Annotated in this window: 55 protein-coding genes and 3 tRNA genes (2 of these 58 running past the window's edge); 33 read left to right on the forward strand and 25 right to left on the reverse strand. The window is 50.2% G+C overall.

What is annotated here, in order from left to right; genetic code table 11:
* The 5 genes from C7A19_RS03165 to thrS all read right to left on the reverse strand — a co-directional run.
* On the reverse strand, positions 1-216 hold the 5' portion of the coding sequence (locus C7A19_RS03165) for a hypothetical protein (protein ID WP_069362378.1). The gene continues 75 nt to the left of window position 1, outside the view; the window shows 216 of its 291 coding nt (coding positions 1-216); it begins with the start codon at positions 214-216; its stop codon lies beyond the left edge, outside the window.
* A gap of 168 nt (positions 217-384) precedes the next feature.
* On the reverse strand, positions 385-738 hold the full coding sequence (rplT, locus tag C7A19_RS03170; RefSeq protein WP_025673305.1) for a 50S ribosomal protein L20: 354 nt from the start codon (positions 736-738) through the stop codon (positions 385-387).
* Between the two features lie 36 nt (positions 739-774).
* Positions 775-969 carry a 50S ribosomal protein L35 gene (gene rpmI / locus C7A19_RS03175; protein ID WP_025673304.1) on the reverse strand — a complete coding sequence of 65 codons (195 nt, stop codon included), beginning with the start codon at positions 967-969 and terminating at the stop codon, positions 775-777.
* Positions 970-1065: 96 nt separating this feature from the next.
* Complete coding sequence (gene infC / locus C7A19_RS03180) at positions 1066-1611, reverse strand: translation initiation factor IF-3 (RefSeq protein ID WP_077459463.1); 546 nt, start codon at positions 1609-1611, stop codon at positions 1066-1068.
* A gap of 3 nt (positions 1612-1614) precedes the next feature.
* On the reverse strand, positions 1615-3543 hold the full coding sequence (thrS, locus tag C7A19_RS03185) for a threonine--tRNA ligase (protein WP_077486237.1): 1929 nt from the start codon (positions 3541-3543) through the stop codon (positions 1615-1617).
* A 253-nt stretch (positions 3544-3796) separates the two neighbouring features.
* On the opposite strand from thrS, the gene hutC reads away from it, so the two are divergent.
* The 13 genes from hutC (at position 3797) to C7A19_RS03250 (ending at position 15451) form a co-directional block, all read left to right on the forward strand.
* Positions 3797-4501, forward strand: a complete 705-nt coding sequence (hutC, locus tag C7A19_RS03190; RefSeq protein ID WP_116644132.1) for a histidine utilization repressor — start codon at positions 3797-3799, stop codon at positions 4499-4501.
* A gap of 281 nt (positions 4502-4782) precedes the next feature.
* Positions 4783-6003, forward strand: coding sequence for an imidazolonepropionase (gene hutI / locus C7A19_RS03195; protein ID WP_116644133.1), 1221 nt, complete (start codon positions 4783-4785; stop codon positions 6001-6003).
* Complete coding sequence (gene hutG / locus C7A19_RS03200; protein ID WP_116644134.1) at positions 6003-7013, forward strand: formimidoylglutamase; 1011 nt, start codon at positions 6003-6005, stop codon at positions 7011-7013. Before hutI ends, hutG begins: the two co-directional genes overlap by 1 nt.
* 2 nt (positions 7014-7015) lie before the next feature.
* A complete protein-coding gene (hutU, locus tag C7A19_RS03205; protein WP_116644135.1) occupies positions 7016-8704 on the forward strand; it encodes a urocanate hydratase in 1689 nt (562 codons plus the stop codon).
* Between the two features lie 10 nt (positions 8705-8714).
* Positions 8715-10259, forward strand: a complete 1545-nt coding sequence (gene hutH, locus C7A19_RS03210) for a histidine ammonia-lyase (protein WP_116644136.1) — start codon at positions 8715-8717, stop codon at positions 10257-10259.
* Positions 10260-10417: 158 nt separating this feature from the next.
* Entirely contained in the window at positions 10418-11287 is an 870-nt protein-coding gene (locus tag C7A19_RS03215; RefSeq protein WP_116644137.1) for a fructosamine kinase family protein, read from the forward strand.
* A 35-nt stretch (positions 11288-11322) separates the two neighbouring features.
* The gene (hxpB, locus tag C7A19_RS03220; RefSeq protein WP_116644138.1) at positions 11323-11991 is read left to right on the forward strand and encodes a hexitol phosphatase HxpB; all 669 of its coding nucleotides are present in this window, start codon (positions 11323-11325) and stop codon (positions 11989-11991) included.
* Between the two features lie 156 nt (positions 11992-12147).
* Positions 12148-12351 (forward strand): CPXCG motif-containing cysteine-rich protein, encoded by a 204-nt coding sequence (locus tag C7A19_RS03225; protein ID WP_069362368.1) that lies wholly within the window; start codon positions 12148-12150, stop codon positions 12349-12351.
* A gap of 161 nt (positions 12352-12512) precedes the next feature.
* Positions 12513-13883, forward strand: coding sequence for an MATE family efflux transporter (locus tag C7A19_RS03230; protein ID WP_077599842.1), 1371 nt, complete (start codon positions 12513-12515; stop codon positions 13881-13883).
* A 119-nt stretch (positions 13884-14002) separates the two neighbouring features.
* The gene (locus C7A19_RS03235; protein ID WP_116644139.1) at positions 14003-15007 is read left to right on the forward strand and encodes a DUF3080 domain-containing protein; all 1005 of its coding nucleotides are present in this window, start codon (positions 14003-14005) and stop codon (positions 15005-15007) included.
* 177 nt (positions 15008-15184) lie between these two features.
* Positions 15185-15261 (forward strand) — tRNA-Val (locus C7A19_RS03240).
* Between the two features lie 23 nt (positions 15262-15284).
* A tRNA-Val gene (locus C7A19_RS03245) sits at positions 15285-15361 on the forward strand.
* Positions 15362-15374: 13 nt separating this feature from the next.
* Positions 15375-15451 (forward strand) — tRNA-Val (locus C7A19_RS03250).
* A 173-nt stretch (positions 15452-15624) separates the two neighbouring features.
* Here the strand turns inward: C7A19_RS03250 and C7A19_RS03255 are convergent.
* The 4 genes from C7A19_RS03255 to C7A19_RS03270 form a co-directional block, all read right to left on the reverse strand.
* A complete protein-coding gene (locus tag C7A19_RS03255; RefSeq protein ID WP_116644140.1) occupies positions 15625-16449 on the reverse strand; it encodes a Cof-type HAD-IIB family hydrolase in 825 nt (274 codons plus the stop codon).
* Positions 16450-16516: 67 nt separating this feature from the next.
* A complete protein-coding gene (locus C7A19_RS03260) occupies positions 16517-16990 on the reverse strand; it encodes an NYN domain-containing protein (RefSeq protein ID WP_046073274.1) in 474 nt (157 codons plus the stop codon).
* A gap of 141 nt (positions 16991-17131) precedes the next feature.
* Complete coding sequence (locus C7A19_RS03265; protein ID WP_116644141.1) at positions 17132-18880, reverse strand: formate--tetrahydrofolate ligase; 1749 nt, start codon at positions 18878-18880, stop codon at positions 17132-17134.
* A gap of 166 nt (positions 18881-19046) precedes the next feature.
* Entirely contained in the window at positions 19047-20720 is a 1674-nt protein-coding gene (locus C7A19_RS03270; RefSeq protein WP_116644142.1) for a methyl-accepting chemotaxis protein, read from the reverse strand.
* A gap of 264 nt (positions 20721-20984) precedes the next feature.
* On the opposite strand from C7A19_RS03270, the gene C7A19_RS03275 reads away from it, so the two are divergent.
* Positions 20985-22325, forward strand: coding sequence for an AarF/ABC1/UbiB kinase family protein (locus C7A19_RS03275; protein WP_201264058.1), 1341 nt, complete (start codon positions 20985-20987; stop codon positions 22323-22325).
* A gap of 26 nt (positions 22326-22351) precedes the next feature.
* Here the strand turns inward: C7A19_RS03275 and C7A19_RS03280 are convergent, their stop codons facing one another.
* Positions 22352-23293: a Gfo/Idh/MocA family oxidoreductase gene (locus C7A19_RS03280; RefSeq protein ID WP_116644144.1), complete on the reverse strand. Its 942-nt coding sequence runs from the start codon at positions 23291-23293 to the stop codon at positions 22352-22354.
* Between the two features lie 100 nt (positions 23294-23393).
* Here C7A19_RS03280 and C7A19_RS03285 point away from each other — a divergent pair, with 100 nt between their 5' ends.
* Both C7A19_RS03285 and C7A19_RS03290 read left to right on the forward strand, forming a co-directional pair.
* Positions 23394-23726 (forward strand): DUF3392 domain-containing protein, encoded by a 333-nt coding sequence (locus C7A19_RS03285; protein ID WP_116644145.1) that lies wholly within the window; start codon positions 23394-23396, stop codon positions 23724-23726.
* Positions 23727-23879: 153 nt separating this feature from the next.
* The gene (locus C7A19_RS03290) at positions 23880-25157 is read left to right on the forward strand and encodes a DASH family cryptochrome (protein WP_077607911.1); all 1278 of its coding nucleotides are present in this window, start codon (positions 23880-23882) and stop codon (positions 25155-25157) included.
* A gap of 18 nt (positions 25158-25175) precedes the next feature.
* Here the strand turns inward: C7A19_RS03290 and C7A19_RS03295 are convergent, their stop codons facing one another.
* From C7A19_RS03295 to C7A19_RS03305, 3 genes are all read right to left on the reverse strand, one after another.
* Positions 25176-25817, reverse strand: a complete 642-nt coding sequence (locus C7A19_RS03295; protein ID WP_077522146.1) for an alpha/beta fold hydrolase — start codon at positions 25815-25817, stop codon at positions 25176-25178.
* 183 nt (positions 25818-26000) lie between these two features.
* A complete protein-coding gene (locus C7A19_RS03300) occupies positions 26001-27317 on the reverse strand; it encodes a YjiH family protein (RefSeq protein WP_116644146.1) in 1317 nt (438 codons plus the stop codon).
* 399 nt (positions 27318-27716) lie between these two features.
* Positions 27717-28559 (reverse strand): hypothetical protein, encoded by an 843-nt coding sequence (locus C7A19_RS03305; protein WP_077607912.1) that lies wholly within the window; start codon positions 28557-28559, stop codon positions 27717-27719.
* Between the two features lie 200 nt (positions 28560-28759).
* Here C7A19_RS03305 and C7A19_RS03310 point away from each other — a divergent pair, with 200 nt between their 5' ends.
* Positions 28760-29095 carry a DUF440 family protein gene (locus tag C7A19_RS03310; RefSeq protein WP_069361267.1) on the forward strand — a complete coding sequence of 112 codons (336 nt, stop codon included), beginning with the start codon at positions 28760-28762 and terminating at the stop codon, positions 29093-29095.
* A gap of 159 nt (positions 29096-29254) precedes the next feature.
* Here C7A19_RS03310 and emrD read toward each other — a convergent pair whose 3' ends face one another.
* The 5 genes from emrD to C7A19_RS03335 form a co-directional block, all read right to left on the reverse strand.
* Positions 29255-30463: a multidrug efflux MFS transporter EmrD gene (gene emrD / locus C7A19_RS03315; RefSeq protein WP_116644147.1), complete on the reverse strand. Its 1209-nt coding sequence runs from the start codon at positions 30461-30463 to the stop codon at positions 29255-29257.
* A 191-nt stretch (positions 30464-30654) separates the two neighbouring features.
* Positions 30655-31116: an isoprenylcysteine carboxylmethyltransferase family protein gene (locus tag C7A19_RS03320; protein WP_077648806.1), complete on the reverse strand. Its 462-nt coding sequence runs from the start codon at positions 31114-31116 to the stop codon at positions 30655-30657.
* A gap of 106 nt (positions 31117-31222) precedes the next feature.
* The gene (ribA, locus tag C7A19_RS03325) at positions 31223-31828 is read right to left on the reverse strand and encodes a GTP cyclohydrolase II (protein ID WP_069361270.1); all 606 of its coding nucleotides are present in this window, start codon (positions 31826-31828) and stop codon (positions 31223-31225) included.
* A 157-nt stretch (positions 31829-31985) separates the two neighbouring features.
* Positions 31986-32543, reverse strand: a complete 558-nt coding sequence (locus C7A19_RS03330; protein WP_069361271.1) for a sugar O-acetyltransferase — start codon at positions 32541-32543, stop codon at positions 31986-31988.
* Between the two features lie 5 nt (positions 32544-32548).
* A complete protein-coding gene (locus C7A19_RS03335) occupies positions 32549-33823 on the reverse strand; it encodes a patatin family protein (RefSeq protein ID WP_235614251.1) in 1275 nt (424 codons plus the stop codon).
* Between the two features lie 751 nt (positions 33824-34574).
* Here C7A19_RS03335 and C7A19_RS03340 point away from each other — a divergent pair.
* The 5 genes from C7A19_RS03340 (at position 34575) to C7A19_RS03360 (ending at position 39859) form a co-directional block, all read left to right on the forward strand.
* Entirely contained in the window at positions 34575-36062 is a 1488-nt protein-coding gene (locus C7A19_RS03340) for a sodium-dependent transporter (RefSeq protein WP_077486212.1), read from the forward strand.
* A complete protein-coding gene (locus C7A19_RS03345; RefSeq protein ID WP_100297978.1) occupies positions 36059-36160 on the forward strand; it encodes a MetS family NSS transporter small subunit in 102 nt (33 codons plus the stop codon). Before C7A19_RS03340 ends, C7A19_RS03345 begins: the two co-directional genes overlap by 4 nt.
* Before the next feature lie 276 nt (positions 36161-36436).
* On the forward strand, positions 36437-37156 hold the full coding sequence (locus C7A19_RS03350; protein ID WP_069361274.1) for a response regulator transcription factor: 720 nt from the start codon (positions 36437-36439) through the stop codon (positions 37154-37156).
* On the forward strand, positions 37146-38594 hold the full coding sequence (locus C7A19_RS03355; RefSeq protein ID WP_116644148.1) for an ATP-binding protein: 1449 nt from the start codon (positions 37146-37148) through the stop codon (positions 38592-38594). Before C7A19_RS03350 ends, C7A19_RS03355 begins: the two co-directional genes overlap by 11 nt.
* Entirely contained in the window at positions 38594-39859 is a 1266-nt protein-coding gene (locus C7A19_RS03360) for an ABC transporter substrate-binding protein (protein WP_235614252.1), read from the forward strand. The genes C7A19_RS03355 and C7A19_RS03360 overlap by 1 nt, the downstream gene beginning before the upstream one ends.
* A gap of 82 nt (positions 39860-39941) precedes the next feature.
* Here C7A19_RS03360 and C7A19_RS03365 read toward each other — a convergent pair whose 3' ends face one another.
* Together C7A19_RS03365 and C7A19_RS03370 are read right to left on the reverse strand one after the other, a co-directional pair.
* Positions 39942-40706, reverse strand: coding sequence for a DeoR/GlpR family DNA-binding transcription regulator (locus tag C7A19_RS03365; RefSeq protein WP_116644149.1), 765 nt, complete (start codon positions 40704-40706; stop codon positions 39942-39944).
* A gap of 61 nt (positions 40707-40767) precedes the next feature.
* Positions 40768-41502: a glycerophosphodiester phosphodiesterase family protein gene (locus tag C7A19_RS03370; protein WP_077457905.1), complete on the reverse strand. Its 735-nt coding sequence runs from the start codon at positions 41500-41502 to the stop codon at positions 40768-40770.
* Positions 41503-41781: 279 nt separating this feature from the next.
* Here C7A19_RS03370 and ugpB point away from each other — a divergent pair, with 279 nt between their 5' ends.
* The 7 genes from ugpB to panP all read left to right on the forward strand — a co-directional run bounded on the left by ugpB (position 41782) and on the right by panP (position 49425).
* The gene (gene ugpB / locus C7A19_RS03375) at positions 41782-43086 is read left to right on the forward strand and encodes a sn-glycerol-3-phosphate ABC transporter substrate-binding protein UgpB (protein WP_077648803.1); all 1305 of its coding nucleotides are present in this window, start codon (positions 41782-41784) and stop codon (positions 43084-43086) included.
* Positions 43087-43164: 78 nt separating this feature from the next.
* Positions 43165-44046 (forward strand): sn-glycerol-3-phosphate ABC transporter permease UgpA, encoded by an 882-nt coding sequence (gene ugpA, locus C7A19_RS03380; protein ID WP_077658606.1) that lies wholly within the window; start codon positions 43165-43167, stop codon positions 44044-44046.
* Positions 44046-44894: a sn-glycerol-3-phosphate ABC transporter permease UgpE gene (ugpE, locus tag C7A19_RS03385; protein WP_077486206.1), complete on the forward strand. Its 849-nt coding sequence runs from the start codon at positions 44046-44048 to the stop codon at positions 44892-44894. The genes ugpA and ugpE overlap by 1 nt, the downstream gene beginning before the upstream one ends.
* A complete protein-coding gene (locus C7A19_RS03390; protein ID WP_116644150.1) occupies positions 44895-45998 on the forward strand; it encodes a sn-glycerol-3-phosphate import ATP-binding protein UgpC in 1104 nt (367 codons plus the stop codon).
* Between the two features lie 21 nt (positions 45999-46019).
* Entirely contained in the window at positions 46020-46844 is an 825-nt protein-coding gene (locus C7A19_RS03395) for an HAD-IIB family hydrolase (protein ID WP_116644151.1), read from the forward strand.
* Positions 46845-47034: 190 nt separating this feature from the next.
* Positions 47035-47556, forward strand: a complete 522-nt coding sequence (locus C7A19_RS03400) for a hypothetical protein (RefSeq protein ID WP_069361282.1) — start codon at positions 47035-47037, stop codon at positions 47554-47556.
* A gap of 222 nt (positions 47557-47778) precedes the next feature.
* Positions 47779-49425 carry a pyridoxal-dependent aspartate 1-decarboxylase PanP gene (gene panP / locus C7A19_RS03405; protein WP_116644152.1) on the forward strand — a complete coding sequence of 549 codons (1647 nt, stop codon included), beginning with the start codon at positions 47779-47781 and terminating at the stop codon, positions 49423-49425.
* A 91-nt stretch (positions 49426-49516) separates the two neighbouring features.
* On the opposite strand, the gene C7A19_RS03410 is transcribed toward panP, so the two are convergent.
* From C7A19_RS03410 to C7A19_RS03430, 5 genes are all read right to left on the reverse strand, one after another.
* On the reverse strand, positions 49517-49960 hold the full coding sequence (locus C7A19_RS03410) for a hypothetical protein (protein ID WP_155522536.1): 444 nt from the start codon (positions 49958-49960) through the stop codon (positions 49517-49519).
* Between the two features lie 141 nt (positions 49961-50101).
* Positions 50102-50572 (reverse strand): DUF2947 domain-containing protein, encoded by a 471-nt coding sequence (locus C7A19_RS03415; protein WP_116644154.1) that lies wholly within the window; start codon positions 50570-50572, stop codon positions 50102-50104.
* Positions 50573-50706: 134 nt separating this feature from the next.
* Positions 50707-51276: a heme utilization protein HutZ gene (gene hutZ, locus C7A19_RS03420; RefSeq protein WP_116644155.1), complete on the reverse strand. Its 570-nt coding sequence runs from the start codon at positions 51274-51276 to the stop codon at positions 50707-50709.
* A 2-nt stretch (positions 51277-51278) separates the two neighbouring features.
* Positions 51279-51815, reverse strand: a complete 537-nt coding sequence (gene hutX / locus C7A19_RS03425) for a heme utilization cystosolic carrier protein HutX (protein ID WP_021023731.1) — start codon at positions 51813-51815, stop codon at positions 51279-51281.
* Positions 51816-51895: 80 nt separating this feature from the next.
* Positions 51896-53950, reverse strand: a complete 2055-nt coding sequence (locus C7A19_RS03430; RefSeq protein ID WP_116644156.1) for a TonB-dependent hemoglobin/transferrin/lactoferrin family receptor — start codon at positions 53948-53950, stop codon at positions 51896-51898.
* 200 nt (positions 53951-54150) lie between these two features.
* Here C7A19_RS03430 and C7A19_RS03435 point away from each other — a divergent pair, with 200 nt between their 5' ends.
* The 4 genes from C7A19_RS03435 to C7A19_RS03450 all read left to right on the forward strand — a co-directional run.
* Positions 54151-54993: an ABC transporter substrate-binding protein gene (locus tag C7A19_RS03435; protein ID WP_116644157.1), complete on the forward strand. Its 843-nt coding sequence runs from the start codon at positions 54151-54153 to the stop codon at positions 54991-54993.
* Positions 54993-56027, forward strand: a complete 1035-nt coding sequence (locus tag C7A19_RS03440) for an iron ABC transporter permease (RefSeq protein ID WP_116644158.1) — start codon at positions 54993-54995, stop codon at positions 56025-56027. Before C7A19_RS03435 ends, C7A19_RS03440 begins: the two co-directional genes overlap by 1 nt.
* Positions 56027-56803 carry a heme ABC transporter ATP-binding protein gene (locus C7A19_RS03445; RefSeq protein WP_083238405.1) on the forward strand — a complete coding sequence of 259 codons (777 nt, stop codon included), beginning with the start codon at positions 56027-56029 and terminating at the stop codon, positions 56801-56803. Before C7A19_RS03440 ends, C7A19_RS03445 begins: the two co-directional genes overlap by 1 nt.
* A 293-nt stretch (positions 56804-57096) precedes the next feature.
* On the forward strand, positions 57097-57671 hold the 5' portion of the coding sequence (locus tag C7A19_RS03450; RefSeq protein ID WP_069361290.1) for a substrate-binding domain-containing protein. Its footprint extends 430 nt past the window's final position; the window shows 575 of its 1005 coding nt (coding positions 1-575); the start codon lies at positions 57097-57099; the stop codon falls past the right edge of the window.

Consider the following 57671-nt stretch of genomic DNA (forward strand, 5'->3'; position numbering starts at 1 on the left):
ATCGTGCTGAATGTAATCCTCGATTGCATTGAGATTAATCTGGCGGAATTTTTCAATCGCAGTCTCCGCACAATCAGCAACAATCACATCCCCTTCGATGATCAACCCCTGCTCTAACAATGCTTCTTTTTCGGCAAGGTAGTTGGGGGATTCCTTGATCAAGTAAGTAAACTGGTCACAGTTGTTAGGCTGACAAAAAAAGACGTATTGGTTCATCGAATGTCCTTTGTTTCACTTTTTGAGCACTATATCATGATGATAGGAATACAGAACAAGTGCCAGAACACACTTTTATATGCACAAAGTTAAATTATCTAGACACCAACAAATAACAAAAAAGGAGAGCCGAAGCTCTCCTTTCTCAGCAATTCTTTACTGTAAAAATTACAGTGAAGCTTTCGCTTTTTCTACCAGCACAGAGAATGCTGCTTTGTCATATACCGCGATATCGGCAAGGATCTTACGATCGATTTCGATCGATGCCTTTTTAAGACCGTTAATCAGACGGCTGTATGACATACCGTTTTGGCGAGCCGCAGCGTTGATACGTGCGATCCACAGTTGACGGAATTGGCGTTTCTTGTTGCGACGGTCACGGTAAGCATATTGACCTGCTTTCGTTACCGCCTGAAAAGCTACGCGGTATACGCGTGAACGCGCACCATAGTAACCTTTCGCTTGCTTCATTACACTCTTGTGACGTGCACGAGCTTGTACACCACGTTTTACGCGAGCCATTGTCTCTCTCCTAAACTAAATAATAAAACTAAAAACTTATGCGTATGGCAGCATGCGAGCAACTTGCGCGTTTTCACACGCAGGAAGAACCGCATTTGGACGAAGCTGACGCTTGTTCTTAGTAGTACGTTTAGTCAAGATATGACGCTTGGTTGCACGCTTGTACTTGAAGCCACCAGCCGTTTTTTTGAAACGCTTAGCAGCACCTTTGTTGGATTTCATCTTAGACATGATGAATAACTCCGCATTGTGTTAATAACATAGCAATTTGGCGAACAAAGCGGCTGCACCCAGCAGGCGCAGCCGCTTGTTACTTGGAAGCCAGAATTACTTCTTCTTTGGGGCCAGAACCATGATCATCTGACGGCCTTCGATGCGTGAAGGAAAGCTTTCTACTGAAGCAATTTCAGCAGTGTCTTCTTTCAAGCGGTTCAGCACGTCAACACCGATGCTTTGGTGCGCCATTTCGCGACCGCGGAATCGGATAGTGACCTTGACCTTATTGCCCTCTTCAATGAAGCGAACCAGGTTGCGTAGTTTTACCTGGTAGTCGCCTACATCTGTGCCAGGACGGAATTTGACTTCCTTAACCTGAATAGTCTTTTGTTTTTTCTTCTGCTCTTTCGCAGCTTTACTCTTCTCGTAAAGGAATTTGCCGTAATCCATGATACGACAAACCGGCGGCTCAGCGTTCGGACTGATCTCTACCAAGTCAAGAGTCGCCTCTTCTGCTTTGGCGAGTGCTTCATCAAATGGGACAATACCCACTTGTTCACCGTCGGCGTCAGTCAGACGTACTTCCTTAACACCACGAATTTCGTTGTTTAGACGATGAGCGTTCTTCTTTGCCGGGGCTTTTCTTGCGCCTTTAATACCTTATTCCTCCACAATATTGAGTGTTCGATCTTGCACTTCTTGCTGCAACTGCGCTAAGAAGTCATCAATCTTAATTTTACCCAAATCTTTACCTTTACGGGTCCGTATTGCGACTTCGCCAGCTTCCATTTCCTGGTCACCACAAACCAACATATACGGAACACGCTTCAAAGTGTGTTCGCGGATTTTAAAGCCAATCTTCTCGTTTCTCAAGTCCGCAGAGGCTCTAAATCCAGCTTTTTGCAGTTTTTTCGCAATCTCTTGCGCGTAACCTGCTTGTTTATCCGTGATATTCATCACAACCGCTTGTTGTGGTGATAACCACGCAGGGAAGTGTCCCGCGTATTCTTCGATAAGAATCCCGATGAAACGTTCCAACGAGCCCAGAATAGCGCGGTGAATCATCACCGGCGTATGGCGTTCGTTGTCTTCCCCTACGTACGTTGCGCTCAAGCGCTCAGGCAACGCGAAATCAAGTTGTACTGTACCACACTGCCACGCACGATCGAGACAATCATGTAGCGTAAACTCAATCTTAGGTCCGTAGAATGCACCTTCACCCTCTTGAATTTCAAATGGAATATCCATTGCCGTTAGGGCTTCATTCAAGGCTTGCTCGGCTTTATCCCACATTTCATCTGAGCCGACACGTGTTTCAGGACGTGTCGACAGCTTGACTTCAATGTTGTTAAAGCCAAAAGTCTGATAGGTCTCATAGACCATCTCGATACACGCGCTGACTTCTTCTTGTACCTGTTCTGGGGTACAGAAAATGTGCGCATCGTCTTGAGTAAAGCCACGAACACGCATCAAGCCATGCAGCGCACCAGAGGGCTCATTACGGTGGCAGCTACCAAATTCCGCCATACGCAACGGTAGGTCACGGTAAGACTTCAGACCTTGGTTAAAGATCTGAACATGACCGGGGCAGTTCATCGGCTTAAGGGCGTATTCACGGTTCTCAGAATTCGTCGTGAACATGTAGTCCGCATACTTATCCCAGTGGCCCGAGCGCTCCCAAAGCACGCGATCCATGATCAGCGGCCCTTTGACCTCCTGGTAATCATACTCAGTCAACTTGTCGCGGATAAACTGCTCAAGTTCACGGAAAATAGTCCAGCCGTTATGGTGCCAAAATACCATCCCAGGTGCTTCTTGCTGCATATGGTACAGGTCAAGTTGCTTACCCAGCTTACGGTGATCGCGCTTCGCGGCTTCTTCGAGACGCACTAAGTGTGCTTTAAGTTGCTTTTTATCCGCAAATGCTGTGCCATAGATTCGCTGCAGCATTTTGTTGTCACTATTACCACGCCAGTAAGCGCCAGCCACATTTAGGACTTTGAAGTTCTGACAAAAGCTCATGTTTGGCACGTGTGGGCCACGACACATATCAATGTATTCTTCGTGGTGGTACAAGCCCGGACGGTCGTCACGTGATACATTCTCATCCAAGATTTCTATCTTGTATGATTCACCACGCGCTTCAAACGTATCGCGCGCCTCTTGCCAGCTGACGTTTTTCTTCACGACCTGATATTTGGTTTTCGCCAACTCTTTCATACGCTTTTCAATGGCGTCCAGGTCATCCTGGGTGAGCGAGCGATCCATGTCTATGTCGTAGTAGAAACCGTTGTCGATGGTTGGACCAATCGCCATCTTAGTGTCAGGGAAAAGCTGCTTAATCGCATGACCTAAAAGGTGCGCACAAGAGTGGCGAATGATTTCTAACCCGTCTTCATCTTTCGCGGTAATGATTTCCAGTTGCGCGTCGTGCTCGATAAGATCACACGCGTCAACACGCTCACCATTTACACGACCGGCAATACACGCTTTGGCAAGGCCTGGGCCAATATCGTTGGCAACATCATAAGTCGAAACAGGGTGGTCAAAAGAACGCTGACTGCCGTCAGGGAGAGTAATTAGAGGCATTGATAACAATCCTTCTCAGTGGTGCCACACACCAAGTGGCACATGAAGTGTATTTTGGCGATTAGTAAGTAACCGCACAGTGCGAGTAGAATGACGATTATGAAGATCCCGCATTTGTGATGCAAGTCATCCCAATAATAATTTCTACGCGAGAATCAGCGTGATAAACAATCAAGTTTTCTATCATTCACTTGATTTTACATGAAACTTCATTAACCCTGATTTGTATACACAATTTTGACAAGGAAACCGTATGGCCAATGCGCCCCGTTATCAACAAATCAAAGCCTATATTGAAGAAAAAATTGAGACACGGGTTTGGCCGGTTGGTACGCGTATCCCCACCGAGTACGAACTGTGCGACCTATTCAATGTTAGCCGGATGACGGTCAATAAGGCGGTTCGTGACTTGGTGACTGATGGGTTACTCGAACGCACGCCACGGCTAGGCACGTTTGTCACTGAACCCAAAGCGGAATCCCCGTTGATGGACATTCGCAATATTGCCGATGAAGTCACTGCACGCGGTCAGCACTATCACAGCGTCACCCATGCATTGAAACGCCTCTCTGCGCCCGTTGATGTGGCAATGCGCTTGGGTGTGATGTTAGGCACCGACGTCTACTACAGCGAAATTGTCCACTACGGTGATGAGATACCGCTCCAGCTCGAGCAGCGCTGGGTGAACCCGGCGCTTGCGCCTGCCTATCTGGAACAAGACTTCAACCAGACCACCCCCAATGAGTACTTGTCTTCAGTGTGCCCAGTTAACACCATTGAGCATAGTGTCGAAGCGATTAATCCATCAGCAGCAGTCAAAGAGGCATTGGCGATGAAGTCTGATGAGCCCTGCCTTTTACTCCACCGCCGCACCTGGAGTCAGCAAACGCTGGTCAGCGCCGCATTACTCTACCATCCTGGTTCACGTTATAAACTCACGTCACGCACAGACAGATAGCCTAGCGCTCTCGTTAGGCGATGCTTGTTGGATGAATACCTCTCAGCGCTAAATCAAGGTTTACAACAATTGCGTCAATCCGGTCGCTATGATGAACGGGTTTCAGACTTTAAAGTGGGCCTTTATGATTAAGGCTCGTCCTCCCCTTCTACGTTAAACCTCTCGCTTCTCGCCGAAAAACGATCGAGTTGATCACAAAACCTTTACACTTTCTCTTGTGTTTGCTCTATTATTTGTCTATACATTTGTATAGACATTTATGGAATAGCAAGGTATTCACCATGAAAAAGGTCTTTACCGAGGCAAACGTCATCAGTATGGCGAGCACGATGAGTGAAGCGTCAGGCTATCAATGCCAGTCTGGCTCTGCGATCGCCGTCGAGAACGGAAAAATCGTTGCGCTAGGGGAGCAAGCCAAGCAGCTTGATTGGCCCAAGCAGTCGTTAAATGGCTGCCTAGTCACACCAGGACTTATCGATAGTCACACACACTTGGTATTTGCCGGCAATCGCGCCGGTGAATTCGAGCAGCGCCTCAACGGTGTGCCCTATCAAACCATTGCAAAACAAGGTGGGGGGATTTTATCGACCGTGAATGCTACCCGTGCGGCCAGCGAAGAGACATTACTGGCGCTTGCTCTCCCTCGGGCAGAGGCGTTAATGCGTGACGGTGTCACAACAATCGAAATCAAATCAGGCTATGGGCTTACCCTCGAAGACGAGCTCAAAATGTTGCGTGTAGCAAGAGCCATTGAACAGCACTTGCCTATCAATATCTCAACGACTTTGTTAGCGGCGCATGCATTACCGCCTGAGTATCAACACGATGCCGACCATTATATTGATTATGTTTGTCACTCGGTGATCCCCGCCGCGGCAGAACAGCAACTGGCTGACGCCGTAGACGTCTTTTGTGAAAAAATAGCCTTTAGCGTCGACCAAGCAGAAAAAGTCTATGCCGCAGCCAATGCGCATGGATTAAAGATTAAAGCGCACACCGAACAGCTCAGCGATCTCGGTGGCAGTGTGGCAGCCGCAAAAGCAGGCGCCTTGTCGGTGGATCATATTGAATACTTATCAGAAGCCGACGCTCAGCTTTTGGCAGAGTGCGGCACGGTTGCGACCTTGCTTCCTGGTGCGTTTTACTTTCTCCGTGAAACTCAACTCCCTCCGATTCAAGCATTGCGTGACAACCAAGTACCCATGGCACTCGCGACGGACTTTAACCCAGGAACGTCACCCTTTGCCTCGTTAACCCTGATGATGAACATGGCCTCAACCTTTTTTAAATTGACGCCTAAAGAGAACCTCTACGGTGTCACCCGCCATGCTGCACAAGCCATGGGGCTAGACAACAAAGGGCAAATCGCTGTCGGATTTGATGCGGATTTGGCGGTTTGGCATTGCCAATCCCCGGCTGAGCTTAGTTACATGGTGGGCACTGCGCCACTGGCTGGGCGCATCGTTGCCGGAACATGGTATGACAACCAGGGGAGCCGCTGATGAAACACTTACCGGCTGATATGACGCTGTGGCAAGGGCGTGTTGACCCAGAGGACGGCGAGCGCGGACGACGCTTGCACCAAACGGTGACCTCGTACACGTCTTCTTGTGAACAAGGCGGCGTAGTGATCTACGGTTTTGCTTGCGATGAAGGTGTCGCTCGCAACAAAGGTCGTCAGGGTGCGGCACTGGCACCGGATACGATTCGGCAGGCATTAGCGAACTTTGCCTGGCACAACGCTCCTGCCCTCTATGATGGTGGCAATATCGTCTGTGATGACACCGACCTCGTTCTTGCACAGCAAGGGCTAAGTCAACACATTCACCAAACACTATCACAGCATAATGTTCTGGTGCTGGGGGGCGGACATGAAACCGCGTGGGCCAGTTTTCAAGGTTTATCCGGCTACTTGTCACGTCATGTCTCATCCCAGAAGGCACCCAAGATTGGCATCATTAATTTTGATGCGCACTTTGACTTGCGCACGCCACAAGGGATCAGCGAAGCCGGTAGTTCAGGGACACCCTTTGCGCAGATCGCCCAGCTTTGTCAGCAAAAAGGCTGGCCATTTCACTATGCCTGCCTAGGCGTAAGCCGAACCAGCAACACCCAGGCACTCTTTGATAAAGCCGCACAACTTGGGTGCTGGGTAGAAGAAGATACCGACATGCAGGTGGCTGCGCTACCGGCACTCAAAGCGAAATTAAGCGAATTTATCCAAGGGTGTGATTACTTATACCTCACGCTTGATATGGATGTTTTTCCCGCCAGTGCCGCGCCAGGTGTGAGCGCACCAGCGACAATCGGCGTCCCAGTGCAAGTCATTGAACCACTGATTCAATCCATTTTTAGTGAAGCCGACCGGCAGCGCGTTCGTGTTCCCGTGTGCGACATCACTGAAGTTAATCCTCACTACGATCGCGACCAACAAACCAGTCGATTAGCGGCTCGCATGGCTTGGACCATGCTACACGCGGCATCGCACCATATTCACCAACAAGGAGAGTAACCATGACGGATCCACGTTTTGATTCACGCACGGTTAAAGCCCCAACCGGGCCAGAGCTAAATACTAAAAGCTGGCTAACCGAAGCCCCCCTTCGCATGCTAATGAATAACCTACATCCAGACGTGGCCGAACACCCTAATGGCTTAGTTGTCTACGGGGGAATTGGACGGGCCGCACGCAACTGGCAATGTTTCGATAAAATTGTCGACGTGCTTAAACGTCTCGATGACGATCAAACCTTGTTGGTGCAATCCGGCAAGCCGGTGGGCGTATTCCCCACCCACAAAGATGCGCCCCGAGTGCTTATTGCCAACTCAAACTTGGTGCCGCACTGGGCCAACTGGGAACACTTCAATGAGCTAGATAAGCAAGGTTTGATGATGTATGGCCAAATGACCGCTGGGAGCTGGATTTATATCGGCTCGCAGGGCATTGTTCAAGGTACTTACGAAACCTTTGTTGCCGTCGCTAAGAAGCATTTCGATGGTGAAGCCAAGGGACGTTGGATCTTGACCGGTGGTCTGGGTGGCATGGGTGGCGCTCAGCCACTGGCAGCCACCATGGCTGGCTTTTCAATGATTGCGGTTGAGTGTGATGAAAGCCGTATCGATTATCGCTTGCGCACTGGCTATGTCGATCGCAAAGCTACCTCGCTTGACGAAGCCCTGGAGATGATTGAGCAAGCCAATCAAGCTGACAAGCCCGTTTCCATTGGGTTACTGGCCAATGCGGCTGATGTTTTCCCTGAGCTGGTGAAGCGCAATATCACCCCCGATGTGGTCACCGACCAAACCTCAGCCCACGACCCTCTCAATGGTTACTTACCGCAAGGTTGGACCATGGAGCAAGCCGCTGCTCAGCGCAAAGAAAACGAAGCAGAGGTTGTGAAAGCGGCGAAAGCGTCAATGGCCGTACAAGTAAAAGCGATGCTTGATTTGCAAACGCGCGGCGCGGCGACCTTGGATTACGGCAATAACATTCGCCAAATGGCACTCGAAGTGGGGGTTAACAATGCCTTTGATTTCCCAGGATTTGTCCCTGCCTATATTCGTCCGTTATTCTGCCAAGGAATTGGTCCGTTCCGCTGGGCGGCCCTGTCAGGCGATCCGGAAGATATCTATAAAACCGACCAAAAAGTCAAAGAGCTAATCCCGGATGACCCGCACCTGCACAACTGGCTGGATATGGCCAAAGAGCGCATTCAGTTCCAAGGCTTACCGGCTCGTATTTGTTGGGTGGGTGTCAAAGACCGTGCCCGCTTGGCTCTTGCCTTTAACGAAATGGTGAAAAATGGCGAACTCAAAGCGCCCGTGGTGATTGGCCGTGACCACTTAGACTCAGGCTCAGTCGCGAGCCCGAACCGTGAAACCGAGGGCATGCTCGATGGCTCGGACGCGGTGTCTGATTGGCCATTACTCAACGCGATGCTAAACACAGCATCAGGAGCCACCTGGGTATCTTTGCACCATGGTGGCGGTGTTGGCATGGGCTTTTCACAACACTCTGGCGTGGTGATTGTCTGTGACGGCACGGATGATGCCCACCAACGTGTGGAACGGGTGTTGCGAAACGATCCTGCGACAGGCGTCATGCGCCACGCCGATGCCGGGTACGATATTGCCATTGATTGCGCCAAAGAAGAACAACTCGATCTGCCGCTGTTGGACTTACCTAACCAACCGCTGCGCTAAGGAGAGCAAGATGTACACATTAACGCTACAACCTGGTGAGCTCACCCTAGACCAACTACGACAAGTCAGCCGAGAGCCCGTGCAACTGGCGTTTACTGACGGCATTGAAGCCACTATGAAAACCAGCACCGACACTGTCACCAACGTCCTTGAGCAAGGACGGGTGGTATACGGCATCAATACGGGCTTTGGCTTATTGGCCAATACCCGTATTGAGCTGGACGATCTGGAAACACTCCAGCGCTCGATTGTGCTGTCTCACGCAGCGGGCATTGGTGAGTTTATGGACGATGCCACCGTGCGCCTGATGATGGTGCTCAAAATTGCGAGCTTGGCGCGTGGCTATTCCGGGATCCGCTTTGAGGTCGTCAAAGCACTGGCAGAGCTGGTCAACCGCGAGGTGTATCCCTGTATTCCCAAAAAAGGTTCCGTGGGCGCTTCAGGCGACCTTGCGCCTCTCGCGCATATGAGCACGGTACTATTGGGAGAAGGCCAAGCGCGTTATAAAGGCGAAGTGATTTCTGGTGAAGCCGCGTTAAAAATCGCTGGGTTATCGCCTATTACACTGGGGCCAAAAGAAGGGCTGGCGCTACTTAATGGTACGCAGGCGTCCACGGCCTTTGCCCTCGAAGGTCTGTTCGAGGCCGAAGATCTGTACGCCGCTGCCACGGTTTGTGGTGCATTATCAGTGGAAGCAGCCCTCGGCAGCCGACGCCCCTTCGATCCACGCATTCACGCCGTACGCGGCCACCAAACCCAAATGGATGCCGCTGCCGCGTATCGCCACCTATTAAATGAGTCCAGTGAAATTGGCGATAGCCACCAAAACTGCGAAAAGGTTCAAGACCCTTACTCACTGCGCTGCCAACCACAGGTGATGGGCGCTTGCTTGCAGCAAATTCGCCAAGCCGCCGACGTGCTCATTACGGAAGCTAATGCGGTATCCGATAACCCACTGGTGTTCCCAGAAGATGGCGACATTATTTCTGGGGGTAACTTCCACGCCGAGCCCGTTGCCATGGCTGCAGACAACCTCGCATTAGCGATTGCAGAGATTGGCAGCCTATCGGAGCGTCGGATGGCGCTACTTATCGACACTAACCTCAGCAAACTCCCTGCGTTTTTGGTAAACAACGGGGGGGTTAACTCTGGATTTATGATCGCACAGGTCACTGCTGCGGCGTTAGCCAGTGAAAACAAAACCCTGGCCCACCCAGCGTCGATTGACAGCCTGCCTACCTCAGCAAACCAAGAGGATCATGTCTCCATGGCGACCTTTGCCGCTCGCCGCCTACATGATATGAGCAGCAACACACGCGGTATTTTGGCCGTTGAACTGCTTTCAGCCAGTCAAGGCATTGACTTTCGTGCCCCTCATAAAAGTTCTGAGCGCTTGGAGCAAGCCAAAGCGGAATTGCGTGGCGTGGTGCCCTTTTATGATAAAGACCGCTACTTTGCCCCGGATATCGAAAAGGCTAATGCGCTGCTTAAAACCGGCACCTATAATCGCTTAATGCCAAATAGCCTCTTGCCGAGCTTATCTTCCATCTCTTAACCGTGGCAATAAGCACCAAACCGACAGTTAAACGGCTCTTTATGAGCCGTTTTTTATTCAAACTGTCGTCATATCCACAGATATTAGGCGACATCCTAGGCTACTATATAACCAGTTACTGTTACTTCCCCCTTTACCTCGATGTAACGGAGTCGCTTATGTGGCATGCCCTGTCTGTACACCTATCCGATCAACTCGGGATTGATTTTGAGATCACCGAAAAACACGCTCTCAGTGGTGGCGACATCCATGATGCCTATTGCGTTAGCGATGGCGGCGATCAACGTTTTTTCGTCAAGGTGAACGAGCGTGCCCTACTCCCCGCCTTTGAAGCCGAAGCAGAAGGGTTACGTCAACTCGCGATGAGCGGCCATATTCGTGTGCCTCAGGTGTATTTTGTTGGTCCCGTGAAAGATAACGCTGTCTTAGTGCTCAACTATCTGCCCATCAAACCGATAGACGATACGCAGGCGTATTTGCTGGGGCAACACTTAGCGCGCCATCATCGTTGGGGGGAACAAGCAGAATACGGCTTTGATGATGATAATTACATTGGCACCACGGAGCAGAGAAACTGTTGGCACCGCAAATGGTGTCGTTTTTTTGCTGAACAACGTATTGGTTGGCAATTGCAATTGGCGGCTGAGCGCTCGCTGCATTTTGGCGACATCGATACCATTACCGAAAATGTTAAAGCCCAACTTGTCGGCCACACGCCTAAGCCCTCGTTACTGCATGGGGATCTTTGGTCGGGCAACATGGGGCTGTCGGTCAACGGCCCTGTGGTGTTTGACCCAGCTTGTTATTGGGGCGATCGTGAGGCCGATATTGCCATGACAGAGCTCTTTGGCGGTTTCCCGCAAAGCTTTTACAACGGCTATCAAGCCGAGTGGCCGTTAGATGAGGGCTATCAACAACGAAAAGATATTTATAACCTTTATCATGTGCTTAACCACGTCAACTTATTCGGCGGCCCATACCTCACGCAAGCAGAACAATTGCTGACAAAACTCGCACTCACGGTGTAGGATGCGGAGCACACAAACTGAGAATGAGGTTGGCAATGTTATCTGCCGCAATATTTGATATGGACGGCCTGTTGGTTGACTCAGAGCCGTTCTGGCAACGTGCACAAATTGACGTATTGAGCGAGCTGGGTGTTTCCATCAGTTTGCAAGACACACGTGATACCACAGGCGTTCGAATTGACGAGATAGTCAAATACTACGCACGCACTCAGCCTTGGCAGGGTCCCTCCAATGCCGACGTACAAGCGCGGATCGTCGACCGTGTGGTGGCGTTAGTGAAAGACGAAAAACCGATGATGCCGGGCGTTAAAGACGCGCTAGCAATTTGCCATCAAGCCGGACTTAAAGTGGGTTTAGCCTCGTCATCGCCCCTTACGCTTATTCATCCAACTCTCGATGCGTTAGGACTCAGTGAGCAATTTGCCATTGTCGAGTCAGCGGGCGCGCTTAAATACGGCAAGCCTCATCCAGAGGTTTATCTTAACGCCGCCAACGCCTTGGATGTGGCTCCCGAGCACTGTGTTGCCTTTGAAGATTCCTTTACCGGCCTACTTGCCGCCAAGGCGGCCTCAATGAAAACCATTGTTGTGCCCGCCGCTCACGAGTGGGAAGATCCCCGTTTCGTGATTGCCGACCAAAAGCTTGCGAGCCTTCGCGCATTTAGCGCAGATAATCTCGAATCGCTCTCGCCGTCGACGTCGTAATAGCAGCATAATGGCATTCACCGGCATTCAGGTGATATGCCATTTGTCGCGACGCAAAGCCCAGTTTATCGATCATATTCTTCCCTACGTTTATCCCCTTACCATCCTCATCTATACTGACCTTAAGTACAGAGAACCGAAAAGAGGTGTGTAACCATGGACGATATGACTGACCGGATCGTTAATTGCCCGCACTGTGGCCATCGCTTTGATATCACATTGGATCTGAGTGGTGGTAACCAAGAGTTTTATGAAGATTGCCCAAACTGTTGCAATGCCATTCATTACGATATGCAGATTGATGAATCTCATCGAACCATTAATCTGTTTATTGATGCAGACGATGAGCAAATTTTCTAGTCGTTAGGCTCGCAGCCACCGCCACTCGCTATCTTAAAATCATTGCATCGTCGCAGGTGCGAAATTGATAGTGCTTTCGCTTTCCTTTCTCTTCCACTCGCACGTATAATTGCGCGCAATCGATTCCTCCCTTCCTTTCACTTAAACATGTTGAGGCCAACGTGCAGCAATACCATGATGAAGCAAGAGCCATTGTTCGGCTGAGTGTGCCTGTTTTTATTGCCCAAATAGCGCAAACCTCTATGGGGTTTGTCGATACCGTGATGGCAGGTGGCTACAGTGCTACCGATATGGCGGCCGTGGCGGTAGCCTCAAGTATATGGATGCCCGCGATTTTATTTGGCATCGGCTTACTAATGGCGATGGTCCCCGTGATTGCCCAGCTCAACGGGGCTGGTAAAGCAAACCAGATCCCTTTTCAATTTCAGCAGGGCGTGTACATGGCACTGCTATTAAGCGTGCCGATTGGGCTCATTTTATATAAAGCTGGCTTTATTATTGACTTGATGGATGTCGAAGCGGCGCTCACGGTTAAGACCATTGGTTACTTACATGCCGTGGTTTGGGCCGTCCCGGCTTTTTTGCTTTTCCAAGCGATTCGTAACTTATGTGAAGGCATGTCACTCACAGTTCCAGCAATGGTAATAGGTTTTATCGGCCTGGCCGCTAACGTGCCGCTTAACTGGATGTTCGTCTACGGTAAGCTGGGGGCCCCAGAACTTGGCGGCGTCGGATGTGGCGTTGCCACCGCGCTAGTGTACTGGCTGATGGCAGCGCTGATGGCCGCGTATGTGATGATCAGCAAAAAGCTAAGTGGTCTACACCTATTCGCCACCCTTTACACGCCGATTATCAAAGAGCAAATCCGCTTATTTAAACTCGGCTTCCCCGTGGCGGCCTCGCTCTTCTTCGAGGTGACCTTGTTTGCGGCGATTGCGATTTTAATCGCCCCACTTGGGCCGATAACCGTGGCCGCGCATCAGGTGGCGATCAACTTCTCCACCATGATCTTTATGTTGCCGATGAGCCTTGGCGTGGCAGTCAGCATTCGTGTCGGCCACCTATTGGGCAAACGCACCACCGAAGGCGCGGCCAATTCCGCTAAAATTGGTATTTGGCTTGGTGTCAGCACGGCCGTGATCACTGCTCTACTCACCGTATGGCTACGCGATCTCATTATCGCCCTGTATTCGGATAACCCCGACGTCGCCACGCTGGCCTCATCATTGATGTTATTAGCGGCTATCTATCAGATAACCGATGCCATTCAAGTGGTCGCCGCCGGTGCCCTGCGTGGCTACAAAGACATGCGCGCGATTTTCCAACGCACCCTAATCGCCTACTGGGGGCTGGGCTTGCCTCTCGGTTATGTGCTTGGTATGACAGACTGGCTGGTGCCGGCCATGGGCGCACATGGTTTCTGGGTTGGCATTATTATCGGCCTATCTAGTGCGGCTGTATTGTTGGGTCTACGCTTACGCTGGATGCGCCAACAATCCCCCGAGTTCCAACTAGCCATGGCAGAGCGGTAAATAAATGACATAGCCCCGCCAATGCGCTTAAGCTAACACTACGCAGAGCGATCGCGGGTTAGATCGCTCGCGTAAAATGAAGCAGTGAGTCTGAAAAGGTAAAGGATAAAAACGACATCATGCGCCGAATACAAACCGCAATACTCGTCATATCGTTAGCAGCATTAGCGGGATGCCAATCAGATGATCCGGCCAAGGACATGATGGCCGACTACTATCAGCGACTTGGCAATGTGTTGGATGCGCCAACCCCCGATTTCACCGCCCCTGAGCTACCGACATTGCCACGTAAACGCGATCTGGTTCAGCCACTGGAAGAGCTGAGAATGGGCGTCCTCGACGCTTACGAGCTTCGCCAGTGTGGTTTGTTCAACCTGATCGCGGAGCGTAATTCTTCCTTAGGTAAAGTGGCCGACCGCTTTCGGCAGCTCGACTATGAGCTCCATTTTATGGATACCGCGGCGCAGTGTTTGCCGCAAGTGAAGGATCCAAGTATTCACGCTGAGCTAGAAAAGGCGCTGGCGCTTAAACGCCAGCAGCGGGAGAAAGTGATCTGGAATACCTTGATTGATAGTGATGCTTGGCGCGCGCAGCTCAGCTTGCCGGCGTTTACGCTCCCCATCGAGCTTCCAGCACACAGCAATGCGGTCAACACCATTGCGCAATTTAGCCAATTAATACCCTCAACCCAAGCGCCCACAGAGTCTGTTACAGACTGGCAAGAAAGCATCGAAAAACAGCCAATTCTAGGCGATTTGTTTGTGAGCTTGAGCTATCACACCGCTTGGCTTAACCAAACCAGTGAACTGATTGCTAACCATCAAGATAAAGTGCGTTGCGGCGGTAATTTTGATACCACCCGTTTAAAACGCCTGCAGACTGTCTTTTATAAGTTTTACGTGGGTGATGTGCAGCCATATCTGGCTCGGGTGGATGGGCTGTATCGCGATCTTGCCCCGGCGCTTTCGCGACTGGCGACATTAAACACGCCTGACACATTTAACGATTACAAAAACGCCTACTGGAAGGGAGACGCTTATCAGGCCTACAAGGCGGCGATTAAACATCATGCTGATGTCTGGCAACAATTGTTCCAGCGTTGCGATGTCAAACTCGGGCAATAACGCATCAACAATCAGCGCGTCACCGTTAAAACAGTCACTCACGCATGACAGATAGCGAAAACATCGCCATATTGACGATCAAATCGCCAAACAGTCGTTTCTACGCAAAAATATGGGCTTAAGCGCTTGCGTGACACAGATGAACTCGCTACTATTCATCCCGCTTTCAAGCACTGTGCGTCCGTAGCTCAGCTGGTTAGAGTATCGCCTTGACATGGCGGGGGTCGGTGGTTCGAGTCCACTCGGACGCACCACTTTGCTTGAAACGAAAAATTATGCGTCTGTAACTCAGTTGGTTAGAGTGTCACCTTGACATGGTGGAAGTCGGTGGTTCGAGTCCACTCAGACGCACCAAATTTTGAAATTCGCGTCCGTAGCTCAGTTGGTTAGAGTACCGCCTTGACATGGCGGGGGTCGGCAGTTCGAGTCTGCCCGGACGCACCATTTCCAGAAGTCTGCTTTTAAGCAGGCTTTTTTGTTTTGCGCGAATACCGCTATCGGCTCATTAAAGCCAGATAGGCTCACGCCAAAACGCTCTACAAATACGCCATCAATACCATGAAATAAAAAACGAGGCAGGCACAAACACCCACCCCATTTGTTCATGCTTGTTCGTTTTACGCTACGGCGCTATCGGCCGCTAACACAAACTTTTCAATCGCTTTGGCCACACCGTGCTCATCATTGCTCTCGGTAATGTAATCCGCGATTTGCTTGGTTGCTTCCATGGCATTCGCCATCGCAATGCCAAGGCCGGCGTATTCCAACATTGCGTGATCATTTTCAGCATCGCCCATGCAAATCACTTCATCGAGTTGAATACCTAGATGCGCTGCAATGGCGGCCACCCCCGCCCCTTTATTGCTCGCAGGGTTTAAAAACTCGAGGAAGAAAGGCGCACTTTGCACGACCGTAAATTCCTCGCGTAGCGCGGATGGTAACGCACTGATCACTTCGTTTAACTTGCTTGGCTCTGCCACCATCAACACTTTGATAATCGGATGATCATCGCTTAGGGTCTCGAAATCCATCACGGTAATATCTAGGCCGTTGATCTTGCCCTCAATCTCGGTATACGGATTCTGTGCCGGGGTAATCAAACCATGTTCAGTACTAAACGCGTGCACGTAGGCCCCCAATGCTTCAGCATGTCGAGCCAGCGCTTTGGCGGCTTTGCCGTCTAGCCCTTTTTGCAAGATCACCTCATCGGTCCCCACGTTTTTCACCATCGAGCCATTGTAATAAAGCACAAAGTCTTTATCTGAATGGATACCCAACTCATCCAGCTTAGGCTGCATGCCTTCAAGCGGACGGCCAGACGCTAATACCACAGTCACGCCTTTCTCACGCGCACGGGCAATAGCTTGCTTATTCTCAGCAGATATTGCTTTCTCGCTGTTTAACAAGGTGCCGTCCATATCTAGGGCGATTAATTTGTACATCGTTTACTCACTTCAACATCAACATAAAATCAGAAATTGTCCCAGAACCGCAAACTAAACGCCGTGCCTACAACAACATATCGTCTTCAATCGCAATAAAGCGATCGACACTGTTCACCAAGGAATTAGCCGTTAGGGAAGGCACACCAAGCACGATCGCTTCAGTGTGATAGCGCGCGCGGATTTTGTTCATCAGCAAGTCAAAATCTCCGTCGCCAGATAACAGCACCACGGTATCGACCTCGGGCGCGGTTTCCATCACATCAATAGCAATCCCCACATCCCAATCGCCTTTGGTACTGCCATCGGCGCGTTGAATATAAGGTTTGAGCTTGACGGTAAAGCCAATGTGGCGCAGGGCATCTTGAAATTTGATTTGCTGATCGTCATCGCGGCGAATGGCGTAGGCATACGCAGTTACCACCTCCCCCATGTCATTGAGGGTTTGCCACAACTGACGATAGTTAAACTGACGCCCGTAGGCTTGGCGTGTGGTGTAGTAGATATTTTGAACGTCGACAAAAACCGCGATTTTTTTCAAGTCAGGCTCACAGTCGGTGGGAGAATTGAAGCCAGAGAGGATACCACATCACGCGACCTTGAAGACAATCACAAGCGTGGCCGCGTCTAGCAAAAACAAAAAAGCCGCTGACAACAGCGGCTCTCACGAGGGTTAGTATCATTAACTCAATCCAACAATATTCCCCTCATCATCGAGGTCAAGGTTCATAAACGCTGGTTTTTCCGGTAGGCCGGGCATAGTCATCACGTTGCCGCATAAGGCATAGGCAAATCCAGCCCCCGCGCATAATTTCAACTCGCGGATTGGTACATCAAAGCCTTTGGGAGCGCCTTTTATCGCACCATCGGTTGAAATTGATAGCGGTGTTTTCGCCAAACAGACCGCCAAACCGTCATACCCTTGCGCTTTAAATTGTCGCAGTTGCTGTTTGGCGGTCTCACTTAACGTCACACTTCCCGCGCCATAACCGACTTCCGCAACCGCCATTAGTTTTTCTTCCAAGCTTTGATGAGCACGATACAAGGGCGAGAATGATGCATCGGTTTCACATTGCGCGACCACTTGTTCCGCCAGTTCACGCGTACCCTCACCACCTTGGGCAAAGCCTTCACTGATCGCTACCCGCACCTTGTTGGGCAGTGCTTCAATCATCGCCTTGAGTGTCTCAAGCTCAGCATCGCTATCTTGCGGGAAACGGTTAATTGCGACCACTGCCGGTACACCATATTGATTCACATTGTTGATGTGCCATTTTAGGTTTTCAAACCCTGCCACCAATGCTTCATGATCATCCGCAAAAAGTGATTTTGGTAATGGCTGCCCAGGCAAAAAGTTATAGTGCGTTGAGTTGGCTTTAAGGCCACGTAATGTCGCCACAATCACCGCGCAGTCTGGTGCTTTACCCGATGCTTGCGCTTTGATGTTGCAGGCTTTTTCAAACCCCATGTCCGAGCCAAAGCCACCTTCGGTGACGGTATAGTCCCCCAGCTTAAGGGCAATGTTATCGGCGATAATCGACGAATTGCCATGGGCAATATTGGCAAATGGACCGGCGTGAACCAGTGTCGGCACGCCTTCTAGGGTTTGCATCAAAGTGGGTTCAATCGCTTCTTTCATACTCACCGCCATCGCGCCAGCTACTTGTAAATCCTCGGTGGTGATCGGCTCACCAGTATGGCTATAAGCCAACACTATGCGGCCGATGCGCTGACGCAAATCGCGAAGATCGCTCGCCAACGCCAAAATCGCCATTAGCTCAGAGGCGGCCGAGATATCAAACCCGCCCTCACGCTCGTAGCCGTTGATGGTTTTGCCAGGCTCGTTTTTCCCCACAGTCACCATACGCAAAGCGCGATCGTTGTGATCCATCACCCGCTTCCATACAACGCGACTTGGGTCGATTTTTAACGCTTTTAAGCCACTACGCGCCTCAAAATCGTCATAGCCTAGGCGTTGCTCGTGATAGATTCGCGCATCAATAGCCGCAGCAGCCAAGTTGTGCGCCGCGGTCACCGCATGAATATCTCCCGTTAAGTGGAGGTTGAGCTCCTCCATTGGAGCCACTTGCGAATAACCACCGCCAGCTGCGCCACCTTTCACGCCAAATACGGGCCCCATCGAAGGCTGACGAATACACGCTGTCACAGAATGATTCAGCTTCGCCAAGCCTTGCGCAAGACCAATGGTGGTGACGGTTTTGCCTTCACCCAAGGGCGTGGGAGTGATGGCGGTGACCAGAACCAACTTTCCCGTTCGGTTGGAGGCAAGACGCTTTACGCAATCGAGAGAAACTTTGGCTTTATAGCTACCTTGCGTTTTAAACTCTGAGTCAAGGAGGCCAGCTTGCTTGGCAATGGTAGATATGGGGGCGAGTGTGGTATTACGACAAATCTCGGCATCAGGCAGCATGAAACCCTCTCAGCAGCGCACAATATGTTCAAAGCAAACGTTTGCGTGAGCATAATATCGCTAAAATACCTATTGTAAAGCGAAAGGACGCTTGCCGTAAGCGTCCTTTAACGTTTTTATCATGCCTCGCGCCTATGCTTGCGCGTGGGACCGAGTTAAGCGTGATTTACGCGACTTTAAATTGCCCGACCAAGGTATCGAGATCTTGGCCAAGCGAACTCAGCTCTTCCGCCGCATGTGACGACGTCTCGCTCGCGTTTAGTAAGCTGGTGACAATGTCCCGTATTGATATGAGGTTACGATGAATATCTTCGGTGACCGTGGTTTGCTCTGATGCTGCGCTGGCAATTTGCGAGGTCATATCGTTCACTTGCGAAAACGCCGCACTCACCGAGGTGATTCGCTCGCCAATTTCTGATGAGATCGTTGCCATGTTTTGGCACTCTTGATCGCTGTCGGCTATGGTTTTGACCGCACTATCCACATGCACATGCAGGCCATCGAGCATGTCACGGATCTCATGAGTGCTGCTTTGGGTGCGACTGGCCAAGGTGCGCACTTCATCAGCCACTACCGCAAAGCCTCTCCCCTGCTCACCCGCACGGGCCGCTTCAATCGCCGCATTCAGCGCCAGTAGATTGGTTTGCTCGGCAATCTCACCAATCACAGACAACACCGAGGTGATCTTGTCCGACTGGGCTTTAAGCTGGTCCACCTGCCCGCTCGACTCACCCATTTTCGCTACCAACCGCTCAACCGACGAGATAGATTCATGCACTTGGGTTTGTGCATTCTGGGCGTCTTGGGTGGCAGACGTAGCGGCATCAGCAACCTGAGTAGTGTTCTGTGCCACTTCCTGCGCAGCAGAGCTCATTTCTGTTACCGCGGTGACCACTTGCTCGGTCTCGTCATCATGGGTTTGTAGTTTTTGCGCTACCGCAGATGTTTGCTGAGCCATATCACTGGCGGTGCTGTTTACTTGTGCCGTCACTTGCGCCACACGCTGAATAGTCTGCTGCAGTTTCTCTACAAAACGATTAAACGCATGGCCAAGTTGCGCGATCTCATCATGGCCTTGCACATGCAAGCGCTGAGTGAGATCCCCCTCGCCACTGGCAATATCATTAAGCTTATCGAGCATGTTTTTCACCGGCTCGCCAATACGCTGCGCAAACCAACTCACTAATAAGCCGGTAATCACCACCGTGCCTAGCCCGAGCAAGGTTAAACGGATAATTTGCGCATTCAAGGTTTGCTCTGCGTCGGTGCGATAGGCAGCGACCTCTTGCTCAATGTCATCGGTGTAGGCACCTGTGCCTAACAGCCACTGACCATTATTCACCATTACCGCGTAGCCGATTTTATCAATCAGCGCATCGGTACCCGGCTTATCAAACATAAAATTAAAGTAGCCATCGCCACGTTGTGCGGCCTCAAGCAGGCCCTGAATGACCTTGTTGCCTTTCGGATCGGTAAAATCAATCAGGTTTTTCCCTTCAAGCGCGGGCTTAACAGGATGAAACACATTGATCCCCTGTTTGTTGTAAATAAAAAAGTAACCCGCGTCACCAAACTGTACATCTGTGAGCGCTGTTTTCACCTCGGCCAAGCGAGCATCACTGGTGCCTGGGTTAATACGCTTAACGATGTTTTCCGCCACCTGAGTGACTTCTTTTAGTTGCTTTTTACGCTCGTTAACCAGCTTGTCCCGAAACGTAGCAATATTTTCCTCTATTAATGCCTGTTCGTTATAGGCCGTTACCGCACTCATAATCAGCATCGAGGCGATCAGTGGCACGATGGCAAGTAGCAGTATCTTCGTTTTAAACATCAGCTTCATTGGCAATCACCCTGCAGACTAACTTTGTAAGCAAATGCTACTACTTAACTAGACATACAAAAATATAAACTGCTGTTTTATTTGATCTAAACGCAAATTCACCCCCGGGGCTGTGACCCGGGTTGGAATGTCATGTAAATGGAAAGGTCTTTGTCATATCCTGGTGTGGGTTTGGCTCTTTAACTCGCGTCTGCGTGAGAGCGAGCAACTCGTCTCACCAAACCATTCTGCTATTTACCCCGTACTCTTAGGGGGATTCAGGAGGTGGCTATGAAAAATCGTAAAGTGCCGCATGGTAAGTTTTCTCGCTTTGGTGCGCTGGCTTCGTTGGCGGGGCGGGTGGCGTCGAATGTGGCGTGGGAAGGTACCAAACAGTTTGCCCAAGGCAATCGGCCGAGTCGTAAGGATTTGGTGATGTCGCCGGCCAATATTGCCCATGTGGCAGATAAACTGGCAGATTTGCGTGGGGCGGCGATGAAGGTTGGTCAGTTGCTTTCGATGGATGCAGGAGATCTGATCCCGCCAGAGCTTAGTGATTTGCTCGCCCGCTTACGTAGTAACGCCACGCCCATGCCTCCGGCGCAGCTTAAAGCAGTACTTAATGAAGAGCTGGGCGATAATTGGCAGGCTGAGTTCACTCATTTTCGTTTCTCACCCATCGCGTCAGCATCGATTGGCCAAGTGCACGAGGCCTATACCGATGCCGGTGAAAAAGTGGCGGTAAAGGTACAGTACCCGCGCATCAAAGACAGCATTGATAGCGATGTGGATAATGTAATCACCTTATTGCGCCTCAGTGGCCTGATCCCCAAAGAAGCCAACTATCAAGCCTTACTCGATGAAGCCAAGCAGCAGCTGCATGACGAAGCCGATTACCGCAAAGAAGCACAAGCACTGACACGGTTTGGCGACCATTTGAAAAATGCCAACGGTTTAATGGTGCCAAGAGTGCACTCAGCCCTTACCTCTGATCGCGTTCTCACCATGAGCTATATGGCAGGAGAACCGATTGAGCGGCTCAACAACGCCTCAGAGACAATTCGTCATCGTGTGATCAGTCGCTTATTCCAGTTGCTGTTTGAGGAAGTCTTTGTATTCGGTGAAGTACAAACCGACCCCAACTTTGCCAATTATTTGTATCAGCCTGACACCGGGCGTGTGGTGTTGCTCGATTTTGGCGCCACCCGTCAGTATGCCCCGACCTTTACCGATGGCTATCGCAAGCTATTTTTAGCGGCGATTGAAAAAGACAACGTGGGTATTGAGGCGGCACTGACCCAAATTGGCTTTTTTGCCGAGCACATCTTGCCGGAGCAAAAAGCCAGCGTGCTGGAGCTTGTGAACACGGCGTGTGAGCCGATCGCAACGGATGCGCCATTTAATTTTGGCGACGCCGATTTAGCGACCCGTTTACGTAACCGAGGGATGGCGCTGAGCATGGAGCAAGGCTATTGGCACACGCCGCCGGCGGATGCGCTGTTTTTACACCGTAAAATTGCCGGGTTGTATTTGCTGGCGGCCAAGTTAAACGTGAGCTTTAATGTCCGCCAGTTGTTATTGCCCTATTTAATCCACTCGCATACGGATAATCCGGTCGAAGCGTAAGCAGCCACAGCGTGCTGCGCGTGGGACTAAGGGCTATCGCGCAGCGCTTCACAATAGGCGACCAAATCTTCCGCGGCCCAGTGGCTCGCCACATTACGAGCGGTGAGAGTAGCATCAACCCGCCCTTCGCTAACCACCTCAAACCAATGGCTGAGCATCGCGGCAAAACCTTTGCTCGCTTGCATACCCGTCCAATCTGGCAAGGTAAGCTGTGTGGTGACGTTGTCTTGCATGCGCGCACCGCGGGTAAAGCCATCAAAGAAATAGCACTCGTTACGATAGGCCGCGGCAATGGTTTCTTTGTTGACCCCGTACTGGCGGTTCATGCTGGCCTCAAACAAGCTATTGTCGCGGTGCCAACGCACATCTAAACGCCCGAGCAAGCCCTCGCTAAATTGCGCAAATACATCCAAGTCATCAATATTGATGTCACCATGAACATTGATACTGTCGAGCGGATGAATGAAATCATCAAAAACAAAACGACGTGGCGCATCGGGCAGCGCATGACGGTGTTTCTCCCAACGCAACGATAAAAGCGGTGTGCCCAGCTCATCTTCAGGGCGCTGGCCATTAAGGTGGGTGTTGAGCAAAGGCAAATAACGCCGGTTAAACCCGGCAAATAAGGGGGTTTGTTGTTGCTCTGCCAAGTTGAATAAGGATTCAACCTCCGCGCCTGATGGAGCAACGGGTTTATCGACAAACACTGGCACGCCTGCTTGTAAGCAGGTACGAATCAAGGCCGCATGCGAGTCGGTCGCGCTGTGGATCATCACCCCATCCACCCCTAAGGCTAAGCACTCGTGGATATCACTTGCGGTCTCACTCACACGATATTGCGTGGCCAGCGCCGCCCGTTTCGCGCTATCACGGCTGCACAATACCCACTCCAGCCCCGGCCAGTTGGCCATCAATGGCAGGTAGGCTTTTTGTGCGATGTCCCCTAACCCGATCGATGCGATCTTCATGCCTTCTCCTTACATCGTGCGTTCCCGCGGGCCAAGTCCGCGCTGGAAGTCGCCAGCAGAAATCAGTAACCTAGCCGCATTCTACACAGTGTAAATCGTTATGAATATTTTAATCTCTTGGTTTTCTCAGGCGGGCGCATGGTTAACACCCTGGCTCAGTGATATTGCAGTGGCGATTGTCGCGTCACTGTTGGTGGTTTTTGGCAATGATATCAACCGGACGCTACGCCGTTTACTGACCGGCCATCATTTTATCGTGCGTACACTCGTTTTTGTGGCGATCAATGCCTTTGGTTACGGTGCTTTTATTATCGCCGTCTCCCCTTGGTTGGCACGACAAATGCGCGGATTGCCTGATCATTGGCTTTTTGCCGGCTTGGTCGCGACCTTTATTTTTATTGGTATGTGGGCACAACGGCAGCGACAAATCTAACGCCTAGCCACTACACTCACCCACAACCGTTGAGTTACGAATGTGAGCGAGAGGCTTTGCTACGTCCGATGTCGATGAATTGTCCGCCAACGAGACACATCAAGCAATCCGGCGACGGCCTCTTGGCGTATTGGTGAGAAAAAGGAGAGATGTATGCAACGCGGATTAATGTGGTTTCGCCACGACCTTCGAATACATGATAACCCTGCACTCGCCAATTTAGCCTCGAGCTGCGATCAACTGACCTGCGTGTTTGTGATTGATCCAAATTGGTATCGCGCGGATCACTTTCAAAGCAAGCACCTCGGAGCTCCACGAGAAGCGTTTTTGTGGCAAAGCTTAACCGAGCTGCATCGCGCGCTGGATGCGATGGGACAAAAGCTGATCATTCGCACCGGCAAGCCGCTCGAGGTGGTGGCGAATTTGTGTATGGATCACGCGTTTGATCTTATTGGCGTGACGGACCACCCAGGCACGCGCGAGCGTCATCAGGTTGATATGCTGGTCGAGCGCTTTCCACAGCGAGTGGTCGTCTCGGATGCTCACACCTTGTTTACCCAGCACCAACTGCCTTTTGATTTACCGGATATCCCTGCCACGTTTACCCAATTCCGTAAAGCGGTGGAAAAACGGGGGCTCAAGCCGCGCCTACCGCTGCCGGTGCCTGAGTCGTTGCCTGCCCCCATCACAGCGATTAAGTCCGACCCCGCGCCCCTGTCTGATCGCCGGATTGCGCCGTATCAAGGTGGTGAAATCGCCGGACGTGCGCAGCTCAATCATTACCTTTGGGATACTCATCGCATTCAGCGTTATAAAGAAACGCGAAATGGCTTGGATGGTTGGGATTTTTCGTCACGCTTATCGGCCTGGCTCGCTAACGGCAGTTTGTCCGTGCGCTGGGTCGCTGCAGAGCTCGATCGCTATGAGCGCAATGTCGAGAAGAACGAGTCCACCTATTGGCTATATTTCGAGCTATTGTGGCGCGAGTATTTCCAATGGATGCTGTATCACTACGGTGCCCGTTTTTTTGCATTTAAAGGCGTGGCTAACAAACGGCCACTTACGACCTTTTATGCCGAAGCCTTTATGGCGTGGCGTGAAGGCACTACGCCTTTTCCTATCGTCAATGCGGCGATGCGCCAACTTAAGCAAACGGGTTGGCTCTCTAATCGCAGTCGACAATTGGTCGCCAGCTGCTTAATCCATGAATTAGGCGTTGATTGGCGCTATGGCGCGGCGTACTTCGAACAACAACTGATTGATTTTGATGTAGCGGCTAATTATGGCAATTGGCAATACTTAGCAGGCGTTGGTGCCGATCCGCGTGGCAGCCGCCGATTTAATCTCGATAAACAAGCCAAACAGTATGATCCCGATGGCACATTTGTTAAGACTTGGGTGGGAGAACACGTCTCATCCGAACTAAAGTGAGCTTATAAAATCACCACTTTAGCCCTCGGCGGCTGGCACAGCCGCCGACGTATATTGAGCGACTAACTGAATCACACGATCACTGACCCGGCGAGAAAATAGGAGGGCAATGTGCGTCACCGGGTACACATCGTGACTGATCATGCCCTCGATTTTGGTCTCTTCAACCAGCACAGTGCCATCGCAAACTTGGTCTTTTAATAACAATCCAGCGGGTCCCCACGGGCAATCGCCGGCAAGGCTATGTAATGGCGGAAGGTTTTGCCAGGGTTTGACCTTGTCAGGGATAAGCATCTCTTCGCTGCGTTGAAACAACCAGCCGCCCCACCCCAGATCGCCAAAGATACGTGCCAACTTCGCGCCTTGATGCGGTGTACCCAAGGTGATCACGGCACGAATGTCGAGAGGTGGTCTATCGTTCTGCTCTGTGTGCTGTTCCAAGTAACGGCGAATAATGAGTCCGCCCATCGAGTGACCAACCAAGATCGCGGGCTGGTCGCCAATAAAAGCATTTATCTTAGCGGTGATATCATCCAGATCCGGATTAAGCGTATTATAAGAAACATTCAGTACCTGATGCCCTTGTTTTTCCAAGCGCTCGCACAGCGGAATTAAAAATACGCCATGCATGTATAGCCCATGAAGAGTCACTATTTTCATCCCGCCTCCCATTCGCCGCTGCGTTCAGCATACCAAGGTATGCCCCTTGCTGCCCATAGGGGGTTGATACGACAGAGAGCTTGCATCACAACAACGAGGACGCGTTAACAAAAAACGCCCCACAAACAGTGAGGCGTTGATGATGTATTGGGACGCGCATGGCGGCTTATGCGTGATGCCTAATTAGAAAATCAGGTGCGCAATCCCCGCGATGACAGGCAGTGTGACCAGCGTACGTAAAATAAAGATCACGAACAGCTCCCACAGCTTGACTGGGATTTTGCTGCCCAGCAACAAAGCACCCACTTCCGATATGTAAATCAGCTGGGTCACCGATACCGTAGCAATCACAAAACGGGTCATTTCACTGTCGATTTCAGCGGCTAAGATGGCCGGGATAAACATGTCTGCAAAACCAATCATCATGGTCTCAGACGCTTTCACCGCATCAGGGATATGCAGCAGTTCAAGCAATGGTACAAACGGCGCTCCTAGGATGCTGAACACATCGGTGTATTCGGCGACCATCAACGCGGCAGTACCAATCGCCATCACAACCGGCAATACACCGAGAACCATATCGACGGCGTTTTGTACGCCCTCTTTTAGCACACTGCTTACCGAGCGAATTTTCTCGGCACGTGTCAGTGCACAGTGCAGTCCATAACTCAACGTATTGTGACCAGCCGGTAAGACTTCATCATTGGTTTCACGCTCAGCGTTATCGATAAGCGCATCTTTTTTCCAGCTCAGAGGCGGTAGACGAGGTACGATAATCGCCGCGGCAATCCCCGCTAGACAGACAGTGAGATAGAACCAGGCAAACATGTGCATCAAGTCGACTTGGGCTATCACCACCAAACTAAAGCTGATTGAAACCGCAGAGAACGTCGTACCAACCACTGCTGCTTCACGCTGGGTGTAAAAACCTTGCTCATATTGTTTACTGGTCATCAAGATACCGACACTGCCATCGCCTAGCCAAGACGCGGCACAATCAACCGCAGAACGCCCTGGTAAACCGAATAATGGGCGCATTACCTTGGTGAAAATCGCGCCAAGCAGTTCAAGCATACCGAAACTGGTCAATAGCGGCAGTAATAGGCCAGCAAAGATAAACACAGACAACAAGGTAGGCAGCAGCTCATTGAGCACAAAGGCCCCCGTTGTTTCTCCCATGATGACCGGCGAGCCCAAGCCATAAAACGCCATCACGATAAAGGCAGCCCCGAAAACACGGGTGACAAGCCAAACTGGTGAGACGTTAAACAAGCCATTAAGAAAGCCATTTCGCATGATAACGGCAGGTTTGGTCAGCGTAACCAACACTGAAACAACGGCACTCAACACCACTAAGGCAGTGACGACCGCTGTTGCACTGTTACCTAGTAAGTCCAAGACACTGCTCGCCATCACCGCAATCGGAATAGTGACACTGTCACCGAAACTGACGGGCGTCATAAAAAGGAACAACCCCAATAGTGATGGGATTGCGAACATCAGAATGTTTCTCATCGAAGGTGACTTCGTAGAGAGAGTGTCAGTTTTTTGCATACGTCTGAATCCTGAATTTATATTTATCTCACCGCGAGTATCAGCGCCTTTGCTGATTAATTATTCACTCACCGTGACTAACTGACATGCAGATTATCGAATCATGCACAGGATGTAAATAACTATTTAGTCATAAATACTGAATAAATACACCCCAAAAGCAGATTGCACATGCCTAATGGTGGTTTTATAGTTCAACAAACCATCTTTTGTGAAAAGTTTGTTACGTCGTTTTATTGACCAAGATCAGATTCTGTTACTCACTTGTAGGGAATGAGGCGGGTTGGCTCACAGAATACGCTTAATGCTCAAGCGTCCAACGCCCGCATCGTTGCCAAACGCTCGTTAACCAATTTTAAAGTCAATGCGCGCGTATTCTTTGATCAACCAATCGCCAAAGTCATTGAGGAGAGTCATGACAGCACGTTTTTTTACCGGTTTACGCTCTAGCAGGATAAAAAGTCGCTCAATCGCCATTTTTTTATCCGGGTAGTGTTTGATAAAGGCATCCGCACACTCGTTGAGTGATTCACTCCAATACGCTTCTTTATGAAGTACCAAACCAAATGCACCGCGTATCAGGGTATCCGCAATCGATTGAGCCGTATTGAGCTGGGTATTCCATGTGGTGGCGGCAGTGATTTTTTGTTTGGCACGCGCGAGTTTGTCAGAGATATCTGGATTCATCGCCTTCGCCACTTCCCAGCTGGCTTCAAATAAACCAAAACTGGCCGACAAGTCTTGGCCATAGAGGCAAATGGCTCTGTGCTTAAAAAAGAATCCCCAGTGAAAGATTTGTGAGAGATCTCTAACATGTGACACGGTCACGATATCGATATGACAATCACTGATCACCTTGCTATGGCTGGTTTTTAATCGCCAGAGCAAGGTGTTTAATGCGTTCGATTGATCAAGCGTCAAGGCGTGTTGGCACACCACCGTCAGCGATAGCACACTTTCATTCACCACGGCCCGCCGCCAAACAATATCTCCACTCACATAGACGCTGTGAAGCCGCTTGCCGAGCAAGCCACGGAGTTGCTTCACCGCTTTAATCATCACGGGGATAAATTCAGATTGGAACGGGGCGCGCCGGTCGGGCTCCGGTAAATAGGCGTTTCTGGGTTGCAACTGAGTCACGACTTTCACACAGGTTTGGGTACGCGCGCTATTGTTGGTCATCTGCATAAACAAATCAACGCTCTAACTGTGGGTCTGCTTTTATTTTAGCCAGAGGTTGTCGATTTCACCATGGACACTGACGGTTGGGAGGAGGAATGCGTATACGCTCTAGGTACGTCTTTGTAAAAGGCAACCGATACGGCGCGGCTGAGATACCCCTTACAGCATGATATAGTGCGCATACATACAGACAATGAGAGCTTACCATGACGCAAGAGAATCAACTCAGCTTGGAGACCGTGTTAGAGATCGCGTTCGAGATTTTTGCCGAAACGGCCCCAGACAACTTGGAGTTCGACGATTTAATGCTCTATGAGTCCCGTTTTGAAGAAGAAGGGGGCGCTGTGGTGGTTGAGGTCAATAGTGATTGGCCAGAGCATGTGGGCGCCGATGTTGACTTGTCTCAGTGTGCCGAGGTGCAAATGGGTTTAGCTGGCGCTGAGGTGTTAGATGAAGTCTTTGTGCGTATGCTCATCAGCCGAGATCCCGATAATAAATTCTGTCATTTATTGTGGAAGCGCAGCCCAACACAGCTCCACTAGCCCTGCCCTACAGGATAACGGCAGCGGTAGGTGCTGCCGTTGTGGATGCGACTGCTCTTCCCACGGTATCTAGATGTGAATACCCTGTCGCGGAGACATGACTAAGGGTTATCGGTGCAGACTGGTGCTGACTTCATGGAATAATCCCCGTTTGAATGATTACAGTACGGTCACAGAATCCGCGTCATCATGGGCTTGAGCGCGATAACTGATCACCAGTCCTAAGCTTGCCAGGGTCGCCAATGTCAGCATGATTATCCCTAACGACAATTGGCTCGCCACACCGAGGCTACTGGCCGCGAGTGTTACTAGGCCTGCCAATAGATTTTGCGCGCCGCCAAGAATGGCCCCTGCGGTACCCGCATGGTGAGGGAAAGGATTAATCGCCCCCGTACTGGCAGCCGGAAAGAGAATACCTGCGCCAGCAAAATACACACAGCCGCCACCGACCAACGCATAGAGTGAGACGTCACCGAGCATACCGGGTAAACCTATAACCCCTGCCCCTAACAAGGCTAAGACACCACCCAATGTCAGGGTAGGATAATACCCCATGCTCTCGGAAAGCCGACTCGACAGGCCTGACCCGACTAAGTAAGCCGGCAGGGGGACGACAAACAGCAAACTAATCACACTCGGAGATAACCCCAACGCATCTGACATGATCACGCCCGCCGCCGCCTCGAACAAAGACACACCGGAAAAAACGGTAATCAAGCATAGCAAATAGCCTTTGAACTGACGTGATCGCATCACATGACGATAGCGCGCGCCATAATGCCCAGGTTGCCGTAAATCAGCGGGCAAGGTCTCGCTAAAGCGCCAAGCCATAATGGTATAAACCAATACCGCGAGTAACAATAAGAAGAAATAACTGGCACGCCAATGTAAAGCCTCGGTTAAAAACCCTCCCAGAAGCGGGGCAACTAAGGGAGAAAAGATCAGTCCCATACTGACTAGGCTGTTGGCGCGGTGCAGTTTGGCTCCTGCAAAACAATCTCGGGTTAAGGTGCGCGCCATGGCACCGCCGCAGCCAATCCCCGCGCCTTGAACAATACTGCCCAGTAAAAATATCGCAAAGGAGGTCGCCAATAAGGTGATAGCCGTCCCGACTAAAAACAATGCTAACCCAAACAAGATAACCGGCTTGCGGCCGATGCGATCGGAGACAGGGCCATAAACAAACTGCGATAACCCATAGGGAATAAGATAACAAGCCATCACCGCTTGCAACCAAGCGGGCGATACGGCGAAGTCGTCCGCCATTGCACCGATGGATGGTACATACATGGTTTGGGTCATTTGCCCAACCGCCGCTAATAGAACGATCAATAGCAATAGCTTGCCCATAGGCATTGCCGAGGACATACCAGCACTCCTAAAAATAATTATGCGAAAATAAGTAAGGAATAGGTGGCGAGATTGAGGATAAAGGCCTAACCCACTCTGCCACCTAATGATAGACAGGCGAATGATAGGCTTTAAGAGAGCATGTCGCAATCAGAGTCGATCATAACGATCCCGATTCTTTATTATATTAAAGATTAGTTTATCTAATCCTAAAGCCAGCGTCGGACACGAGCTGCATAAGCGTCAAAATCATCAGGCCATTGGCGTGATAAACGGGCTTCTTCAGCAGGAATAAATGTGGCGGATAGGTAGGCCATAAAAGCGGGAATCATCCCCCAGCACCATAGCGCATTAAAATACAGCCCAGACGCAGCGATGATGAGTACCAACGCCAGATACATGGGGTTGCGGGTATAACGATAGATCCCAGTGGTCACCAACGCTGAAGGCATTTGCAGCGGATCAAGTGTGGTGTGATGGCGATGGAACGCCCATTTAGCTGCGGCTAATAACCCCACAGCTAAACCCAGAGGCAAGGCAGCCCAAATCGGCGCACCCAGCACCAGCGAAAAAGGAAAGAAATGGCTCAGTAATAAACCAATCGCAACCGCAATGAGCATCGCCACAGGGGGCAATGGGGGAAAGAGATAATGCCATGTTTGCACACGCATGACTCGTCCTTGAGCAATGACTGATATAATGGCAATAATGTAGCGAATATGGGCAGCGATTGTCACTGCCCTGCGAACAATTTAGCCCATTTTTATCGACGAATGTTTAATCTTGCTCAATATTGAGACGATGCTTGCCGTGCTCAATCTTTGCCTTAAGATAGTTACGATTACCGTCTTTAAGGTGGGCTTTGGTGCCAATCACTTCTTTGAGAGTAATCCCTGCCGCTTGTAGCTCTTCGATCTTTTTGGGGTTATTGGTAATCAAGCGAATACGGTGAGCGTCTAACGCTTTTAGCATCTGCGCCGCTTCGGAAAAATCACGCAAATCATCGGCAAACCCCAAGTGGTTGTTCGCTTCATACGTCGTCATCCCTTCGCTTTGTAGCTTGTAGGCATCCAGCTTGTTATACAGCCCTATCCCGCGCCCTTCTTGGCGCAAATAAAGAATAATACCGCCATCTTCACCCATCTTTTGGATGGTTTCTTCAAGTTGCTCACCACAATCGCATCGAGAGGAATGGAAGACATCACCGGTTAAACACTCGGAATGCATACGAACTAAAGGCGGATCAGCTTTCTTATCGGCTTGTTGGAAAATTAGCGCGACGTGCTCTTGCTCAGATTCTAAACCATGGAAGGAAAGGATCTCTGCTGGGATCTGACTTCCCACCCCGACTTTCAACGGCACTCGGGCCCTAACTTTAACCATTCTGCGTCTATCTCTTACTGCTGATACCCGATTGAGGGCGCTAACATTACTACACCCACATCAGTATGCCAATTCAAAAATGTTATATTATAACATTTATAGGGAGGATGCGATAACATCGTGTTGGGAGGCACCTGTCGCGTTGTCTCTACCCTCATCACTGCAAACGCCGCACCACCGCAGCCGGATTACCAGCCACAATAGAAAAGGGTTCGATGTCCGCATCAACCACTGATCCGGCTTCAATCACTACCCCTTCACCGATCGCCGCACCCGCTTTTATCACGGTATTTCCCTCGATGATGACGTTATTACCGATGATGACATCTTGAGAGGACTCGCATTCACCGCGGGCAATGTCTAGCGGCAATACGCGATGACGCGTGGTATAGATCCCCACGTTAGGGCCAATACTCACATTATCGCCAATACTGACGTGCGCGCCGTCTAAAATGGTGCAATTGGGACCGACGCTTACATTACTGCCAAGATGAATATTCATCCCATAATGGCAAAAGAAAGGCGCATCGATTTCAACGTTATCACCAATACGGGCGAATAGCTTGGTGGTTACCACGGCTAAACTGGCGGCATCTTCAGGATCAAGCCGATTAAACTGTTGGCAAAGTCGACGCGCGGCATATCGAAACAAAGTTAGCTCTTCGTCCGCGGGACAATAAGGCAGGCCGCGTTGCATTTTTTCAAACTCTGTCATCGGCGCTACCCTTGATGCGGCATTGGTAACGACGTTGACTCAAAGCCGGGGTTATCCACTGTCGACAAAGAGACCAGCGAGTCACCGTATTCACGCAAGAATTGGTTTCCCAGCGAGGCCCCCAGCTGATAGTCGGCTTCTAATGCCGCCGGCTTACTCAGCAAGGCACTGCTTTGCAGCGGCGCGCTCGGCGCAATTTGCACTATCTGAGCACGCGCTGGCGGTGACGCCAAAAACTGCAGTTCACTTTGGTAGCTTTGGTAATGCGTGGTCAGCATCTTGAGCATTTCCGTATTCAATGGTTTGCCCGATAAAGACTGCAACCGATAAATCGTGTCACCACCAAACAGCCAACGACCACCATTTTGCATCGCTTTTTCTTTCATGCTGTCGCGCACACGATTAACCAGTTGCTCGCGGCTAGACTTATAGCGCTCTGATAGTTCCCCGAGCTGCTTACTCAGCTCTTTCTGGAAGGTTTCAAAGCGGGCGAGTCGATATTTCGACTCAAAATTTGATAGATAGTCGGAGAGCTTAAATTGCGGTCTTTTCGTCTCAAAGCGTTCGCGCAGTGTCTCAAGAAAGCGGCGGTTTTCGTCATCGCGCTTTTCTTGCTCTATCACAGGCTCGGTACGTACAACCACAATAATATCTGCCCCGCGCGCGAACGCCTCCTTTACCGGGATCGCCGCGGTGACACCGCCATCGACATAGCGGTGTGTCCCGATAGTCACCGGGTGCGGGTAAAGAAGCGGTATCGCACAGGTCGCTTTCAGAGCATCTGGCCAGCTGTCTTCTGTCAGTGAGAAAAAGGCCGGTTGCAATGTATCAACGTCTGTCGCACACGCGTAGGCATAGCGGCTTTGCAGGTGGCGCCGCGCGGCTTCCATATCTAACGCGGTTTCTTTGCCCGGCAAGGCCGTATCGAGCGCCCAATCCAAGTCCATGTAATGCTGGCGACGCACATACTTCATCAAATGGAAGAAGCGCTCTTGCGTGGTGAGCTGCGTAATAAAGCGGTAGCCATATTGATATTGCTGACACACATACGCGCTCATATTAAGCGCCCCCGCCGAGGTGCCAAAATAAAGCTCAAAAGGATCAAATTGGTGGGTTAAAAAAGCATCTAGCACACCGGCTGTAAAAATGCCTCGTTGTCCGCCCCCTTGAAGCACTAGGGCAATGCGCTGCGGCCGCGCGCGCGTCCCGCTCTGTGCACTAGCGGTCAACGCGTTGTCGGTCAATACCGTTGGCTGCACGGCTTGATTAGTTTCTACCACGTTCGCCCCTTACCATCACACTTAGCGTTATGCTTATGTTTTATTGAATATTTTTAGTTAGCTATAGCTCATAGTCTAACGCGTCGTGTGATACTGTGCTAGCGCTTAGCGCGCCGTGGCATCGTTATCGAGCTAGCGGCCACCTCGGTGATGTTTATGCCAGCACCGCCACGGCGGCAAATGTAAAAATAAGGCCGAGTGCGCAGGCTGTCGTCAGCAATGCATAAGTGAGGGTCGTATTCATGATGTTCTCCTAGATGATCACGCTGCTATAACAAGTATAAACCATGTTTAGTGTGCGTCTTTGTTGCCTAAAATTCTGCTAATGAGATCATGTTTTTTGGCGCTGTGGCACGGGCTCGATACGTATTCCCGTTGTTTTTTTCATCAATTGGCGACCGACAAAAAATAACCATTAATCACCAGTTATTGACAATTTAGACAGCTCATTTAACTACTTTATCGCAAAAAGACATGATTTATATCTGCCTATATGCACAGATAGCAGGTTAACCCCCATTTTCTTGCTAACTTGTTGGTTTTAAGGCTATTGATTTAGCCTCACGCTGTGCTTAATGTGCAATGACTGCCCGCTTTAGATAAAAAATTCAACATTCGGGCAACAGGAAGTTAAAAATCAATATTGCGGGAATGTGCTATTTCTTTCATATCGACCCAAAAAACGCAGCCTCACAACACTGCATATTTGGATGGACGTAAAGAAAGGCGATTCGCAAAGGAGTAAGTAGATATGAAAAGAGAACAATGGGGCTCACGCGCTGGGTTTATCTTGGCTGCCGTGGGGTCAGCAGTCGGCCTAGGGAATATTTGGCGGTTCCCTTACATGGCCTATGAGAACGGTGGCGGGGCCTTTTTTATTCCATACCTTTTCGCCATGCTCACCGCGGGTATTCCATTTATGATTATGGAATTTGGGCTAGGGAAAAAACTGCGCGGCTCATCGCCCGTGGTCTTTTCCAAGCTCAATACCAAATTTGAATGGCTGGGATGGTTTCAAGTTTTAATCGCGGCAACCATCGGGATTTACTACGTGGCCGTGATTGGCTGGGCCATTTCCTACTTTGGCTTTTCGTTTGGCCAAGATTGGGGCACGGATACCAACGCGTTCTTCTTCTCCGATTACCTAAAACTCGGGGAAAACTCTCCCACCAGCTTGGGTGATTGGCAGTGGCACATCGCGATTCCAATGATCATCGCTTGGGCTATCACCTATGCAGCGGTTTTCCGTGGCGTGAAAGGCGGCATAGAGAAAGCCAGCAAAATCATGATGCCTTTGCTATTTATCATGGTGTTGTTGCTCATTGGCCGCGTGGTAATGCTGCCTGGTGCACTAGATGGTTTAAACTATCTGTTCTCGCCTGACTTTAGCAAATTGGCCGATGCCAGTGTGTGGTCCGCCGCCTACGGGCAGATCTTCTTCACACTGTCAGTGGGCTTTGCCATCATGCTTGCCTATTCTAGTTATTTGCCAGAAAAGTCTGACGTCAACAATAACGCCTTGATGACGGTGTTGATCAACTGTGGTTTCTCGATTGTCGCCGGCGTGCTGATCTTCTCCATTCTTGGTTATATGGCCGCGGAGCAAAGCAAAGGGATCACCGACGTGGTCAGTGGTGGGGTTGGTCTAGCGTTCGTCACGTTACCCGCGGCGATTAATCTGCTCCCTATCCCTTATATTCTTGGCCCACTGTTCTTCCTGGCGTTGGTTGTTGCTGGCTTGAGTTCGCACATTTCCATCATCGAAGCCGTCACGTCATCCATCATGGACAAACTCAATGTGACTCGCCAAAAAGCGGCGACAGCCGTCTGTGGTGTGGGCTTTGTCGTCTCAATGGCGTTCGCCACCAACGGCGGTTTGTTGCTGCTAGATTTGGTCGATTACTTTGTTAACAACGTTGCACTGCTCACAAGCTGCTTGCTTGAGCTACTCTTGGTCGGCTGGCTGGTTAAACTATCAGACATCCGTCAATATGCTAACCGTATCTCTGAGTTCAGCGTGGGACAGTGGATGGAAATTTGTATCCGCTTTATCAGCCCCATTATGCTGGCGGTGATCTTGGTGAAAAACCTGATTGACACCTTCAACGAAGGCTACGGCGGTTACGCACAATTCGAATTACTGACCCTAGGTTGGGGCTTGGTCGCTGCCATGCTTGTGGTAGGGATTATCGTTAATAGCACCACACCCCCTGCTCGCGATATGGAGACAGACGCATGACAACAGGCGCAATTATCATGATGCTTATCGGCTTTGCCGTCACTTGGGGTGGCGCGGCTTTATGTATTCGTAAAGCCATGCACAGCAATAGCGAATAGCGAATAGCGCGTCACGGTTCATAACACACTGTGATGTCAACCAAAGCCCTCTTCAATGGAGGGCTTTGTCTTTTTCACGCTCTCGCGTCGTCATGCGATGCACTATCTGCCTTTTTATACCTTTACCCCTCCTGGGTGTCTGCTCTGACATCATCACCAATACGGCTATCAACAAGTCGCTGATTATTTACACAAAGTGCGGCTTTGTTTGTAGCATCTCAACGATAAAGCACCGATAATGGGGACACTGACTATAACAACGAGGACAATGGCGATATGGCTTCAGCCAAACGCATCTTAGTGGTCGACGACGATGTCGAAATTCGTGAGCTTCTCCAAGCTTACCTCACCAAAGCGGGTTACGAAGTCATGACCGCGCAAAACGGTCATGAGATGCAAACTAAACTGGCTGTCCAATACCCGGATTTAATTTTACTCGACGTGATGCTTCCAGGGGATGATGGCTTTACCCTGTGCAAAAGTATTCGGAAAGATTCGAGTGTGCCTATCATCATGCTCACCGCCGTGTCAGACGAAACCGATCAAATTGTAGGGTTAGAGTTAGGCGCCGATGACTATATCGCCAAGCCCTTTAGTCCGCGCCAATTGATCGCCCGTATTCGTGCATTACTACGTCGCACCCAGCAATTACAGGAAACGACTTTGTCCCGACCCAAAGCGATTCGGTTCGGCCAGTGGCGTCTTGAGCCTGCCACCCAGCAATTGCATCACGTTGTCACTGGTATGGAAATAGAGTTGTCGGCGTCTGATTATGCCCTGCTGATGTTGTTTATCGACCACCCACACCAATTGCTCGATCGTAATGCGATTAGCCAAGCGACACGAGGCCGCGATGCTCAGGCGCAAGAGCGTGGCATCGATGTACAAGTTAGCCGCTTACGCCAGCGCTTACGTGATACTGGCAAAGCGAACTTGATTAAAACCGTGCGTGGTGCGGGTTATATGTTTGTGGCTGAGATCCAATATGAATCATGACTGGCTAGAAAAGCTGATCCCCCGTTCTTTGCTTTCCAGAACCCTGCTATTAACGCTGCTATCCGTGGTCTTAGCACAAGGGATCGCGACGTCAATCTGGTATACCCAGTCAAAGCGAACCCAGCTAGAGGGATTAGAGTCCGCATCGGCGAGCTTGGCTAACATGTTTGCCTCAACCACCACCTTTTTTCAATCCTTGCCCGTTGCTTACCGGCATGTTGCGCTTAACCAGTTAAGGAATATGGGCGGGACACGGTTTTTTGTCTCCTTCAACAAAGAAAAAATCGAAATCACGCCCATTGAAGAGACACAGGCGAAAAAAGTCGCGACCCGCACCGTATCGGGCATTCTCCATGAGCAGCTCCCGTCATTGAATACGATTGATGTTGATTTTTCGCGCCCTGAAACCTTACGCGTGCTGAATAACGACATTTTATTGCAAGACTTGCCCAAGTCCTGGGCACATCACACGTTAAGTTTAGAGCCATTAAACCCACCCATTTTGGTGGTACAAATGGAGCTGAAACAAGATGAGTGGATCTATATCGCCGCGTTGTTGCCTGCGCCCTATGTGACGCTCGACGACACCCTGATTACCGCCGATCAAGTGGTCTTTATTGTGGTGATCACTGCGCTATTACTGTTTTTTACTTACATCTTGATTCGCCAGCAAGCTCGACCATTGAAACGACTCGCTAAAGCAGCAAACTTATTTAGCACCGATATCGAGCAGCCACCGCTTAAGGAAGAAGGCGCGGCTGAAATCGCGATTGTGACACGAGCGTTTAACCGTATGCAGCGTCGCTTACAACGCCACCTCCGTGAGCGTGAGACCTTATTCCGCTCCATGTCGCATGATTTAAAAACGCCCATCACCCGCTTACGTTTACGGGCAGAATTAATCAATGACGACGTACAAGCAGCGAAGCTCAATAAAGATTTAGATGATCTTGAAATCATGGTTAAAGGCGCGGTACAAACCGTCAGAGACACCGATATCCATGAGAACATGGCGGCTATTGATGTCATTGATTTCTTGGCGATGATTGTCGAACCACACAATCAAAACCGTATCCGAGTCAGTATTGAAAGTGACGCGGTGCCTCCGTTTACTTGCAAGCCACTCGCCTTTAAACGCTGCTTATCCAATTTAATTGATAATGGTGTGAAATACGGCGATAAAGTGACGATTTACGTCATGGACGCCAAACACACATTAGATATTACCCTGATTGACGAAGGGCCAGGTATTCCTGAGCAAGCGCTCGACTCAGTGTTTGACCCTTATGTACGCTTACACGATGATAACGACGGTTCCGGGCTTGGTTTGGGGATTGCACGCGATATCATCCACGCGCATGGCGGAGATATGGTGCTTAGTAACCGCAGTGAAGGTGGCCTGCAAGTTGATATCAGTTTTCCGCGGGTAGAAGAATAATGGCACGCTTAAATAAATACCTCTCTCACTGGATCATCAGTGGCATGCTTGCCACCTACAGCCTTGCAGTGTCCGCCAGTGATGTTGAAGTTTTACACTGGTGGACATCTGCCGGTGAAGCCAAAGCCGCCTCAGTCTTGCGAGAAGGTATTGAGCAAAGAGGCCATCAATGGCAAGACTTCGCGGTCGGTGGTCGCGCAGGGATAAGCGCGATGAACACCCTGAGGATCCGTGCCATCAGTGGTAACCCGCCCCTTGCGGCACAAATCAAAGGGCCAGAGATCACCGAGTGGGCCCGTTTAGGCTTTTTACGCAACCTCAATGAGATTGCGGAAGCGGAACACTGGGAAGATAAAATCCCTGCCCCACTACGTGATGTCATGCAGTACCAAGGTAACTATGTAGCGGCGCCCATCAATATTCACCGCGTGAATTGGCTGTGGGTCAACTTAAGCGCCTTTGAAGCGGCCAATGCCGACATCCCGACCGACTTTGATAGCTTTTTTGCTGCCGCCGATAAACTGCAGCAAGCAGGCTATATCCCACTCGCCTTAGGCGGCGAGCCATGGCAGGTCGCGACACTTTTCGACAGTTTGGCGCTATCAGTGTTGGGACCACAAGATTATCAACGAGCCTTTTTAGACTTTGACCGCAAAGCGCTGCTGAGTGACGATGTGGTTAAAGCCTTTACCCTGTTGGCGAAGATGCGCCAATACGTGGATGACTCAGGCCAAGGGCGCAACTGGAGCGACACCACACGCCTGCTCATTGAAAATCAAGCGGGTATGCAAGTGATGGGTGATTGGGCTAAAGGCGAGTTTTTTGCCGCCAACCAACAAGAAGGCAACGCCTTTACCTGTGTCGCCTTCCCGGGAACAAAAAAAGCCTTTAGTTACAACGTCGACAGCTTTGTGTTTTTCAAACCCAATAATCAAAGTGAGCGACAAAGCCAAACAGACATGGCCTCGTACCTACTCACACCACAGTTCCAGCGTGACTTTAACCGTTACAAAGGCTCGTTGCCTATTCGGTTTGATGTACCCCTCCCCCAGGGGGACCGATGTGCACAGCAATCGCGTGATGCGTTTATTTATGCGCAAGAGAATGGCACCTTAAGCCCCAGCATGTCACACGGTCTTTCTACAACACGTTATGTACAAAGCGCGGTGTTCGATGTGATTAATGAGTTCTTCTATAACCCTGAGCAAACGCCGCGTGAAGCCACCGAGGCACTGTATCGCGCGATTTTATCCGCGCAAGCGTGATCCCCGCTATGGTTTATCGCCACACAGGTATAGCCAGCCCTTCTCAACCGGTAATTGGCGCTTGCGTAGGGCTGGGATCGCGCTAGTCACAAGGAATAAAAGCGATATCTGGCGGCAGCGTCGAATAGTTGCTCAGTACATCGTTAGTGAACACATAGTCGAACTGACTTAAGGTTGTCACTTTCACCGGTGCGCTGCGCTGCCACTTTGACCCATCTGCCACCAACCAGCGCGCACTCGCCGCGCTAAGCATGGTGTCACTGACATCTGCTTCATCGGGTGAAAACTCACACACCCATCCCTCTTCATTGACCGCCGCACAGCCGATAATGGCGATATCCGGTTGGAAACGGGACAGGAACTGAAGCACTGAGTGGCCAACCATGTCTTGGTCATTGGCGCGCAACTTCCCCCCTGCCAGCCAAATATCAAGGTCGGGGTTCGCCCCCAAAATGTGCGCGATCTGGACGTTATTGGTGATCACGCGAAGGTTGCGTCTTGTTAAGAGCTGCTCAGCAATCGCAGAAACCGTGGTCCCTATCCCGAGCATCACTGTCGCCCCCTCAGGAATGTGCTCGGCCACGGCCCGTGCAATCGCCGTTTTCACACCACTGTGCCGTTGCAAACGGCGCTGGTAATCGCTATTGACATGCGCAGAGGGCATATTAATGCCACCATGGTGACGTCGAGCTAAGCCCAGCGCACAAAGCTGATTAATATCACGACGAATCGTCTGCGTCGTAACCGAAAACTGCGTGGCTAAATCATCCGTTTCTAGGTGCTCTGTTTTTGCTAATTGCGCTAATATTTCGCGCTGACGCCAATTTAACTCTGCCTCTTGTGGCACGTATGCTCCTTGCTATCAGAAAATGCTCGACCGCTCATCGACCGAGTCGTTTAACCCTGTGTTAGCACGGGTGTGTTAAGTATTTGCCCGGGTCGTCGGTGATCATCATATCTACGCCCCAAGCCCATAACGTGTCAACTTCAGCTGGCTCATTAGGGGTATAACACTTCAATACTAAACCTGATTCTTTCACGGATTTCGCTTTGTCTTGCGTGAGGTGGCGATAGTTGCAGTGAATACTAAACGTCGCTAAGTCCCGAAACTCATGCCAATTGTCAGGGATCGTTTCCCATAAAATCGCCCGCGCTAACTCAGGCATTTCATCACGAACAATCGCGAGTGCTTCAAGAGAAAAAGACGAGACTAATACCTTCTCGGTGCTGATAGGGCTTGCCGACAAGCAAGCAAATATCGCGCGGCATAAGGCAGGAATATCGCTATCCGGGTAGGTTTTTATCTCAAGGTTGATATGAAGTGCATCACGGTGCGCTTGGGCTAAAACGGCCGCGAGCGTGGGTACCCTTTCATACCCAAACACGGGTGAAAAATGTCCGCCTGCATCAAGCTGCTGCAAGTCTGCCAAGGCGGTATCTTTTAGCGCCCCTGTCCCATTCGTGCAACGTAACAAAGTGTGGTCATGAAACACCACGGGCACCCCGTCTCGGGTCAATTGCACATCGACCTCCACCCAGCTTAATCCCATCTCTCGCACCTTTGAAATAGACGCTAACGTATTCTCTGGTGCATGAGCGGCGACACCTCGATGCCCGCATAATTGTTGTGGTGCGATTTTCATTTGAACAGTCTCATTTCAATCGGTCATTCGGGTATTGTAGGACAGCGTTCACCGTATTGTCTCGCGTAACTATGACAGTGTTTTTACGAATAAGTGGTTGCGGTTACAGCATTTTCATCATCAAAACACGCTCTATTTAACATTTTTTTCACACAACATGAGACGGCGGTCAAAAGTCATACAATTGTCATCTCCCTTTTCGTTTGGGTTCATATTATGTTCATTTTTGTTCATTAAGTTGCCGAATGAACATTACCCAATCCTCAAAAGGAGTGACGCATGAAAACCCAACGCTTAACCGCGCTTTCTTCGGCCCTGTTGCTGGCCTCTTTTTCTGCCAACGCGACAACCGAAATCGAATGGTGGCACGCAATGGGCGGAAATCTTGGCGAAAAAGTGAATGAAATTGCCGAGAAGTTCAATGCCAGTCAGGATGACTATTCCGTCAAACCCGTCTACAAGGGTAACTATACCGAAACCATGACAGGCGCCGTATCGGCATTCCGCGCCAACAAGCAACCTCATATCGTCCAGGTGTTTGAAGTCGGCACCGCGACCATGATGTCAGCAAAAGGAGCGGTGTACCCTGTCTATGAGCTGATGGAAAATGCTAACGTCCCGTTTGACCAATCTGACTACCTCTCTTCTGTCACGGGTTATTATTCAGATGAAGATGGCAATATGCTGTCGATGCCGTTTAATAGCTCAACGCCCGTGTTGTATTACAACAAAGACCTATTTGCTAAAGCTGGCGTTAATCCTCCCAAAACCTGGGAAGAGGTTGAGCAAGTATCTGAGAAACTGCTTGCCAATGGTGCTCAGTGCGGCTTCACGACTGGTTGGCAATCTTGGGTACAAATTGAAAACCTCGGCGCTCGCCACAATGCCCCCATTGCCACCAATGACAATGGCTTTAGCAGTGTCGATAACAAGATGCTGATTAACCAGTCTCCGTTTGTGGATCACATTGCCAAAATGGCGGATTGGCAACAGGCTGGCATTTTTGAATATGGCGGTCGCCGCTCTGACAGTGCTCCGCTGTTCTACAGTGGTGAATGTGCCATGTATATGAACTCGTCAGCGTCTTATGCCGGTGTGCGTGAAAGCGTGAAAGATTTCGAGTTTGGTGTGGCGAAACTCCCTTACTGGGACAAAGCCGTTGAGCAGCCAAGAAATACCATCATCGGTGGCGCAACGCTTTGGGTTCTACAAGGCCACGAGTCAGAAGAGTATAAAGGCGTCGCCCAGTTCTTCTCCTTCTTGTCTCAACCTGAAATCCAAGCCGACTGGCACCAGTTCACCGGTTACTTACCCATTACCCACGACGCCTATGAGCTAAGCAAGAAGCAAGGCTTTTATGCCAAAAACCCAGGCACGGACATCGCAATTAAGCAGATGACCGAGGTCGAACCAACGCCTGCTTCGAAAGGGATCCGCTTAGGTAACTTCGTGCAAATCCGTGACGTGATTAACGAAGAGCTTGAGACTGTATGGTCCGGCGATCAATCGGCTCAAGAAGCGCTGGATGAAGCCGTTGAGCGCGCTAATGGCTTGCTTTCAAAGTTTGCGAAAGCTAATCAATAGACAGTTAATTCCTTCCATAAAAAACCTTGTTGTATGACGGAGCGGTATAAACTGCCGCTCCACTTTTTGAGAAAGCCTATGTCCAATAAACCCACATTTAATCATTGTGCGTTTCCCATTTTACTACTCGCGCCTCAATTGCTGATCACCTTTATCTTTTTTATCTGGCCAGCGGCGCAGGCAGTATGGCAATCCACCTTGTTGGAAGATCCATTCGGTCTCAGTACCGAGTTTGTCGGTGGCGAAAACTTCACTGAGTTGCTGGGAGACGCCAGCTATTATCGCTCTTTTTTGACCACCTTATTATTTAGTTTTTCTGTTGCAGGCATCGCACTGCTATCGGCGCTTGTGCTGGCGGTGATGGCCGATCGAGTCATTAAAGGGGCGGCAGGCTATAAAACGCTATTGGTATGGCCCTACGCCGTCGCTCCCGCTGTCGCAGGGGTGCTGTGGTTATTCATGTTCAATCCCACTGTCGGTGTATTGGCCCATGCGCTAAAAGCCATGGGTTTAGACTGGAATCCGTTTATCCATTCTGGCGATGCCATGACCATGGTGATCATTGCCGCCACATGGAAGCAGATTAGCTACAACTTCCTCTTCTTCCTCGCCGGGCTACAATCCATCCCACGCTCATTGGTGGAAGCGGCAGCCATCGACGGCGCCGGACCGGTAAAACGCTTTTTTACCATCATTTTCCCATTGCTCTCTCCGACCTCTTTTTTCCTATTGGTCGTGAACTTGGTGTACGCCTTTTTCGAAACCTTTGGGGTGATTCATGCCATGACACAAGGTGGGCCCGGGCAATCCACCACGACGCTGGTTTATAAAGTGTATGCAGACGGCTTTGTCGGCCTCAATATGGGATCATCCGCCGCGCAATCCGTGGTGTTGATGATCCTCGTGGGCGCATTAACCGTGATTCAGTTTAAATATGTTGAAAAGAAGGTGGCTTACTAATGGTTGAACGTCGCCCTTGGCTTACTGTGTTCTCGCATTTGGTGTTGATTTTAGGGGTGGCCTCGGTTGCACTCCCTGTGTGGCTAGCGTTAACCGCTGCGACCCATGACAGCAGCGCCTTTGTCAGTGGTGTCACGCCGTTATGGTTTGGTGACAAAGGCTTATCTGTGTTCAAAGAGGTATTAACCGAAGGGACATCCCGAGAGTTAAATATTTCCGTGGCCGGCATGCTGTGGAATTCATTTTTAATGGCGATGGGTATATCGATCGGCAAACTGGCTATTTCTATTTTATCGGCCTATGCGGTGGTGTATTTTCGCTTTCCGGGTCGGATGTTGGCATTTTGGGTGATTTTTATGACCCTGATGCTGCCCGTGGAGGTGCGCATTATGCCTACGTTCCAGGTCATTGCCGACCTGAACATGCTCAACTCGATGTCGGGACTGACCATTCCACTCATCGCCAGTGCTACCGCGACCTTTTTGTTCCGTCAGTTTTTTATGACGGTCCCTGGCGAAATGCTTGAAGCCGCGCGGATTGATGGCGCGGGCCCGTTCAAGTTTTTCAAAGACATCCTGCTCCCTCTCTCGCGTACCAATATCGCCGCGCTGTTTGTGATCACCTTCATATACGGTTGGAACCAGTACCTTTGGCCGATATTGATCACCACGGATGATGAGTATTACACCATTGTGATGAGTATTCAGCGCATGCTGTCGGTCGGCGACGGTGAAGTGGAATGGAATCGCGTAATGGCAACAACCCTAATGGCCATGCTACCACCCGTACTCGTGGTGCTTGGCATGCAAAAACTCTTTGTGAAAGGCTTAGTGGAAACGGAGAAGTAAATGGCAACGGTAACCCTAGAACAAATGGCAAAGACCTACCCTAATGGGTTTAAAGCCATTCACGGCGTCGACTTATCAGTGAAAGATGGCGAAATGATTGTGTTGGTGGGGCCCAGCGGCTGTGGCAAATCAACCTTACTGCGCATGATTGCCGGCCTCGAGGCGATTTCCAGCGGCCAATTGGTCATTGACGATAAAAAAGTGAATGATCTTGAGCCCGGCGAACGCGATATTGCCATGGTGTTTCAAAACTATGCGCTCTATCCACACATGAGTGTATTCGACAATATGGCCTATGGCCTTAAAAACCGCGGGACACCCAAAGCGACCATTCAACAGCTTGTGACCGAGGTTGCGACGATGCTCGAGCTAGAACACCTACTCGACAGACGGCCCAATCAGTTGTCCGGTGGACAGCGACAACGGGTGGCAATGGGCCGTGCAATTGTGCGTCGTCCCAAGGTTTTTCTCTTTGATGAGCCGTTATCCAACCTTGATGCTAAACTACGTGTACAAATGCGTTTAGAAATCAAAAGTTTGCAAAGGAAGCTGAATACCACTGCCGTTTATGTTACCCACGACCAAGTTGAAGCGATGACCCTCGCGGACCGCTTAGTGGTATTGAATGGTGGTAACGTTGAGCAAATTGGTACACCGTTAGACGTTTACGATGCACCGGCTAGCTTGTTTGTCGCCACGTTTATTGGCTCTCCAGCGATGAATATTGTCGAGGGTCAAATCGACGGTGATGTCCTCTCGATAGGTAAACACGTTTTGGCGGCGTGTCAGGACGTTGATACACAATCCGTGTCCGTCGGGTTGCGGCCCGAGCATTTAAAAGTGGTATCGGCCGATCAGGCCAGTTTTACGCTTGCAGTCACCTTGACCGAGTCTTTAGGGGCTGATTTGCTGGTTTATGGTCATATAACCGATACCGATAGCTTCATCACACTGCGTTTAGAGGGGCACAGTAAGGTTGTTGAAGGCGATAAACTTCCCTTGACGATTTCCCCTGACGACCTCCACGTATTTGACAATGAACAAGGGAAACGACTGACTCTTAATTTGCGTCAGGTTAATCATCGCCATGTGGCGGCTATTTAATTAACGAGGATCGCGACACCTATGCCGAATCAGTGTTTGCCCATCTCGTCAATGCATGATCACGCCACACGCTGGCGTGACGTGCAATGGCTATTTACTGACGTGGATGACACCTTGACATGGAAAGGTGAGCTGCCCTGGCAAACCCTGAAGGCGATGGCCGATCTCCGTGAAGCCGGCATTCACGTTGTCCCTGTTACTGGCGCGTGCGCTGGCTGGGGCGATCACATGATTAACGCGTGGCCCGTTGATACGGTGATCAGCGAAAACGGTGGGGTGATCCTATGGCAAGAAAACGGTCAGCGCTTCACGAAAATCAATCAAGCCGCTCGCCAACAACAAGCCGCCCTCGTGGACTGGGTAAACCGCTTACTTCAGCGCTATCCAGATCGCGCACTTGCTGCGGATCAGCCTTATCGCCTTTGTGAAGTAGCGGTTGATATTGGCCAGCATACGTCACGTGCATCCACCGATGAGATCAATGCATTGCTCGCCGAGTTTCATGGACAAGGTATTAATGCAACAGCCAGCTCGATTCACATTAATGCTTGGTTCGGTACCCATAGTAAGCGACGCGCAGCGCAAGCATGGTTAGAGCGTTACAATGTCACTGGTGGGCAGGCTCAGCAACGCGCGGCGTTTATTGGCGATTCACCGAACGACAGTGACATGTTTGCCCACTTTCCTCTGAGCGTCGGCGTTGCGAATATTTCTCCTCACCTTCCAGCATTGACCACCGCGCCAACTTGGATCACGGATGCGCCGGGAGGGTTTGGTTTTGCCGAATTTACCCGCCAGTGGCTGTCGGTATTGTCGAACCAGCAAGGCATGTCACGCGCTAACTGAGCGTGATGTCACAGCTTTTCTGCTACAGGGCTTTTTATATCAATGTGTTATTTAACTTTGTCACTGGCTCGTTCTACAATATCCGCGTTTTATCATTCACAAAGATGCCCAAACCTCATTGTTTGCGCCCCGCACACGGTTAGTGCGTATAATCATAAAGCGCAAACACGATAACGATTAGGATAATGTTATGAAACGCTATGCCCTTGCACTGGTCGCGGCACTATTGCCAATAATGTCAAACGCTGCCCCTATCAAAAATGCAGACTGTTATTCGGCCAAATATCATGATTATGTGGATGCATCGATCAATTGGTACCAAGCGCTGGTCGATATGACAGTAAAAAAAGATCCGACACTGGATGAGGTCGCCGCGTGGTTCTTGAAAGGCCGAAAAAATCACTTCAATCTCAATGCACAAGCTTTTGATTATTATCTAGAAAATGACAGTGCCAAGCTCAATTTGGAAGCGCCGGTGGAGTCTTGGCTAAAACTAAGTCAAGAAGACGTAAAAACGCTCGCGCAAAGCTCATTGCCACCCTCAACGCTGGCTGAAAAAGTGTTTAACTTTCGCCAAGGCGAAGCCATGGACGGAAACTATACCCTTCGCAGTGCACTGGCTGATCTGCTAAGCCATCCAAAAGAGATTGACAAGGCGCTCAATCAGTATAATGACCAAATGAACAGTATTAACCAACGTCAGTGTCAGTAAACACGCTCTCATGTAAGAGCCAGCAATCGCTGGCTCCTCTTATCAACTCTACTCTCTATCGCGTGCGCTGTTTCAGCTGTCATCCTTCAGCAAAAAAAGCCTGATGCTCTGGCTTTTTTTTGCTATGTTGAGGCCTAATTTCAGTCAGTGATCGTGACCCTAGTCTCAATGCGCTTGAGAGGGTCACTATTTGGACAGCCAAGCAGATATAAGAAGAACGTCATGGCAACACACAATAAAGCCGCGGACGCCACACCGGAAACCTTGCACCGGATTTTTACTGTCCCCGAAGCCCCAGATTCAACGCTCAGCCAAATTGAGCAAGCGATCTCTCAGAATCTAAACCGGTTTTTACAAAACCATATTACTGCCACCGAGCGATCGCTCGCTGATATTGAGCGCGATTTTAGCGACCCGGCCATCCCTGAAAATCCCAGTTTTGTCTCTGATCATACGCAGTTTCTGCTCGAGAAACTCGTTGCTCAATCAGTACATACCGCTTCACCGCGATTTATCGGCCACATGACCTCTGCACTGCCCTATTTTTTGATGCCACTGTCTAAAATCATGATTGGCCTCAACCAAAATACGGTCAAAATTGAAACCTCTAAAGCGTTTACACCGCTTGAACGGCAAGTGCTTGGCATGTTGCATAACCTGATTTATCAGCAAGACGACGCCTTCTATCAGAGTTGGATGCACAGCGCCAACCATTCACTCGGTGCTTTTTGCTCAGGTGGCACAGTGGCGAATATCACCGCTTTATGGGTCGCGCGAAATAACGTCCTCAAGCCTGACGGAGAGTTTCCTGGCATCAACAAGGCTGGCTTGTTTGGCGCGATGCGCCACTACGGCTATCGCGATCTCGCTATCTTGGTGTCAGAGCGTGGTCATTATTCATTGGGTAAGGCGGCTGATGTGCTGGGGATTGGTCGCGACCAACTGATCTCGGTGCCTGCGGATAGCCAAAATCGCATATGTATTGATGCACTCGAAGACACCATTTCGCAACTGAATCGAGACAACATTAAACCGGTCGCCATCGTGGGTGTCGCGGGCACCACAGAAACCGGCAGTATCGACCCACTCAACGCATTGGCGGATATTGCGGAGCGTGAGGGCATTCACTTCCACGTTGACGCAGCGTGGGGCGGCGCGACGTTAATGTCGAATAACCAGCGCCATAAACTGAGTGGGATTGAACGTGCCGACTCTGTCACCATTGATGCGCACAAACAACTTTATGTCCCTATGGGCGCGGGGATGGTGCTGTTTAAAGATCCGTCCGTGGTCGCATCCATCGAGCACCACGCCGAGTATATTCTCCGTAAAGGAGCAAAAGATCTGGGCAGTCACACACTCGAGGGCTCTCGCAGTGGCATGGCAATGTTGGTGTTTGCTTGTATGAACATTATCTCTCGCCGCGGTTATGAGTTGTTGATTGATCAAAGTATTGATAAAGCGGCGACGTTTGCAGACATGATCACTGCCCATTCAGATTTTGAGCTGATCTCGGTACCCGAGTTGTGCCTACTCACCTACCGCTTTGTCCCTGCCAAAGTACAAACCGCACTGGCTGTGGCCAGTGAAGAGCAAGTTGAGTTGATGCATAATTTGCTTAACGACTTAACCAAGTTCATTCAAAAGCGCCAGCGCGAATCAGGCAAAACCTTTGTCTCCCGCACGCGCCTCACCCCAGAACAATGGCAACGACGCACCACCACGGTTTTCCGTGTCGTGTTGGCCAATCCGCTCACCACCACGGATATTTTGCAAGAAGTGTTGGCGGAACAGGGTGAAATCGCCAAAGAAAGCGAGTTTGCCTACCCACGCCTGATGACCCTGGCAGAGAGTATTCTCAAAGCCTAAGTGTCAGTACGTTTCGAACAATAAAAAGGCAGCCAGGTTACGGTGGCTGCCTTTTTAATTTGATTAACTACGATTCAATGTCATATTCGCGCTATTTTAGCGGTCCTGTTTTGGGTGAGTCGGTCGATTGCAGGCAATGAGTTTGACTCAATACAGCCTCGCGTTGATGTTCAATATCAATTTGGGCTTGGCGCCATTGCATCTGCACCTGAGAGGCCGTCGTTGCCCGTCCCGGCTCTGAAAACAAAAAGCGCTGCAAGGTATGATCAAACTCAGCGCTGTTCTCTTGTTCGCTGTAGACAATGCCCATTAGCTCAAACGCACGTGTTTTCTCTCGCGCCGTACCAATCACGGTATAACGCTGCGCCGTATCAAGTGTTTTATTATAGCGGCAATGGATAAGATCTTGTTGCGCGCCACGCAGTGCTTCGTTGAGGCCAATGGTGCTGTAATTGCGCCATAAGTCCGACATTTTTGGCAGTGAGCAACCGGCCAACAAGGTCGATAAGCACACCGCTGCCATTATCCTAATCATCGCTTCTTCCTACGCTGTGCACCGAATACCACTCTTCTCTCTAAGGCTACTTACCCAAAGGTTTGCGCCATAAAACCATGTCTACTGTGACAATGACGCCTTGCTATCACTTATAACGGCACCATCACTGATAACTTAAGGTCAGTCACGCTTGCCAATTACCACTTCCCCTGATTGCTCAAACATCGCCACTTCCTTACGCCGACGCCCCAGTAAAATAGGCTTATCGTCGTAGAACAGAAAGTTTTTCCAATACCGTTTAAACACCCCCCAGTGCGTTTCTACGATATTGTGTTTGTCATAACAAAAGTAGACCGTGATGTTGTCTTCCCATGGAAAGTGAGCGAGAAACTCATCAGGAAGGTCACCGTCATCATCCCAGGCTTGCTGCCAAACCAGCCGCTGGGTCCAAACACTTTGATGGGTTGGCCAATCTTGCTTGCCAAAATGATCCGGGGTTGGGCTGTCTTTACTGATAAATTCTTGCCACAACTGCGCCGCGCGCGTCTCTGTCATGGGTCTAATCTCGGCAAGATCGCTTTCCGCAATCGGTAATGATTGATGGGTAAAGATCCACTTGCGCTTATAGTCAGATAAAGGGATATAGTTCATGGTGTTGTTCGTTATCACATTGGCATAAGATGCCACTTTACCATATTCAATGATCGGTTGTTACTGGCCCGCGCACGACAAAAACGGCAATGCACAAGGCATTGCCGTGAATGATGACATAGAGATCGCAACGATTAGCTGTTGACCGCTACTTCGTCGGTCGATTGGATGTCTTGATCACTGCCGACTTTGCGGTGTCCTTGGTCAAGGTGCACCATATCAACCAGATCATCATTGCCTACTTGGAACGCTTGACCGAATCCTTTGACATATAAACCATTTTCCGGCACCAAACGGAACAAACGAAAATCTTCTAACCCACTTAGACTTTCAATGATATCGCCAAAACGGGCTTTCAACGCATCAATACCGGCTTGCCAAGCACCGGTATTACGTTCCACCATTTCAGCTCGTGCGTCAAAGCTAAGACGTTGCCGGGCAAAAATCTGTTTCGCGCTCCCTTCATCTTCGATCATCATCAACGACAGGTTGGGGTTTTCTTGCAGATTGCGTGCGTGACGGGCAATTTCACTGATGAGGATATAAAAGCCATCTTCACGCTGAATAAAGGGCGCATAACTGACATTGGGTTTACCTTGTGCGTCCACGGTCGCCAATTGTAACGTCCGGCAGTTTTCGCGAAATTCTTTAATTTCAGGGCCAAGGCGGTTTTGTAGGCGTTGTTGTTTCGTCGCTTGATCCATAATTATTGCTCCAGGTCTGTTTGTGGTGAGGTCGCTAACTGCGTTTTTAGCTGATTAAAGGCATCAATCTGATGGTCGAGAAGCTGACGTTTTTCGTCACGCCCGAGATAAATCTTAAAAATCGAATCGCCTTGTTCGGTAAAAAAGCCGATGTAATGGGTTGTCTTGCCGCGAAAGGGCTTGCTGACAAAAGCAATGCCCGCCATGCGCTCTAACTTTAGGTGCCCATGCATCTCGCCGGGCTTACCCATTAAGTTGTAATAGCCGTAAGCGATTTTCCCTTTGGGAAACGGCGCTTTTACTTCAAAGATCGAGCCGCCGGAATGCACAATCGCCGTGACTGGGCCACCCCATTCGGCCACCTTCATGAGCACGGTTTCAGCATGTTGCCCATCGACCCAAGTTTGATAATTTGCGGGCATGGCGCGTACCACTTCCCCCTCACTCACACCTAGCGTTGCTGCCATATCGGCAGGCAGCATCGAGGCATTGTCGTTCAGTAGCGCGCTGACCTGTTCCGTTAACGTAGTGGTTGTCATTGATCACTCCCAGCCTATTTGTATTGTGATAGGTGCTATCCGTTCGGGCAGGCGTTTACCTGCCCTTTGTATGTGTTTGATTAAAATTGGTAACGAACATTGAGTTTAATATCACGCCCAGGAGAGGCTACTTGCGCCCAGGCTCGGGTATATTGTTCGTCGGTCAAGTTATCGATCGCGAGATCGAACTTCACACCATCCCACGCGCCATTAGGGCTATAGCTTGCATACACATCCCACAAGGTGTAGCCGTCATAAGTTTTGGCATCGTTAGTGTCGGTTTGTTCGGCATAATGAGAGACTCGACCGCCAATACTCACTGGTAACGTCGCCAGCGCATAGTCGGTTTCTGCGACAAACTTGTGGGCTGGGATGTTATCGAGGTAACTGCCGGTCTCTTTGTCTTTCCCTTCAGTTTGGCTGTAGCTTAGATTATTGGTAAAACCACCGAGTTGGTGATGAAGGCTTAGCTCGATGCCTTCAAGTTTGGCATCTTGAACGTTTTCGCGCGTTGTTGTGCCGCCCATGAAGTCAACGTTCATATCAATAAAATCGTCAACATCGTTACGGAACAGGCGCGCATCAACATAGGCGTTATCGACATAGCTCGTCGGAGTAAATCGGTACGTGATGGCTAATTCTTTGTTGGCACTGTGCTCGGGTTTCAAGTCCGGATTAGGGACAAATTGGTTAATCCCCATGTGAGTAGTAAAATGAGTACCACTGGCATACATTTCTTCTAAGCTCGGTGCGCGAAAAGCTTCGCGATAGCTGGCAGTCAATGCTAGCTGTTCGGTTGCATTCCATGTCAATGCCGTCGATGGGGACCATGCATGATCGCGGCTCTCACTATCCAGTGATGTCGGTCGATTATCTTCACCTTGGTATGAGTCAAATCGAACACCCGCTTGCCAACGAAGCTGGTCGAATACAGGAATATTTATTTGACCAAACGCCCCTATACTTTCTGCATTTGCATCTTGTCCTGCTGGACGCTCTCCAGGTGCACTACTGTCATCACGTTTTGTTTCATAACTATCGCGATATAAATCCAGACCTGTAATTAAATCGATATTTTTTATGTTGGACGTATTCGTGATAGAGAAGCCTATGGTTTGGGTCTCATTATTGTCACGTTCTTGCGATGCAACACGGTGCTCTTTCATCTCAGTATTATTGAAATACAACTGAGAGTTAATATCGACCCAATGACTGGCGGGGCTATAATCGTAGGCAACGGAAAGGCTCTGGTCCCTTGTTTCACGGTATACTAACGGATAAGAACCTGACGGCTCTTTGACTGAGGGATTTGATGGAGACATATCATCAAGTTCGCCTTGACGAGCAGTGAACGTCCACTGGTGATCCAAAGAAGGCGTAAACACCAGTTTGGCAAACCCGCCTTTTTCTCGCTCGGCTGAATAAGACAAGGTTTTGCCATTGCCTAATTGATTATCATCACTATCGTTGTAGTAACTTTGTACCAGCCAATCAACCTTCTCCGTGCGACCAAATACCGCGCCGCTGGTGCGTGAAGCATTATCGTTGCTATGGAAACCTTGCTTAAGGTAACCACCTAAGGTCTGACTGCCAGAAAGAAAATCGCTGGCTGATTTGGTGTTTTGGGCGAATACACCGCCTAGTGCACCGGATCCCCACAAGGTACTGGAAGGGCCACGGACCACGTCGACTGAACGGAGTAACTCAGGATCGATGAATAGGCTAGAGCGATGGCCGACCGAGAAATTCTGGCGGGTGCCATCAACTAACTGGATGACGCGGCCGTTGTCACTGCTTAGTCCACGAATAGTCACAGATTGAGCCACATCACGCCCACCGCCCAGCACAGACACATTAGGTAAGTGACGGATTAAGTCGGTAACGTTACTTCCCTGCCGTTTCTCTATCTCCTCCAATGATACGGTACTCACGGCCACACCAGCGTTCGCTTTTTGTGTGTCCATACGGCTTCCGTAGACAGAGAGCGTCTCTACAGGGTTCGCCTCTTTAGACTGGTTAGCGGCACTCTCAGCGACGGCCTGAGGCGCAACACTCATCGTACTCAACACGGCACCGACTGCCAGGGCGACACGGTGGCTATGCTTTACTGTCCAAATATCCTTTCTGGTTTTCATAACGGTTCTCTATGCCTTACTGCAAATGCGACTTATCATCATTTGAAGATAATTCTATTGATCGATAACAGGAATGCAAACGATAATTGATCTTGTTTGTATTGAGTAATATATTGTCCCCGTTAATGTCACACGGTGTGACGATCTAACCAGCACATAAACCTCTAGACACGACTGACTCTGAAAAATAAGGATAAAACATGGCAACCGCTGCTGTTCGACTGCTTGCCCTGACGATGACACTCGCTTCATTTTCGATTTTTGCATCGCCACGTATAGTGAGCGCGGGGGCAAGCGTCACTGATCTACTGATTGAGCTTGGAGCAGAAAAACAAGTTGTGGGGATTGACGCCACGAGCCAGATCGATAGTAAAGATGTTCCCAATATCGGCTATCATCGTCAGCTAGCGGTGGAGGGGGTGCTCTCATTATCACCCACGCTTTTATTGGGCTCTGACGAAATGGGCCCCAAACCTGTGTTAACAAAGCTCGACAATGCCGGGGTTGAGGTGGTTACGCTACCGAGTGCACCGACGGTCGCGGCACTGAAGCAGCGCATAACCCAAGTCGCCAACCTCACAGACAAACAAAGTGAAGCGGCTCCCCTGCTCCGTGCCGTCGATGAAAAACGTGCGCAACTCAAACGTCATGCCTTGACATCGACCCAACAGGGGATTTTCTTGCTCGTCCACCAAGGTCGTCCCGCAAGTATTGCCGGTGCGAATACAACACCCAATACGCTCATTGAGCTTATCGGCGCGACGAATCCGGCCGCCAATACGGTTACCAGTTATAAGCCCCTGTCACCCGAGGCGCTGCTCGGTTTCAACCCTGACTTTATTCTGGTGATGCAACGTTCTTTGGACCAATTGGGCGGCCTAACGGGACTTGCCAATGCCGTCCCCTTGTTGGAAAAAACCCAAGCATTTCAGCAAAACAAGATCCTCGCGATTGATGGCAGTGTATTAGTTGGCGGCTTGAGCCTGAAAACGCTAGATGAGGCGCTTCGTGTACAATCACAGCTAATCGAGCGTAATCAGTGATGTCATTGCAGATACAGCCCCCTTATCAGCGACTCTTTCCCGCGTTGCTCATTCTGTTGCTTGCCGTATCAGTGACCTCGATTGCAGTTGGTCAATGGCAGCTAGGTTGGCTGGTCAGTCTACAAAGTTTAACGCCTTGGCAAGATCAGCTCGCGCCTCATGTACTCGCTATCGTCCAGCAAGTCAGGCTGCCTCGTACGCTGCTTTGCTTATTTGTGGGCGCTTTGCTCGCTGTTTGCGGTGCTTTGATGCAAGGGCTATTTCGGAATCCTCTCGCTGATCCTGGGATTATCGGTGTCTCTGGGGGCGCATCTCTCGGCGGGGCATTGGGGCTGTTGTTATTGTCATTTGGCAGTATAAATTTGGCCTTTCACCTATCCGTGCCTTTATTCGCTTTTTTCGGTGCGCTTTTAGCGACGCTATTTGTATACCGAATCGGCACCACCGCGATGGGCACGTCCGTGACCGTCATGCTATTAGCCGGTATCGCTATCAGTGCGCTATCAGGCGCGGCGTTAGGGATGATCAATTATGTAGCCGACAACCAAACCCTACGCGATATCGCGCTGTGGTCGATGGGCTCCCTAACCGGCGCGAGTTGGGGGCAAATCGGTTTAACTGGCGTAGCGGCTGTCGCCCTCACGGTATTTTCTTATTGTCGGGCTCATCAGCTGAATGCTTTATTGCTCGGTGAAAACGAAGCTGCGTATTTAGGGATCGATATTCACCGACTAAAACGCTTACTGATCATTGCAACCGCTGCCGGGATGGGAATATCCGTCAGTGCTGCGGGATTAATAGGGTTTATTGGCTTAGTGGTACCGCATATTGGTCGCCTGCTCGCTGGACCCGATCATCGTATGCTCATCCCTTTATCGGCGGTATTAGGCGCACTTCTGCTTACGCTTGCCGATATTATTGCCCGAGTGATTGTCGCACCAGCGGAGTTGCCAGTCGGCATCATTACCGCTTTGATGGGCGCCCCCTTTTTTATTTGGCTGCTTATTCAGCAACGACAAACAATGGTACACTAATGGCTCGTATTGCGCTTCATGTTCAACACCTTCATTACACCCTTGGCCAACGCCCACTGCTTCGCGACATCAATGTCGCGTTTCAAAGTGGACAGTTACATGTCTTACTCGGTCCGAACGGAGCAGGAAAAAGCACCTTACTTAAACAGCTAATGAGTGAGCAACACCAACAAGGCGACGTATCATTTTGGTCAGCGTCCAGAGAGGCATGGCCTCGCGACGCATTCGCGAGACAGGTTGCTTTTTTGCCGCAAACCAGTGGGTTAACCTTTGCTTTTACGGTTAGAGAAGTTGTTGAAATGGGCGGCACACCATTGAAAGCAAACCGTAAACAAATCCAAGCGTTAGCCGAAGCGCAGTTACGCCAGTGGCATATATCTCATCTTGCCCATCGTCCCTACCCCACACTGTCAGGCGGTGAAAAGCAGCGAGTCCATATGGCGCGTATTTCCATGCAATTGGCGCACACGGAACCGACTCGCGCCATGATGATGCTTGATGAGCCGACATCTGCTCTTGATATTAGTCACCAGCACCAAACACTAATGCGGTGCCGAGCACTGGTTGATCAAGGCATGACGGTGATCATTGTTCTTCATGACCTTAACCTAGCCAGTCGCTATGCGGATCATCTGTACTTTATGAAGCAAGGCGAAATGGTTCTCTCGGGAACGCCTTGGCAATGCTTTACTCACCACCAGATGACTGAGATTTATCAACACCCACTGACAGTAATGACACACCCAACGCATACTTGCCCACTGATAGTGACCTAATAACAAGGTTGTCGACAGTGAAGAGAATAATATCACTCTCCAAGAGCATAGCTGGGTCACAAAACCACCTGTTGATGATGGCTTGCTCATCAGACCAATTGCGACTGAGCAGCAACCTAAGTAAACTGAGATCGCAACCGATTAACTATGAGAATGGATGAAATCGGATTCGTTACCTTCGCAACCGTCTAATGAGCCGGGATTGTGAAAGACATCGCCGCTGCGTTACAGCGGCGTTTTTCTGTAAGGTCGCGAGTAACGATCCCAAGGCTTCACAATATAGAAGAATTAAGATGGCAACGATTAAAGATGTCGCGCGTCTCGCGGGCGTTTCGACTACGACGGTTTCACACGTTATCAATAAAACCCGCTTTGTCGCCGAAAAGACCACCGAAAAGGTGTGGCAAGCGGTTGATGACCTAAACTACGCGCCAAGTGCGGTGGCGCGCAGCTTAAAATGCAATACGACGCGCACGCTTGGCATGTTGGTGACCAAATCGACTAACCCCTTTTTCGCTGAACTGGTTCACGGTGTAGAAGACTACTGCTATGAGCAAGGTTATACCCTGATCTTATGTAATACCGAGGGTAACTTAGAAAAACAGCGTGACTATTTGCGCATGTTGTCAGAAAAACGCGTCGACGGCTTGATTGTGGTGTGCTCGGATCTCAATGAAGACCTCATGCTGCTATTGGAAAAAAAGCGTGACCTGCCCATGGTGGTTATGGACTGGGGGAGTCATCATATCAACACCGATCGCATCGAAGATAACGCTGAATTAGGCGGCTATCTGGCCACCAAACACTTTATTGACAATGGCCATACCCAAATTGGCTGCATTTCCGGTCAAATGGATAAAAATACCTG

Source organism: Salinivibrio sp. HTSP, from assembly GCF_003390965.1.
In the GTDB taxonomy this organism is placed as follows: domain Bacteria; phylum Pseudomonadota; class Gammaproteobacteria; order Enterobacterales; family Vibrionaceae; genus Salinivibrio; species Salinivibrio kushneri.

Coding starts and splice junctions, on each gene's coding strand:
- hutU (WP_116644135.1), top strand. CDS start 7,016: ATGACGGATCCACGTTTTGATTCACGCACGGTTAAAGCCCCAACCGGG.
- panP (WP_116644152.1), top strand. CDS start 47,779: ATGGCAACACACAATAAAGCCGCGGACGCCACACCGGAAACCTTGCAC.
- ugpA (WP_077658606.1), top strand. CDS start 43,165: ATGTCCAATAAACCCACATTTAATCATTGTGCGTTTCCCATTTTACTA.
- C7A19_RS03360 (WP_235614252.1), top strand. CDS start 38,594: ATGGCACGCTTAAATAAATACCTCTCTCACTGGATCATCAGTGGCATG.
- C7A19_RS03270 (WP_116644142.1), bottom strand. CDS start 20,720: ATGAAGCTGATGTTTAAAACGAAGATACTGCTACTTGCCATCGTGCCA.
- C7A19_RS03345 (WP_100297978.1), top strand. CDS start 36,059: ATGACAACAGGCGCAATTATCATGATGCTTATCGGCTTTGCCGTCACT.
- C7A19_RS03285 (WP_116644145.1), top strand. CDS start 23,394: ATGAATATTTTAATCTCTTGGTTTTCTCAGGCGGGCGCATGGTTAACA.
- C7A19_RS03430 (WP_116644156.1), bottom strand. CDS start 53,950: ATGAAAACCAGAAAGGATATTTGGACAGTAAAGCATAGCCACCGTGTC.
- C7A19_RS03280 (WP_116644144.1), bottom strand. CDS start 23,293: ATGAAGATCGCATCGATCGGGTTAGGGGACATCGCACAAAAAGCCTAC.
- ugpE (WP_077486206.1), top strand. CDS start 44,046: ATGGTTGAACGTCGCCCTTGGCTTACTGTGTTCTCGCATTTGGTGTTG.
- C7A19_RS03370 (WP_077457905.1), bottom strand. CDS start 41,502: ATGAAAATCGCACCACAACAATTATGCGGGCATCGAGGTGTCGCCGCT.
- C7A19_RS03355 (WP_116644148.1), top strand. CDS start 37,146: ATGAATCATGACTGGCTAGAAAAGCTGATCCCCCGTTCTTTGCTTTCC.
- hutI (WP_116644133.1), top strand. CDS start 4,783: ATGAAAAAGGTCTTTACCGAGGCAAACGTCATCAGTATGGCGAGCACG.
- ribA (WP_069361270.1), bottom strand. CDS start 31,828: ATGGTTAAAGTTAGGGCCCGAGTGCCGTTGAAAGTCGGGGTGGGAAGT.
- hxpB (WP_116644138.1), top strand. CDS start 11,323: ATGTTATCTGCCGCAATATTTGATATGGACGGCCTGTTGGTTGACTCA.
- hutZ (WP_116644155.1), bottom strand. CDS start 51,276: ATGGATCAAGCGACGAAACAACAACGCCTACAAAACCGCCTTGGCCCT.
- C7A19_RS03445 (WP_083238405.1), top strand. CDS start 56,027: ATGGCTCGTATTGCGCTTCATGTTCAACACCTTCATTACACCCTTGGC.
- C7A19_RS03300 (WP_116644146.1), bottom strand. CDS start 27,317: ATGTTCGCAATCCCATCACTATTGGGGTTGTTCCTTTTTATGACGCCC.
- ugpB (WP_077648803.1), top strand. CDS start 41,782: ATGAAAACCCAACGCTTAACCGCGCTTTCTTCGGCCCTGTTGCTGGCC.
- C7A19_RS03390 (WP_116644150.1), top strand. CDS start 44,895: ATGGCAACGGTAACCCTAGAACAAATGGCAAAGACCTACCCTAATGGG.
- C7A19_RS03415 (WP_116644154.1), bottom strand. CDS start 50,572: ATGAACTATATCCCTTTATCTGACTATAAGCGCAAGTGGATCTTTACC.
- emrD (WP_116644147.1), bottom strand. CDS start 30,463: ATGTCCTCGGCAATGCCTATGGGCAAGCTATTGCTATTGATCGTTCTA.
- hutC (WP_116644132.1), top strand. CDS start 3,797: ATGGCCAATGCGCCCCGTTATCAACAAATCAAAGCCTATATTGAAGAA.
- C7A19_RS03225 (WP_069362368.1), top strand. CDS start 12,148: ATGGACGATATGACTGACCGGATCGTTAATTGCCCGCACTGTGGCCAT.
- C7A19_RS03290 (WP_077607911.1), top strand. CDS start 23,880: ATGCAACGCGGATTAATGTGGTTTCGCCACGACCTTCGAATACATGAT.
- C7A19_RS03395 (WP_116644151.1), top strand. CDS start 46,020: ATGCCGAATCAGTGTTTGCCCATCTCGTCAATGCATGATCACGCCACA.
- C7A19_RS03340 (WP_077486212.1), top strand. CDS start 34,575: ATGAAAAGAGAACAATGGGGCTCACGCGCTGGGTTTATCTTGGCTGCC.
- C7A19_RS03435 (WP_116644157.1), top strand. CDS start 54,151: ATGGCAACCGCTGCTGTTCGACTGCTTGCCCTGACGATGACACTCGCT.
- hutX (WP_021023731.1), bottom strand. CDS start 51,815: ATGACAACCACTACGTTAACGGAACAGGTCAGCGCGCTACTGAACGAC.
- C7A19_RS03305 (WP_077607912.1), bottom strand. CDS start 28,559: ATGCAGATGACCAACAATAGCGCGCGTACCCAAACCTGTGTGAAAGTC.
- C7A19_RS03320 (WP_077648806.1), bottom strand. CDS start 31,116: ATGCGTGTGCAAACATGGCATTATCTCTTTCCCCCATTGCCCCCTGTG.
- C7A19_RS03410 (WP_155522536.1), bottom strand. CDS start 49,960: ATGATTAGGATAATGGCAGCGGTGTGCTTATCGACCTTGTTGGCCGGT.
- hutG (WP_116644134.1), top strand. CDS start 6,003: ATGAAACACTTACCGGCTGATATGACGCTGTGGCAAGGGCGTGTTGAC.
- C7A19_RS03235 (WP_116644139.1), top strand. CDS start 14,003: ATGCGCCGAATACAAACCGCAATACTCGTCATATCGTTAGCAGCATTA.
- C7A19_RS03350 (WP_069361274.1), top strand. CDS start 36,437: ATGGCTTCAGCCAAACGCATCTTAGTGGTCGACGACGATGTCGAAATT.
- C7A19_RS03255 (WP_116644140.1), bottom strand. CDS start 16,449: ATGTACAAATTAATCGCCCTAGATATGGACGGCACCTTGTTAAACAGC.
- C7A19_RS03310 (WP_069361267.1), top strand. CDS start 28,760: ATGACGCAAGAGAATCAACTCAGCTTGGAGACCGTGTTAGAGATCGCG.
- C7A19_RS03265 (WP_116644141.1), bottom strand. CDS start 18,880: ATGCTGCCTGATGCCGAGATTTGTCGTAATACCACACTCGCCCCCATA.
- rpmI (WP_025673304.1), bottom strand. CDS start 969: ATGTCTAAGATGAAATCCAACAAAGGTGCTGCTAAGCGTTTCAAAAAA.
- C7A19_RS03215 (WP_116644137.1), top strand. CDS start 10,418: ATGTGGCATGCCCTGTCTGTACACCTATCCGATCAACTCGGGATTGAT.
- C7A19_RS03440 (WP_116644158.1), top strand. CDS start 54,993: ATGTCATTGCAGATACAGCCCCCTTATCAGCGACTCTTTCCCGCGTTG.
- hutH (WP_116644136.1), top strand. CDS start 8,715: ATGTACACATTAACGCTACAACCTGGTGAGCTCACCCTAGACCAACTA.
- C7A19_RS03295 (WP_077522146.1), bottom strand. CDS start 25,817: ATGAAAATAGTGACTCTTCATGGGCTATACATGCATGGCGTATTTTTA.
- rplT (WP_025673305.1), bottom strand. CDS start 738: ATGGCTCGCGTAAAACGTGGTGTACAAGCTCGTGCACGTCACAAGAGT.
- C7A19_RS03400 (WP_069361282.1), top strand. CDS start 47,035: ATGAAACGCTATGCCCTTGCACTGGTCGCGGCACTATTGCCAATAATG.
- thrS (WP_077486237.1), bottom strand. CDS start 3,543: ATGCCTCTAATTACTCTCCCTGACGGCAGTCAGCGTTCTTTTGACCAC.
- C7A19_RS03330 (WP_069361271.1), bottom strand. CDS start 32,543: ATGACAGAGTTTGAAAAAATGCAACGCGGCCTGCCTTATTGTCCCGCG.